The 57,671-nt window shown below is 59.7% G+C and carries 44 protein-coding genes (2 of these 44 running past the window's edge); 27 read left to right on the forward strand and 17 right to left on the reverse strand.

All coding sequences use genetic code 11. From position 1 onward, the window contains the following. From ACA060_RS23020 to ACA060_RS23055, 8 genes are all read left to right on the forward strand, one after another. On the forward strand, positions 1-319 hold the final stretch of the coding sequence (locus ACA060_RS23020) for an amino acid ABC transporter permease (protein ID WP_109634474.1). 353 nt of this gene lie to the left of the window's left edge; the window shows 319 of its 672 coding nt (coding positions 354-672); the start codon falls outside the window, past its left edge; the stop codon is at positions 317-319. Further along, the gene (locus ACA060_RS23025) at positions 316-1,050 is read left to right on the forward strand and encodes an amino acid ABC transporter ATP-binding protein (protein ID WP_109634476.1); all 735 of its coding nucleotides are present in this window, start codon (positions 316-318) and stop codon (positions 1,048-1,050) included. Before ACA060_RS23020 ends, ACA060_RS23025 begins: the two co-directional genes overlap by 4 nt. Positions 1,051-1,321: 271 nt before the next feature. After that, positions 1,322-3,223, forward strand: coding sequence for a two-component sensor histidine kinase AauS (gene aauS / locus ACA060_RS23030; protein ID WP_109634479.1), 1,902 nt, complete (start codon positions 1,322-1,324; stop codon positions 3,221-3,223). Continuing rightward, positions 3,220-4,548: a two-component response regulator AauR gene (gene aauR, locus ACA060_RS23035; RefSeq protein ID WP_497313391.1), complete on the forward strand. Its 1,329-nt coding sequence runs from the start codon at positions 3,220-3,222 to the stop codon at positions 4,546-4,548. Before aauS ends, aauR begins: the two co-directional genes overlap by 4 nt. After that, the gene (locus ACA060_RS23040) at positions 4,548-4,886 is read left to right on the forward strand and encodes a GlpM family protein (protein ID WP_497313393.1); all 339 of its coding nucleotides are present in this window, start codon (positions 4,548-4,550) and stop codon (positions 4,884-4,886) included. The genes aauR and ACA060_RS23040 overlap by 1 nt, the downstream gene beginning before the upstream one ends. A 286-nt stretch (positions 4,887-5,172) precedes the next feature. After that, positions 5,173-6,093, forward strand: a complete 921-nt coding sequence (locus ACA060_RS23045; protein WP_497313395.1) for an arginase family protein — start codon at positions 5,173-5,175, stop codon at positions 6,091-6,093. Then, positions 6,090-6,464, forward strand: a complete 375-nt coding sequence (locus tag ACA060_RS23050) for a DMT family transporter (protein ID WP_497313397.1) — start codon at positions 6,090-6,092, stop codon at positions 6,462-6,464. Before ACA060_RS23045 ends, ACA060_RS23050 begins: the two co-directional genes overlap by 4 nt. Positions 6,465-6,474: 10 nt before the next feature. After that, the gene (locus tag ACA060_RS23055) at positions 6,475-6,873 is read left to right on the forward strand and encodes a DMT family transporter (RefSeq protein ID WP_497313399.1); all 399 of its coding nucleotides are present in this window, start codon (positions 6,475-6,477) and stop codon (positions 6,871-6,873) included. A gap of 114 nt (positions 6,874-6,987) precedes the next feature. Here ACA060_RS23055 and ACA060_RS23060 read toward each other — a convergent pair whose 3' ends face one another. Further along, positions 6,988-7,749, reverse strand: coding sequence for a MipA/OmpV family protein (locus ACA060_RS23060; protein ID WP_497313401.1), 762 nt, complete (start codon positions 7,747-7,749; stop codon positions 6,988-6,990). Positions 7,750-7,967: 218 nt separating this feature from the next. Between ACA060_RS23060 and ACA060_RS23065 the strand changes: the two genes are divergently transcribed. The 6 genes from ACA060_RS23065 to ACA060_RS23090 all read left to right on the forward strand — a co-directional run bounded on the left by ACA060_RS23065 (position 7,968) and on the right by ACA060_RS23090 (position 15,403). Then, on the forward strand, positions 7,968-8,678 hold the full coding sequence (locus tag ACA060_RS23065) for an MtnX-like HAD-IB family phosphatase (protein WP_497313403.1): 711 nt from the start codon (positions 7,968-7,970) through the stop codon (positions 8,676-8,678). Continuing rightward, entirely contained in the window at positions 8,671-10,065 is a 1,395-nt protein-coding gene (locus ACA060_RS23070; RefSeq protein ID WP_497313405.1) for an aspartate aminotransferase family protein, read from the forward strand. The genes ACA060_RS23065 and ACA060_RS23070 overlap by 8 nt, the downstream gene beginning before the upstream one ends. Beyond that, a complete protein-coding gene (locus ACA060_RS23075; protein WP_497313407.1) occupies positions 10,062-10,940 on the forward strand; it encodes an alpha/beta hydrolase in 879 nt (292 codons plus the stop codon). Before ACA060_RS23070 ends, ACA060_RS23075 begins: the two co-directional genes overlap by 4 nt. A 188-nt stretch (positions 10,941-11,128) precedes the next feature. Next, entirely contained in the window at positions 11,129-12,256 is a 1,128-nt protein-coding gene (locus ACA060_RS23080) for a GNAT family N-acetyltransferase (RefSeq protein WP_497313409.1), read from the forward strand. After that, positions 12,253-14,025, forward strand: a complete 1,773-nt coding sequence (locus ACA060_RS23085) for a sensor histidine kinase (RefSeq protein WP_497313411.1) — start codon at positions 12,253-12,255, stop codon at positions 14,023-14,025. The genes ACA060_RS23080 and ACA060_RS23085 overlap by 4 nt, the downstream gene beginning before the upstream one ends. Further along, complete coding sequence (locus ACA060_RS23090; protein ID WP_497313413.1) at positions 14,015-15,403, forward strand: sigma-54-dependent transcriptional regulator; 1,389 nt, start codon at positions 14,015-14,017, stop codon at positions 15,401-15,403. Before ACA060_RS23085 ends, ACA060_RS23090 begins: the two co-directional genes overlap by 11 nt. A 52-nt stretch (positions 15,404-15,455) precedes the next feature. On the opposite strand, the gene ACA060_RS23095 is transcribed toward ACA060_RS23090, so the two are convergent. Then, positions 15,456-16,124: a DsbA family oxidoreductase gene (locus ACA060_RS23095; protein WP_497313415.1), complete on the reverse strand. Its 669-nt coding sequence runs from the start codon at positions 16,122-16,124 to the stop codon at positions 15,456-15,458. Between the two features lie 573 nt (positions 16,125-16,697). Here ACA060_RS23095 and ACA060_RS23100 point away from each other — a divergent pair. After that, positions 16,698-17,057 carry a DUF6124 family protein gene (locus tag ACA060_RS23100; RefSeq protein ID WP_497313417.1) on the forward strand — a complete coding sequence of 120 codons (360 nt, stop codon included), beginning with the start codon at positions 16,698-16,700 and terminating at the stop codon, positions 17,055-17,057. A 225-nt stretch (positions 17,058-17,282) separates the two neighbouring features. Here the strand turns inward: ACA060_RS23100 and ACA060_RS23105 are convergent, their stop codons facing one another. Together ACA060_RS23105 and metE are read right to left on the reverse strand one after the other, a co-directional pair. Further along, positions 17,283-18,302, reverse strand: coding sequence for an alpha/beta fold hydrolase (locus ACA060_RS23105; RefSeq protein WP_497313419.1), 1,020 nt, complete (start codon positions 18,300-18,302; stop codon positions 17,283-17,285). A 246-nt stretch (positions 18,303-18,548) separates the two neighbouring features. Then, positions 18,549-20,861 (reverse strand): 5-methyltetrahydropteroyltriglutamate--homocysteine S-methyltransferase, encoded by a 2,313-nt coding sequence (gene metE / locus ACA060_RS23110; protein WP_497313421.1) that lies wholly within the window; start codon positions 20,859-20,861, stop codon positions 18,549-18,551. Positions 20,862-20,980: 119 nt separating this feature from the next. Here metE and metR point away from each other — a divergent pair, with 119 nt between their 5' ends. Continuing rightward, positions 20,981-21,898, forward strand: coding sequence for a transcriptional regulator MetR (gene metR / locus ACA060_RS23115; RefSeq protein WP_010457725.1), 918 nt, complete (start codon positions 20,981-20,983; stop codon positions 21,896-21,898). 142 nt (positions 21,899-22,040) lie between these two features. Here the strand turns inward: metR and ACA060_RS23120 are convergent, their stop codons facing one another. The 4 genes from ACA060_RS23120 to nosR all read right to left on the reverse strand — a co-directional run bounded on the left by ACA060_RS23120 (position 22,041) and on the right by nosR (position 25,223). Then, positions 22,041-22,556, reverse strand: a complete 516-nt coding sequence (locus tag ACA060_RS23120; RefSeq protein ID WP_109634506.1) for a GNAT family N-acetyltransferase — start codon at positions 22,554-22,556, stop codon at positions 22,041-22,043. A 2-nt stretch (positions 22,557-22,558) separates the two neighbouring features. Beyond that, positions 22,559-23,197, reverse strand: coding sequence for a LysE family translocator (locus ACA060_RS23125; protein ID WP_109634507.1), 639 nt, complete (start codon positions 23,195-23,197; stop codon positions 22,559-22,561). 25 nt (positions 23,198-23,222) lie between these two features. Continuing rightward, entirely contained in the window at positions 23,223-23,657 is a 435-nt protein-coding gene (locus ACA060_RS23130) for an NUDIX hydrolase (protein WP_497313424.1), read from the reverse strand. 186 nt (positions 23,658-23,843) lie between these two features. After that, a complete protein-coding gene (gene nosR / locus ACA060_RS23135; RefSeq protein WP_497313426.1) occupies positions 23,844-25,223 on the reverse strand; it encodes a response regulator c-di-GMP phosphodiesterase, NosR family in 1,380 nt (459 codons plus the stop codon). A gap of 255 nt (positions 25,224-25,478) precedes the next feature. On the opposite strand from nosR, the gene ACA060_RS23140 reads away from it, so the two are divergent. The 5 genes from ACA060_RS23140 to ACA060_RS23160 are packed head-to-tail and all read left to right on the forward strand — an operon-like array spanning position 25,479 to position 33,868. After that, the gene (locus ACA060_RS23140) at positions 25,479-27,782 is read left to right on the forward strand and encodes an EAL domain-containing protein (RefSeq protein ID WP_497313428.1); all 2,304 of its coding nucleotides are present in this window, start codon (positions 25,479-25,481) and stop codon (positions 27,780-27,782) included. Then, on the forward strand, positions 27,779-29,653 hold the full coding sequence (locus ACA060_RS23145) for a putative bifunctional diguanylate cyclase/phosphodiesterase (protein WP_497313430.1): 1,875 nt from the start codon (positions 27,779-27,781) through the stop codon (positions 29,651-29,653). The genes ACA060_RS23140 and ACA060_RS23145 overlap by 4 nt, the downstream gene beginning before the upstream one ends. 44 nt (positions 29,654-29,697) lie before the next feature. Further along, positions 29,698-30,657 carry a cytochrome-c peroxidase gene (locus ACA060_RS23150; RefSeq protein WP_497313432.1) on the forward strand — a complete coding sequence of 320 codons (960 nt, stop codon included), beginning with the start codon at positions 29,698-29,700 and terminating at the stop codon, positions 30,655-30,657. Beyond that, positions 30,654-32,465, forward strand: a complete 1,812-nt coding sequence (locus ACA060_RS23155; RefSeq protein ID WP_497313434.1) for a DAHL domain-containing sensor histidine kinase — start codon at positions 30,654-30,656, stop codon at positions 32,463-32,465. The genes ACA060_RS23150 and ACA060_RS23155 overlap by 4 nt, the downstream gene beginning before the upstream one ends. Continuing rightward, positions 32,462-33,868 (forward strand): ATP-binding protein, encoded by a 1,407-nt coding sequence (locus ACA060_RS23160; RefSeq protein ID WP_497313436.1) that lies wholly within the window; start codon positions 32,462-32,464, stop codon positions 33,866-33,868. The genes ACA060_RS23155 and ACA060_RS23160 overlap by 4 nt, the downstream gene beginning before the upstream one ends. A gap of 123 nt (positions 33,869-33,991) precedes the next feature. Here ACA060_RS23160 and ACA060_RS23165 read toward each other — a convergent pair whose 3' ends face one another. Both ACA060_RS23165 and ACA060_RS23170 read right to left on the reverse strand, forming a co-directional pair. Then, a complete protein-coding gene (locus tag ACA060_RS23165; protein WP_109634520.1) occupies positions 33,992-35,317 on the reverse strand; it encodes an APC family permease in 1,326 nt (441 codons plus the stop codon). A 461-nt stretch (positions 35,318-35,778) separates the two neighbouring features. Further along, positions 35,779-36,600: a carbon-nitrogen hydrolase family protein gene (locus ACA060_RS23170; RefSeq protein WP_497313438.1), complete on the reverse strand. Its 822-nt coding sequence runs from the start codon at positions 36,598-36,600 to the stop codon at positions 35,779-35,781. Between the two features lie 124 nt (positions 36,601-36,724). Between ACA060_RS23170 and ACA060_RS23175 the strand changes: the two genes are divergently transcribed. Both ACA060_RS23175 and ACA060_RS23180 read left to right on the forward strand, forming a co-directional pair. Next, positions 36,725-37,525: a helix-turn-helix transcriptional regulator gene (locus ACA060_RS23175; RefSeq protein WP_497313440.1), complete on the forward strand. Its 801-nt coding sequence runs from the start codon at positions 36,725-36,727 to the stop codon at positions 37,523-37,525. Between the two features lie 224 nt (positions 37,526-37,749). Then, a complete protein-coding gene (locus tag ACA060_RS23180; protein WP_109634525.1) occupies positions 37,750-39,369 on the forward strand; it encodes an FMN-binding glutamate synthase family protein in 1,620 nt (539 codons plus the stop codon). Positions 39,370-39,419: 50 nt separating this feature from the next. On the opposite strand, the gene ACA060_RS23185 is transcribed toward ACA060_RS23180, so the two are convergent. Both ACA060_RS23185 and ACA060_RS23190 read right to left on the reverse strand, forming a co-directional pair. Next, complete coding sequence (locus tag ACA060_RS23185; RefSeq protein WP_497313442.1) at positions 39,420-39,794, reverse strand: GtrA family protein; 375 nt, start codon at positions 39,792-39,794, stop codon at positions 39,420-39,422. A 118-nt stretch (positions 39,795-39,912) separates the two neighbouring features. Then, positions 39,913-41,418: a glucosyltransferase domain-containing protein gene (locus tag ACA060_RS23190; RefSeq protein ID WP_497313443.1), complete on the reverse strand. Its 1,506-nt coding sequence runs from the start codon at positions 41,416-41,418 to the stop codon at positions 39,913-39,915. Between the two features lie 249 nt (positions 41,419-41,667). Between ACA060_RS23190 and ACA060_RS23195 the strand changes: the two genes are divergently transcribed. Then, on the forward strand, positions 41,668-42,792 hold the full coding sequence (locus tag ACA060_RS23195; RefSeq protein ID WP_497313445.1) for an OpgC family protein: 1,125 nt from the start codon (positions 41,668-41,670) through the stop codon (positions 42,790-42,792). 270 nt (positions 42,793-43,062) lie between these two features. Here ACA060_RS23195 and ACA060_RS23200 read toward each other — a convergent pair whose 3' ends face one another. After that, on the reverse strand, positions 43,063-44,484 hold the full coding sequence (locus ACA060_RS23200) for an amino acid permease (protein ID WP_497313447.1): 1,422 nt from the start codon (positions 44,482-44,484) through the stop codon (positions 43,063-43,065). A 681-nt stretch (positions 44,485-45,165) separates the two neighbouring features. Between ACA060_RS23200 and ACA060_RS23205 the strand changes: the two genes are divergently transcribed. The 3 genes from ACA060_RS23205 to ACA060_RS23215 all read left to right on the forward strand — a co-directional run bounded on the left by ACA060_RS23205 (position 45,166) and on the right by ACA060_RS23215 (position 54,294). Beyond that, positions 45,166-45,624, forward strand: coding sequence for an REP-associated tyrosine transposase (locus ACA060_RS23205; RefSeq protein ID WP_497313449.1), 459 nt, complete (start codon positions 45,166-45,168; stop codon positions 45,622-45,624). A 326-nt stretch (positions 45,625-45,950) separates the two neighbouring features. Continuing rightward, complete coding sequence (locus tag ACA060_RS23210) at positions 45,951-49,067, forward strand: transglycosylase domain-containing protein (RefSeq protein ID WP_497313451.1); 3,117 nt, start codon at positions 45,951-45,953, stop codon at positions 49,065-49,067. Positions 49,068-49,368: 301 nt separating this feature from the next. Then, positions 49,369-54,294, forward strand: a complete 4,926-nt coding sequence (locus ACA060_RS23215) for an NEL-type E3 ubiquitin ligase domain-containing protein (RefSeq protein WP_497313453.1) — start codon at positions 49,369-49,371, stop codon at positions 54,292-54,294. 56 nt (positions 54,295-54,350) lie between these two features. On the opposite strand, the gene ACA060_RS23220 is transcribed toward ACA060_RS23215, so the two are convergent. The 4 genes in view from ACA060_RS23220 to ACA060_RS23235 are tightly spaced (at most 43 nt apart) and all read right to left on the reverse strand, a layout consistent with a single transcriptional unit that may run on beyond the window. After that, on the reverse strand, positions 54,351-55,607 hold the full coding sequence (locus tag ACA060_RS23220) for a hypothetical protein (protein ID WP_497313455.1): 1,257 nt from the start codon (positions 55,605-55,607) through the stop codon (positions 54,351-54,353). A gap of 8 nt (positions 55,608-55,615) precedes the next feature. Further along, positions 55,616-56,116: a CS1 type fimbrial major subunit gene (locus ACA060_RS23225; protein WP_497313457.1), complete on the reverse strand. Its 501-nt coding sequence runs from the start codon at positions 56,114-56,116 to the stop codon at positions 55,616-55,618. 3 nt (positions 56,117-56,119) lie between these two features. After that, positions 56,120-56,860, reverse strand: coding sequence for a molecular chaperone (locus tag ACA060_RS23230; protein WP_497313459.1), 741 nt, complete (start codon positions 56,858-56,860; stop codon positions 56,120-56,122). A gap of 43 nt (positions 56,861-56,903) precedes the next feature. After that, positions 56,904-57,671, reverse strand: the 3' portion of a protein-coding gene (locus ACA060_RS23235; protein ID WP_497313461.1) for a hypothetical protein. It continues 498 nt past the right edge of the window; the window shows 768 of its 1,266 coding nt (coding positions 499-1,266); its start codon lies beyond the right edge, outside the window; the stop codon is at positions 56,904-56,906.

The raw sequence follows: 57,671 nt of genomic DNA on the forward strand, positions 1-57,671 counted from the left end.
TCAGTCGATTCCCAAGGGCCAGATGGGTGCTGCCCAGGCCCTGGGCATGACGTATGGCCAGATGATGCGCTTGATCATCCTGCCGCAAGCGTTCCGCAAGATGACCCCCCTGCTACTGCAACAGAGCATTATCCTGTTCCAGGACACCTCGCTGGTCTATGCGGTCGGCCTGGTGGACTTCCTGAATGCTTCGCGTGCCAGTGGCGACATCATCGGTCGCTCCAATGAGTTCCTGATCTTTGCAGGTCTCACGTACTTCACAATCAGCTTTGCCGCCTCGCTGCTGGTCAAGCGTCTGCAAAAAAGGTTTGCCGTATGATCTCTATCAAGAATGTCAACAAGTGGTATGGCGACTTCCAGGTACTGACTGACTGCAGCACCGAGGTCAAAAAAGGCGAAGTGATCGTGGTGTGCGGGCCGTCCGGCTCGGGCAAATCCACCCTGATCAAATGCGTCAACGCCCTGGAACCGTTCCAGAAAGGTGATGTGGTGGTTGATGGCACGTCCATCGCCGACCCGAAGACCAACCTGCCGAAACTGCGTTCGCGCGTGGGCATGGTGTTCCAGCATTTCGAACTGTTCCCGCACCTGACCATCACCGAGAACCTGACCATCGCGCAGATCAAGGTGTTGGGCCGCAGCAAGGAAGAAGCCACCAAGAAAGGCCTGCAACTGCTTGAGCGCGTTGGCCTCTCGGCTCACGCCCACAAGCACCCGGGCCAGCTCTCCGGTGGTCAGCAACAGCGTGTGGCGATTGCCCGTGCGCTGGCGATGGACCCGATCGTCATGCTGTTTGACGAACCGACCTCGGCGCTCGACCCGGAAATGGTCAACGAAGTGCTGGACGTGATGGTGCAACTGGCCCACGAAGGCATGACCATGATGTGCGTAACCCACGAAATGGGCTTCGCCCGCAAAGTGGCGGACCGCGTGATCTTCATGGACCAGGGCAAGATCATCGAAGACTGCAAGAAAGAGGACTTCTTCGGCGACATCACCCATCGTGCCGAGCGTACACAGCACTTCCTTAACAAGATTCTGCAGCACTAAGAAAGACACCGCTCCCCAACTGTGGGAGCGGGCTTTTGTGCTGAGGGATTTGGGATAGTGGGTTTTGTGGCGAGGGGATTTATCCCCGTTGGGCTGCGAAGCGGCCCCAGCACTTCAAATTCGAACCGAATTTGATGGGTTGACGACTGCTGCGCAGCCGAACGGGGATAAATCCCCTCGCCACAGAAATCCCCCACCACAAAGGCTCGCTCCTACAAGGGGTCGGTGGTGGTCTGGAGATTTGTGTTGTGGTTGACCCAAGGCATCTGTGATGAAATGCGACCCCACTCTCTATCGCGCCGCGCCGCCATCACTCGCCGTGAAACCCCGTCTGATTCGCCATCTGTTCCTGCCACCGCTGGTCATCGCCCTGATGATCGGATTGGGTTTCCTCGGCTTCTGGATCAGTGAACACTACGGGATACGCAGCCTCAGCGAGAACGGTCAGCGTCAGCTCGAACTGCACGCCCGCGCCGTCGAGAGCGAGATCAGTAAGTACACCTACCTCCCCAGCCTGCTGGAACTGGAATCCAGTGTTTCAAAACTGCTGGCCGCCCCGTCACCGGAACACCGGCAGACCGTCAACGATTACCTCGAAGGCCTGAACCGGCGCAGCCGCAGTCGGGCCATCTACGTGATGGACACCACCGGCCGCGTCATGGCCACCAGCAACTGGCGCGATGTCGACAGTTACCTGGGTGAAGACCTGTCCTTTCGCGCCTATTTCCAGAACGCGGTGCGCGGTCAGCCGGGACGCTTCTACGGCATCGGCAGCACCAGCGGCGAACCCGGTTATTACCTGGCCCACGGCCTGGAAGAACACGGCAAGATCATCGGCGTCGCCGTGGTCAAAGTCCGCCTCGAAGCCATGGAAGAACGCTGGCAGCGCGCACGCCTCGAAGCCTTCGTCAGCGACGAGAACGGCATCATCATTCTGTCCAGCGATCCAGCACGACGGCTGAAATCGGTTGTGCCGTTGAGCGACGAAACCAAGGAAAAACTGGCCCGCAGCCTGCAGTACTACTGGTTCCCGCTGAACGAACTGCAACCGCTGGCCCGGGAACAACTGGCCGAAGGCGAGGAAAAACTGACCTTCCCCGCCAACAGTGAAGTGGAGTCCGACGAAGAGGACATCAGTTACCTCTCGCAGACCCGCCCCCTGAGCGACACCCCGTGGAATTTCACCCTGCTCACGCCGCTACAGGATTTGCGCCGCGAAGCGATCAACCAGGGGATTCTGGTAGCCGTGGCATTTGCCCTCGTGGCGTTCCTGCTGATTGCCTGGAACGAGCGACGCAAGGTGATCTCCACCCGCCTCGCCGCCCGTGAAGCCCTGCAGGAAGCCAACAATCAACTGGAGCGTCGGATTACCGAACGCACCACCGACCTGCGCGCCAGCAACGAGCGGCTCAAGGGTCAGATCCGCGAACGGCGTCAGGCTGAAGAGACCTTGCGCCGCGCTCAGGATGAACTGGTGCAGGCCGGCAAACTCGCGGCCATCGGCCAGATGTCGACCAGCATCGCCCACGAACTGAACCAGCCGCTGGCGGCGCTGCGCACTTTGTCTGGCAATACCGTGCGCTTTCTCGAGCGCGGTCAACTGGACGTGGCCAGCACCAACCTCAAGACCATCAATGAATTGATCGACCGCATGGGCCGGATCACCGCCAGCCTGCGCTCCTTCGCCCGCCGGGGTGACGACAAGGGCCAGGCCTGCCTCGGCAAAGCCGTGGACGCCGCGATGCAACTGCTGGGCGGTCGGGTTGAAAGCGTCCATCTGACAGTGCACCGCGAATTCGACGACAGGCAAGTGCAGATCGACCAGACCCGCCTTGAGCAGATTCTGGTCAACCTGATCGGCAACGCCCTCGACGCCATGCAGGCGCAACCATTGCCCGAACTGTGGCTGGAAGGCGAGGAGTTCGACGGTAAATATCGCCTGCGCGTACGCGACAACGGCCACGGTATCGATGCCGAAGCGCGCAAGCATCTATTCGAACCGTTTTTCACCACTAAACCCGGCGAACAAGGCCTGGGCCTCGGCCTGACCCTGTCCGCCAGCCTGGCCGCCGCCACCGGCGGGCATCTGGGTGTCGAACACCCGGCCAGCGGTGGCACCACCTTCGTCCTCAGTTTACCGTTGGTAAGCCCCCTTCACGCCGAGCCAATATGAACAACGACCTTAGTGTGCTGATCGTCGAAGACGACCCCCATGTGCTGCTCGGCTGCCAACAGGCGCTGACCCTGGAAGACATTCCCTGCGTGGGCGTGGGCAGCGCCGAAGAAGCGCTGGAGCGGGTTGGCGACAACTTTGCCGGCATCGTCATCAGCGACATCCGCCTGCCGGGCATCGATGGCCTGGAATTGCTGACCCGGCTCAAGGCCCGGGATCGCAGCCTGCCGGTGGTGCTGATCACCGGCCACGGCGACATCTCCATGGCCGTCGGCGCGATGCAGAAAGGCGCCTATGACTTCATGGAGAAACCCTTCTCCCCGGAACGCCTCGTCGATGTCGCCCGCCGAGCGCTGGAGCAACGCAGCCTGGCCCGGGAAGTGTCTTCGTTGCGCCGGCAACTGGCGGAGCGTGATTCCCTGGAAGGCCGGATCATCGGTCGCTCGCCGGCCATGCAGAACCTGCGCGAACTGATCGCCAACGTCGCCGATACGTCGGCCAACGTGCTGATCGAAGGCGAAACCGGCACTGGTAAGGAACTGGTCGCGCGTTGCCTGCACGACTTCAGTCGCCGTCACACCAAACAGTTTGTCGCGCTGAACTGCGGTGGCCTGCCGGAGAACCTGTTCGAAAGCGAGATCTTCGGCCATGAAGCCAACGCCTTCACTGGCGCCGGCAAACGACGGATCGGCAAGATCGAACACGCCGACGGCGGCACGCTGTTCCTCGACGAAGTGGAAAGCATGCCCCTGCCCTTGCAGATCAAACTGCTGCGGGTGTTGCAAGAACGCACCCTGGAACGCCTGGGTTCGAACCAGAGCGTGGCCGTGGATTGCCGGGTGATTGCGGCGACCAAATCCGACCTCGACGAGTCGAGCAAAGCCGGCGAGTTTCGCAGCGACCTGTATTACCGCCTGAACGTGGTGACCCTGGAATTGCCGCCCCTGCGCGAACGTCGCGAAGACATCCTGCAACTGTTCGAACACTTCCTGCAGCAGTCGTCCTTGCGCTTCGACCGCGCCGTGCCGGAGCTAGACAACCAGACCTTGTCGAACCTGATGAGCCACGACTGGCCCGGCAACGTACGCGAGTTGCGCAACGTCGCCGAGCGTTTTGCCCTCGGTCTGCCGGCCTTCAAGAAGCCCGGTGCCAGCGGTAGCAATCAGGGTTTGGCCTTTGCCGAAGCGGTGGAAGCGTTCGAACGCAACTTGCTCAACGACGCGTTGCAACGCAGCGGCGGCAACCTGACCCAGGCCAGCCTGGAACTGGGAATGGCCAAGACCACGCTGTTCGACAAAGTCAAAAAGTACGGGCTGAGCCACTGATGGACCTGTTATTGAAAGCGGCGCTCGGTGCGACAGTGGTCGTCATCCTCGCCGCGCTGGCCAAGACCAAAAACTATTACATCGCAGGCCTGGTGCCGCTGTTTCCGACCTTTGCGCTGATTGCGCATTACATCGTCGGCAAGGGGCGTTCGCTGGAGGATTTGAAGACCACCATCGTGTTCGGGATGTGGTCGATTATTCCGTACTTCGTTTACCTGGCGACGTTGTATCTGATGGTCGACCGGATGCGGCTCGAAGCGTCGCTCGCCGTGGCGGCAGTGGCGTGGCTGATGGCCGCCACCGTCCTCGTCACCGTCTGGGTCCGCCTGCACGCCTGACCCCGCAGGTTCTGTAGGAGCGAGGCTTGCCCGCGAAGGCGGTGTTCCTATCGCAGGAGATGCATCGGACGCACCGGCCTCTTCGCGGGCAAGCCTCGCTCCTACAGAGTCTGCGGTGTGTGATCATTCCCACGCGGAGCGTGGGAATGATCATCAAAGGATCTGCGGTGTCTGATCGGTGGCAGCTGGCCCGCCCCTTGCATTTACCCCCAAAAGCCCTCTCGGCCGGCCTTCATGATGGATGAAGCCGGTGTCTGGGAGGGTCTGCCAAGGGTGAATTGCGACCTTGAACATTTTAGATCTCGACCACAGCCTGACAGCCCAGGCGCCCATCTCGAGGCTGCTGGACAGCGGCCGTGCCAAACGCCTCGACCTGCTCGACCTCGGCCCGAAATTGCGCCTGTGGTCCAGCGAACGGACCTTTCGCCGCTTTGCCGAACGCTTGCAGCAACGGCCCCGGCACAGCGGCCCGCAACCAGAAATTTTCTTCGTCGGCTCCGGTGATTACCACCATCTGACCCCGGCCTTCCTGAGCGATTTGCCGGAGCCGGTGAGCCTGATCCACTTCGACAACCACCCCGACTGGGTCCGCTTCGCCCCGCGCCGGCATTGCGGTTCGTGGGTCAATCAGGCGCTGAAGCTGCCGAACATCCAGCGCATCGTCACCCTCGGCCCGTGCAGCGATGACCTGCAAAATCCACAGCTCAAGGGCGGCAATGTGCGGGCGCTGAAACGCGGCGTGTTGCAGCTGTTTCCGTGGCAGCGTCCGCCCTCGAAAGTGTGGGGCCGGGTGGGTGACGGCGCCGGCCATCAACAGCAGGAAAACCTGCTGCACTGGCGCAATCTGGCGGAGCTCGACTGGCCGGCATTTCTCGAACAGATGATCGCCAGCCTACCCACCCGCGCGGTATGGATCACCGTCGACAAGGACGTATTGGCCAGCGAAGACGCGGCGACCAACTGGGACCAGGGCGGCATGCGCCTGAGCCATTTGCTGCAAGCCATCAGAGCCTTGGCGGCGAGCAAGCGAATCATCGGCATCGACATCTGCGGCGAGTACGCCCGCCCGGCGTTCAGCAACGCCCTCAAACGCTGGGAAGCCAAGTCCGACCAGCCCCCGGCCGAACGCTGGAGCGAAGCGGATCTACTGCGCAACTCGACGACCAACCAGGCGTTGATCGACCTGTTCGAGGAGCTGTTCCCATGACCTACACCGTGATTGTGCTGGTGGCGTTTTCCATCGTACTGGACGTCATCGGCCAGCTCTGTTTCAAGCTCGGCCTGGACCGATTGCCGGAACTCGAAGGCGGCTTTCGCCTGAATGCGTTCTGGGGCCAGGTGTTCAACGCGCCGCTGCTGTGGTGCGGCATCGGCGCCTACGTGATCGAGTTTTTCGTCTGGCTCGAAGCTCTGTCCCGGGCGCCGCTGAGCCTGTTGTTTCCGGCGGCGGCGCTGGCGTATTGCGGTGTGGTGTTGGCCGGCAAACTGATCCTCGGCGAGACCGTCAGCCGCCGGCGTTGGCTCGGCACCCTGGTGATTACGGCGGGCGTGATGCTCGTGTGTGTCACCCATGCATGAGGTTCAAGCGATGATCAGAGGCAAGACCGACTGGCTGCATGAGCGCCTCGGCACGGTGGTGCTGTGGGCGTTGTTGATAGGCTTTGAAAGCGCCGGCCAGATCGCTACGAAGGTCGGTGGAGATCAACTGGGGCAGATGGATTTCAACCTGCAATGGTTGCTGGCCGTGGCGGTGAATCCGGGGGTTTGGTTCGCGATTGCCTGCTACATCGGCGCGTTTTTCGTGTGGATGCTGATCTTGCGGCGTAGCAGTTTGTCCCTCGCGTTTCCGTTGAGTTCGCTGGTGTTTGTGGGGGTGTTGCTCGGGTCATGGCTGGGGTTGGGCGAGCAGATCAGCGTGCTGCACTGGGTTGGGGTTGTGGTGATCATGGGCGGGATTGCGTTGCTGGCCGAAGGCGAAGAAACCTAGATTTTTGTGATCTCAAGGACCCCATCGCGGGCAAGCCCGCTCCCACATGGACGGCGCATAACCTGTGGGAGCGGGCTTGCCCGCGATGGCGTCAGACAGGCCAACCAAGAACCTTCAATTGAACTTGTAGGCCAGTGCCGCCTGCACTTCCCCCTGGTTAGTTTCCCCCACCTCTTTGACAATGCTGCTATCCGCCGCCGCTCCCGTCAGGTGAACCCAGCTCGCGCTGGTCAACAACGACCACTGCGGCGCCAGCGGAAACTCGAAACTCTGGGTCAACGCCACATTCTGCAAACCACCGCCCGCGTTGTAAGGCCTGATCCCCGAGGCTTGTGACTCATTGGCACTGACGCCGAAGAACGTCTGACTCTGCCGCGCATCAGCGAAATGCGCAGTCAGGCTGGAGCTGCCAATTACCCCGCCACCCAGTGGATAACCCACCTCCCCGCCAACGCGCCCCAACACCCCGCCCTGGCCGCCGCGCCCGCCAATCGCTTGCCCGACCGAGGCAAACACCCGCCAGAAATCAGCCGGCGCGTACTGCACGTAGCCACCGACCTCGCCCATGTCCGGCACGTCGCGCAGGCCCTGCAGTTCGCCGTTGGACGTGCGCCCCGGCAGGTAATTCACGAACGGCCCGGCGCTGAAACCCTTGGTGTTCAACGCGTCCCAGGTCAGCCCGTCGTCCGTGCCGAGGCTGACATCACCCCAGTCGAGATCGAGATACGGCACCGGCCGGGTTTCATAGCGGCTGCCGGTCGGATCGTGCGGCTGATAGCTGAGGCCAGCCCCCGCCTCACCGGTGATGCCGTCCGCTAAAACGTTGCCCGAAAGGCACGTCAGCGCGGCGAAGAGAGCAATCGTAATCCTCGACATGAGGCCATTCCTTGAACTGGATGTGCGCGCATCAATCCCCGAATCGCACCTCTCGCGCAAGCACTCATGTTGTTTGTAGCGACCTACAAAAATTGTAGCTTCACCGACACAAACCCTCGCCAGAACCCCAGCCCCGTTGGGCCAGACCCGGTTGGCACAGTCCCTGCTCTACCCCCTTGGCAAGCGCAAACAGCGCAATCTGCCCAATAGGTACTGAGATGATTGACTGGCATATCGTGTGTGATTTCGACGGGACCATCACCCGCACCGACGTGATCGACAGCATCCTCCAACGGTTCGCCGACCCAAGCTGGGAAGCGATCGAAAACGAGTGGCTGGCGGGCGACATCGGTTCCCGTGAATGCCTCAGCCGCCAGCTCGCGCTGGTCAAGGCGACGTCCACCGAACTGCTCGGGTTCTTCGACACCATCGAGATCGACCCGGACTTCCCCGACTTCGTCGACCACGTGATCGGCCTCGGCGCTTCCCTCGAAGTGGTTAGCGACGGCATCGAGCAAGGCATCGCACGGATCCTGGCGCGCCACTACGTCAGCCTCTTGCCGATCCTCGCCAACCGCTTGCGGCAGCTCGACCACCAGAGCTGGCGCATTGACTTCCCGCATGCCAGCGACGCCTGCCGCGCCGCCTCCGGCAACTGCAAATGCAAATCCACCCCCAGCACCAAACGCGTGCTGGTGATCGGCGACGGCCAGTCCGACATGTGCGTGGCCGCCACCGCCGATTTCGTGTTCGCCAAGGATCGCCTGGCCGAGCACTGCGAGCGCAACGGCATCGCCTATGCGCGCTTCGACAGCTTCGCCGAACTCCCTGCGTTGCTCGCTCTGCTGCGCCATACCAACGACAGGGCCAACGCCGCCAACGCCACCTCTTTCAACCTAGAAACACAGGAACGCTTCCACCATGTCTGACATTCGAATCGCTACGCCTGAAGACCAGGTCCTTCTGGATAAAGAAGCCAAATACTGCTCCTACGGCGACACCGTTCACTACATCGATCCGCCGCGCATCTTCAGCCGCTGCGAAGGCTCCTACGTCTGGGACACCGAAGACCAAGCCTACCTCGACCTGCAAATGTGGTACTCGGCGGTCAACTTCGGTTACGCCAACCCGCGCCTGAACAACGCGCTGAAACAGCAGATCGACACCCTGCCGCAGATCGCCAGCCAGTACTTGCACAAAGGCAAGATCGAGCTCTCGGAAATGATCGCCGTAGACGCCAAGAAGAAGTTCGGCCTCGACGGTCGCGTGCACTTCAACGTCGGCGGTTCGCAGTCCATCGAGGACTCGTTGAAAGTCGTGCGTAACGCCACCAACGGCAAGAGCCTGATGTTCGCCTTCGAGGGCGGTTACCACGGCCGCACCCTCGGTGCCTCGTCGATCACCTCCAGCTACCGCTATCGCCGCCGCTACGGCCACTTCGGCGAACGCGCCAATTTCATCCCGTTCCCGTATCACTTCCGTGGCCCGAAAGGCATGACCAAGGAAGAGTACGGCAGCCATTGCGTGCAGCAATTCGCCCGCCTGTTCGAGACCGAATACAACGGCGTCTGGGACCCGAAAGTCGGCCAGAGCGAATACGCCGCCTTCTACGTCGAGCCGATCCAGGGCACCGGCGGCTACGTGATTCCGCCGATGAACTTCTACAGCGAACTCAAGCATGTGCTGGACCAGCACGGCATCTTGATGGTGGTCGACGAAATCCAGATGGGCTTCTACCGCACCGGCAAGCTGTGGTCGATCGAGCACTTCGACGTCAAACCGGACGTCATCGTCTTCGGTAAAGCGCTGACCAACGGCCTCAATCCGCTGGGCGGGATCTGGGCCAAGGAAGAACTGATCAACCCGAAAATCTTCCCGCCAGGCTCCACCCATTCGACCTTCGCCTCCAACCCGTTGGGCACGGCGGTGGGCCTGGAAATGTTCAAGATGACCAGCGAAGTCGACTACGGTGCGATGGTCATGAACAAGGGTAAATACTTCCTCGAAGGCCTGAAAGACTTGCAGAAACGCTACCCGATCATCGGCGATGTCGACGGTCTGGGCCTGGCCCTGCGTTGTGAAATCTGCGGTCCGGACGGTTTCACGCCGGACAAAGCCACCCTCGATTTCATGGTCGAAGAAGGCATGAAAGGCGACATCGAAATCGACGGCAAACGCCTGGGCCTGATCCTCGATGTGGGCGGTTACTACAAGAACGTGATCACCCTCGCGCCGTCGCTGGAAATCAGCTATCCGGAAATCGACCTGGGCATCGCGTTGCTCGACCGTCTGCTTGATCGAGCCATGAAACGATGAACACCGAAAAGATCGACATGGGCGAAGGCAGCGCCGGTTTCGTTCTCGGCAACGGCGAGGTCGCGGTGTTGTTGATCCACGGCCTCACCGGCACGCCGACCGAACTGCGCCGGGTCGCGATGGGCCTGGCCAAGGCCGGTTGCACGGTCTACGTGCCGACCCTGGCCGGCCACTGCGGCGACAACGCCGACCTGCAAGCCACCGGGTGGCGCGACTGGTACGAGAGCGCGCGTAACACCTTCATCGGGGTTCGGCGCAAACACCAGCATGTGTTCGTCGGTGGCTTGTCGATGGGTGCGGTGCTGGCGATGTACCTGGCCGCCGAGCATCCGGGGCAGATCGAGGGCTTGCTGCTGTATTCGACCACCCTGCGCTACGACGGCTGGAACATGCCCAAAGTCGCGGTGCTCACGCCGTTGCTGATGGCAATTCCGTATGGCGTGCACCTGTGCCGCTTCAACGAAAAGTCGCCATTCGGCATCAAGGACGAACGCTTGCGCGCCATCGTCGAGCGGCAGATGAAGGCCGGTGAAAGCAGCAACGCCGGGCTGCTGACCATGTCCGGGGTGAGTGTCCGGGAACTGCATCGATTGGTGGCTGCGGTGAAAAAGCGCATGCCACAGATCACCACCCAGGCGCTGGTGTTGCACTCACGGGAAGACGACATCACCAGCCGCTGGAACGCCGACTATGTGGAACGCAAACTCGGCGGCCCGGTGGTGAAAATTCTCCTCGACGACTGCTACCACATGATCACCGTCGACCTGCAATACCGTCGCGTGGTGGAGCTGAGCGCAGACTTCATCCAGCACCGGTTCATGCAACAAGTCACCGCCCCGCAACCCATCCGCCAGGACTACCGGCAACTTGCTTGAGCGCACACCTGTAGCAGCTGGCGAAGCCTGCGTTCGGCTGCGAAGCAGTCGTAAATCCTGCTGACGCGGTCTTGCTGAAACACCGCAGCGCCTGATTTCACGACTGCTTCGCAGCCGAACGCAGGCTTCGCCAGCTGCTACAAGGATCGGGTTATGGCTGCCATGTGGGTAAATTTTAAGGAACCGATGTGATCACTGCCCTTGCCTTTTCAACCATCGAAGCCATCGACCGCAGTGCCTGGAATGACTGTTTCCCCGATGAACTGGAGGACTGGGATTATTACCGGGCCGTTGAACAGGCGGGCATTGCGGATTTCCAGTGGCGTTATCTGGCGCTGTACGAAGACGAGGTGTTGGTCGCGGCGGCGGTGGCGTTCACCACCGCGTATTCGCTGGACACCACGGTTCAAGGTTCGGGCAAACGCGTCACCGAACAGTTGCGCCGCTGGTGGCCGGGGCTGTTGGACGTGCGCCTGTACGCCGTCGGTTCGCCGGTGGCCGAGCAATGCCATGTCGGGACCACACGCCAGATCGACCCCGCCCGGCGTCCGGCCTTGCTTGAGCAATTGTTAATCCTGGCGCGCAACGACGCCGATCAGGCCGGCATCGGTCTGCTGGCGGTCAAGGACGCGTCCCACCGGGATCCGCAGTGGTTGCAGGTGTGCCAGGCAGCCGGTCTGCAAAGCATGCCAGGCCTGCCCAGCGCCGAACTGCCGATCCGTTTTGGCTCGGTGGACGCGTACCTCGGCACGCTCGGCAAATCCACTCGCAAAGACCTGCGCCGCACGTTGCGCGGGCATGGTCCGCGCATCGAATGGCGGCGCTCAGTCGAAGACCTGCTCCCGCGAATGATGGCGCTGTACGAAGCCACCCTTTCACGCAGCGACCTGACCTTCGAACGCCTGCCGCCGGCCTACTTCCGCCAGGTCCTCGAACACCTCGATGAGCGCGCCGCGTGCGTGCTCTATTGGGTCGGCGAAGAGCTGGTAGCGTTCAACCTGGTGTTGCTCGACGAGCAACGCCTGGTCGATAAATTCTTCGCCCACGACCTGGCGAAAACCCGCGATCACAACCTGTACGTGCGCAGCTGGCTGGCCAATGTCGACTACTGTATTGAACACGGCATCCCGATCTACGCGTGCGGTCAGGCCGGCTATGCCAGTAAGCTGCGCCTGGGTTGCTCGTTTACCGGCAACACCGTGTTTTTCCGCCACCGCAACCGAGTGCTCGACAGTTTGTTGCGCGTGGTGAAAATGTTCATTCGACCGGACCGTTCCGATTCCGCCATGGCTGCTGCGATAAGCGAAGCACAATGATCAAAGACCCACGCGCCACCGCCCGACCTTTCGCCCTCTCCGGCTGGAGCCTGCAGCGCAAACTGGTGCTGGCGTTCTGGCTGGTCAGCGTGATCCCGACCATGATCGCCGCGGAACTGGCGGCCACCACCCTGTCGCAGATTTTCGACAGCAACGTGCGGATCTGGCTGCAGGAATCGACCAAGATCGTCGAAGACGAGATCAGCGAGATCCTGCGGGATAACGCCCGGGCCGCGCAGTTGTTCCTGCGCTACACCCGCCCGCCCACCGATCGCCTGTCGAGCAAACACGACAAGTTGACCACCGACATCGCCGATTCCATGGGCATCGACGTCGTGGCGCTGGTGCGCAACAGCGATCACAAAGTGGTATTCAGCACCGCCGCCGATGACGTCGTCCGGCAGATCAGCACCGAGCCCAAAGCGGTGTTGCAAACGCTGCATGTCGGCGGCGTCCCTACCGGCACCGTTGTGTCGACTTTTGAGACCGATCAGGACGGCGTCGATTACAAACTGGTCATCGCCACCTACCTGGACAGCAGTTTCCTCACCAGCGTCGCCGATGTGCATTCCCTCGACCTGCGGCTGTACCTGGCCAAGGCCGATGACTTCTCGGAGATCTTTTCCACCCAGCGCTTCGAAGATCACCCGGCGGCCGTACCGGAGAAAATCGAGCAGATTCTGCGCAACACCAAACAGCCGATCGAACAATTCACCAATCGCTACAGCGGCATTTACCGGCCGATCCTCAACGAAAGCGGCGAGCTGCAAGGCGTGATTTTCAGCGGGCTGCTGCGCCACACCAGCCTGGTCGGGCTGGTGAACCAGAGCAACCTGTTCATCCTGATTTTCCTGCTCAGCTCGGCGGCGTCCCTGGCGGTCGGCTGGATTGTCTCGCAACGCCTGACCAAGCCGTTGCGCGGTTTGTCCAAAGGCGTGCAAGCGGTGATCGCCGGGGATTACCGCCAGCGCCTGGCGGTCACCGGCGGCGACGAACTGGCGGAACTGAGCAGCACGTTCAACCACATGAGCGAACGCCTTGCCGAGTTGCAGCACCTGGAATCGCAGCTGCGTCGCCGCGACCGTTTGCATGCGTTGGGCGAAGTCGCCATGGGCCTGGCCCATGAAATCCGCAACCCGCTGGGCATCATCAAGACCGCCACACAACTGCTGCACCGGCGCGCCGATTTGCCCGAGACCGACAAGCGACACCTGGAATACGTGGTCAGCGAAGTCAGCCGCATCAACGACCTGATCACCGATTTCCTCGACTTCGCCAAGCCCAGCGCGCCGCTGCGCTCGACCCAGGCAGCGCGGCCGCTGGTGGATGAATTGATCGGCTTCTGCGCCCCGGAACTGGCCAGCCACAACATCGATGTGCGAATCGACGATCAGGCACCCGGCGCGACCCTTCACGCTGATGCGCGACAACTCAAGCAGGCCGGCCTGAACCTGATCGTCAACGCCATCGACGCCATGCCCGACGGCGGGCGGCTCACGGTCGGCATCAGCAGCGACGAGCACTACACCGTGATCAGCGTCTGCGACACCGGCCAGGGCATCGAACCGGACATGCTCGAACGGATCTTCACGCCGTTCGTCACCACCAAGGCCTCGGGCACGGGCCTGGGGCTGGCCAAGGTGTTTTCGATCATGGAAAGTCATGACGGGCGCATCGAATGCGTCAGTGAAAAAGATGCCGGGACCACCTTCACGCTGTACATTCCGGCCAACGGTGAAGACTTCGAAGAGGGCAGCGATGACACATAACGTACTGGTGGTCGACGACGAGCCCAAGCTCTGCGACTTGCTGGCATCGGCCCTGGGTCAGAACGGCATTCAGGTGTTCACCGCCGGCAATGGCCTGCACGCGCTCAAGGTGCTGGAGTGCGAGGACATCGACCTGGTGATCAGCGACTGGCGCATGCCCGGCATGGACGGCCCGCAACTGCTGGCGGAAATCAAAACGCGCTTTCCGCAGCTACCCGTCATCGTGATGACCGCCTACAGCACCGTGAAAAACGCCGTGCAGTCGATGCGCAACGGCGCCTTCGACTACATCGCCAAGCCGTTCGACATCGACGAACTGGATATCACCGTCAGCAAGGCCCTGCAATTTCGCGACATCCTCAAAGACAACCAGCGCATGCGCGCCGAGCTTGATGAGCACCAGCAGATCGACAACCTGATCGGCGACAGCCCGAGTTTCCGTCGGGTGCTGCACGCGATCGATTCCGTGCGCGAAAGCAACGCGACGATTCTGCTGACCGGCGAAAGCGGCACCGGCAAGGAAATGGTCGCTCGGGCGATCCACAAACACGGCAACCGCGCGGACAAACCGTTTGTGGCGGTGAACTGCGCGGCGATCCCCGAAGGGCTGCTGGAAAGCGAAATGTTTGGTCACCGCAAAGGCGCGTTTACCGGCGCCGTGGCGGATCGCGTCGGGCGTTTCATGCAGGCTGACAAGGGCACGCTGTTCCTCGATGAAATCGGTGAAATGCCGCTGGCCCTGCAGGCGAAAATCCTCCGGGCCTTGCAGGAACGGGTGATCGAGCCGGTGGGCGATCCACGCGAGCGCAAGGTCGATGTGCGGGTGATTGCCGCGACCAACAAGAACCTGCTGGACGCGGTGGCCAACAAAGAATTTCGCGAGGACCTTTACTACCGCCTCAACGTGTTCCCGATTCCGCTGCCGGCCCTGCGCGAACGGGTGGAAGACATCGCGCCGCTGGCCCGGCACTTCGCACACACCCTCGGCGCCACAGCGGGCAAGCGCTTTACCGGATTCAGCCCGGAAGCCTTGCAGGCGATGGCCAATTATTCGTGGCCGGGGAATATTCGCGAGCTGCAGAACTGCGTGGAGCGCGCGACGATTGTGGCGTCGGGTGCGGTGATTGAAGAGGAAGATTTGCCGGCGTATTTGTTTGCTTCAAGTTCCAGTAGCAGCGGTGCGCTGGTCACCGAAGGCAGCGTGCCGGCGGATCTGGAAGCGGCGTTGGCGGAGGTCGAGAAGGCTTACATTCTGGCCGCGCTGGCACAGAGCAATGGCGTGCAGGCCGCGGCGGCGCAGTTGATCGGGATCTCCGAGCGCAGCTTCTGGTATCGCTTGAAGAAACTGGGCATCCACGTCGACAAAATCGTCCGCTAAACCCAGCCCACGCCCCCACACCATTCCCTGTAGGGGGTGGTGTCAGTGGCGGTCAGTTGTTGACGGTGCCGCCCTTTGATTCGCTCATGATCTGCCGGATCGCCCCGACAAACGTCTCAACCGGCTGCCCACCACTCACCGCATACTGCCCGTTAAACACCACCGTCGGCACCGAACTCACTCCGCGCGACAGCCACAACTGCTCTTCTTCGAGCACCTCTTTGGCAAACTCATCGGACGCCAGAATCGCCTCGGCCCGCTGTCGATTCAGCCCCACGCTTTCTGCAATCTGCGCCAACTGACCGTGATCAGATGGATTGCCGCCATCAGTGAAATACGCCTTGAACAGCGCTTCCTTCAGATTGAACTGCAACCCTTCCAGCCCCGCCCAAAACAGCAGCCGATGGGCATCAAAGGTGTTGTAGATGCGGCTGTTGCCATCGGTGCGAAACGCAAAACCGACCTCGGCGCCACGCGCGCGGATCATCTCGCGGTTCTTCTGCGATTGCTCAGGGGTCGAACCGTACTTTTCGCTGATGTGTTCGGTGATGTTCTGCCCTTCCGGCCCCATTTTCGGGTTCAGTTCGAACGGTTGGAAACGGATCTCGGCCTGGACCTCATCGCGCAGCACTTCCAGCGCCCGGGTCAGGCCATACAGGCCGACCACGCACCACGGGCAGGACACATCGCTGACGAAATCGATTTTCAAAGGGGTACTCATCATTCACCTCGCAGGGCTGGATCGCGCCGGAAAGTTTGAACGATACACCTGACAGGGCCGAGGTGGCAGCCATTCCACTATCCCTGTGGAACAGAGTTAACAGCCATTCCACTATCCCTGTGGGAGCGGGCTTGCCCGCGATAGCGGTGTATCAGAAAAGTAGATAGCGACTGATACGCCACCATCGCGGGCAAGCCCGCTCCCACAGGGTTTTGGGGTGTTTTGGGGAGTGTGTTTAGTTCTGTTTAAGGTTACTTCCTGAAAGCTACAGCGCCTTGCGCCGTCGCCTACAACAACGTCAGAATCCGCTGGCTTGTGCGCCTGGAGGCCCGTCGGTAACTTGGTTCGTGTCACTGATTCCCAGTGATCGGGTTTAGTAGCCCGGCTTCTTCCAAATTGGTGCACATGCGTCTTTCAGTCAGGCACTCGCCTGCATTTGATGGTAGCTGTGCGCATGGCGCCCTCGGGCGCGCCGGATTTGGGAGTTTGCCGGTCTACTAACTTGCGCACAGCTGCCACCCCTCCGTTTAGTAGCGAGACAGGTTGCGGCTCTACTATTAGGAATAACTCCAGATGTTCAAAATAACTCCGAACCCACCAGAAACCGACGACGTCTCCCCCTACGAAACCCCAGACTCCAAAAAACTCAACGAAGCCGCCGACCGCGCCCTCGATTTCTACCTCAAACCGGTCATCCCCAAAGACATCCCACGCCGGCCCAGCACCATCTACACCATCGCCCCCGACATCGATCACGAAACCCTGCTGGCCAACGCCTGCGAATCCCTGGCCTCGGCGAGCGTGATGCTGAGTGATTTCGCCGGGTTGCTGGAAGGCCCGCAGCGCAACACCGTGCTGGGCATTCAGCAGTCCGTCATGCTGGGTGAACTGGCGGTGAACCGGATGCTGGATAACTTCGTTCCATCGACATAACCAACTGAGGTAAGGGAGCCTTTGTGGTGAGGGGATTTATCCCCGTTGGGTGGCGAAGCCGCCCCCGCGTCCGTTCAGACAGACCGAGTTGTCTGGATTTACGACTGCTTCGCAGCCGAACGGGGATAAATCCCCTCGCCACAGGTTCCTGCTCGACTGGAGATTGTCTTAAGTGAACAGCATTGCCTCACCACAGGATTTTGTTTCACAGGTTGGATTTGGGGATTACAAGAGATTCGGGGTTGGCACCGGATCGATCTGTGCCCAATGCGAAGTGTCTTCGCGATGGGCCTGCAAGTACGGCAACACCGCCGCCAGCAACGGCGCCTTGAACGCTTCCTGGAACCGATGCGCCAGTCCCGGAATCAGCTTCAACTGACTGCCACGGATATGCGCCGCCAAGTGCACGCCATGCATCACCGGCAACAGCGGATCGGCGGTGCCGTGAACCACCAGCGTCGGCACGCGCAACTGGTTCAGCAGCGCCACGCGACTGCGCTCGGCGAGGATCGCCATGATCTGGCGCTTCACACCTTCCGGGTTGAACGCCCGGTCATAAGACAGCGCCGCCTGATGCAGCAACGCCTGCCGATCATCACTGACAGTCGGGCTGCCCAACGCCGCCAGTAAATCCGCCTGTTGCTCCAGCGCCACTTCGCGATTTGGCGCGCTCCGCCGCGACAACAACTGCACCAACGCCGCACTCGGCGCCGGCAAGCCCTCGGCCCCGGAACTGGTCATGATCAGCGTCAGGCTCTCGACCCGTTGCGGCGCCATCGCCGCCATGTGCTGGGCAATCATCCCGCCCATGCTCGCGCCCAACACGTGAAATTGCTCGACCTTCAGCGCATCCATCAGGCCAAAGGCATCGTCCGCCATGTCGGTCAGGGTGTACGGCGCCGCCACCGGCAAACCGAGTTTGTAGCGCAGCACTTCGAACGTCAGGTTGGCGTCGGCAGGCGCTTGGCGCCACTTGGAGAGGCCGACATCGCGATTGTCATAACGGATCACCCTGAAGCCCTGCTGACACAACGCGACCACCACCTCGTCCGGCCAGTGAATCAACTGCCCGCCCAGGCCCATCACCAGCAGCAACGCCGGGTCGGACGCACGGCCGATGCTCTGGTACGCCAGGCTCACCTGCGCCAGATCGGCATGTTCGGTTGGAACGTTGACATCGCAACGAGACGCCGCCAAGGACGGCAGGCCAAACACCAGCAAGGCCAGAAAAATGAATGCACGCATGAAAAACACCGAAACGCAGAACCCCAGTAGAGCGCGAGTCTGATGAAGTTTGATCAAGCGCGCTGCCACAGTTACGTGACAGTTTGATGAAGATTGCCGAGCGGTCATATCGAAGACCGAGTCGCCTGCTTCGCGAGCAAGCCCGCTCCCACAGGATTGATGCCGTCCACAATATCTGTGATCGACATAAATCCACTGTGGGAGCGGGCTTGCTCGCGAAGGCGCCAGTGCAGGCGTCGCAGGACTTTAGGCCAACTGACTCCGCAACTGCCTTGCCGCCGCCACCATGTTCACCAGCGCCGCTTCAGTCTCCGGCCACGCCCGGGTCTTCAACCCGCAATCCGGGTTCACCCACAACCGCTCCGCCGGAATGCGCTTCACCGCTTTGCTCATCAACTTGACCATCTCCGCCGTGTCCGGCACCCGTGGCGAGTGGATGTCATAAACCCCTGGCCCGATGTCGTTCGGGTAGTCGAACGCTTCAAAAGCTTCCAGCAATTCCATGTCCGAACGCGAGGTTTCGATGGTGATCACGTCGGCATCCATCGCCGCGATGGACTCGATCACGTCGTTGAATTCGCTGTAGCACATGTGGGTGTGGATCTGGGTTTCGTCCCGCACGCCGGAGGCGCTCAAGCGGAAGGCTTCCACCGCCCAGTCCAGATATTCCTGCCATTGTGCCCGGCGCAGCGGCAAGCCTTCGCGGAACGCGGCTTCGTCGATCTGCACGATCTTGATGCCGGCGGCTTCCAGGTCCACCACTTCGTCACGCAGGGCCAACGCCAGTTGCTGCGCCTGGATTTTGCGCGAGACGTCTTCGCGGGGGAACGACCACATCAGCATGGTCACGGGACCGGTGAGCATGCCTTTCATGACCTTGTCGGTCAGGCTTTGCGCGTAGGTGATCCAGTCGACCGTCATGGCGTTCGGTCGGCTCAGGTCGCCGTAGATGATCGCCGGTTTGACGCAGCGCGAACCGTAGCTCTGCACCCAGCCGAAACGGGTGAACAAGTAGCCGTCCAGTTGCTCGGCGAAGTATTCGACCATGTCGTTGCGTTCGGCTTCACCGTGCACCAGCACGTCCAGGCCCAGGCGTTCCTGGACTTGCACCGCGTGACGGATTTCGCTGTGCATGGCGTCGGTGTAATCGTTGGCCGACAGCTTGCCTTGCTTGAACGCCTGGCGCGCCAGACGGATCGACCCGGTCTGCGGGAACGAGCCGATGGTGGTGGTCGGGAATGGCGGCAGTTTCAAGCGCGCCTGTTGCTGCGCGATGCGTTTGGCAAATGGCGAGTGGCGTTGGCTGTCTTTGTCACTGATAGCGTTTATCCGTGCCTGCACTTCGGCTTTGTGGATACGCGGAGACTCGGCACGGCTGACCTGAATCGCACGACTTTCGGCGAGGACAGCCTGCACCTTGGACGATTGCGGATCGTTGAGGGCATCGCGCAGCACGGCGATTTCACCGCACTTCTGCACCGCAAACGCCAGCCAGCTTTTTAGCTCCGGGTCGAGTTTGTCTTCACGCTCCAGGTCCACCGGGCTGTGCAGCAGCGAGCAGGAACTGCTGACCCACAGGTTGTCACCAAAGCGCTCTTGCGCCGGTTGCAGTTGCGCGAGGACTTGCTCCAGTTCGCAGCGCCAGACGTTGCGACCGTTGACCAGGCCCACCGAAAGAATCTTGTAGGTCGGCAGGCGATCCAACACCTGGCCGAGTTGATCCGGCGCGCGCACCGCGTCGATGTGCAAGCCTTGCACCGGCAGGCCGACCGCCAGGCCGAGGTTGTCTTCCAGACCGCTGAAGTAGGTCGCCACGAGTTTTTTCAGCGGCGAATATTGAAGGATGTGATAAGCGCGTTCGAAGGCGTTTTTCCAGGCTTGCGGCAGGTCGAGGGTCAGGATCGGTTCGTCGATCTGCACCCATTCCACGCCCTGCGCGGCGAGGCGGCCGAGGATTTCGCCGTAGATTGGCAGCAGGCGTTCCAGCAAGTCGAGCTTGTCGAAGTCGTTGCCTTTGGCTTTGCCCAGCCACAGGTAAGTCAGCGGGCCGATGATCACCGGTTTGACGTTGTGACCCAGCGCCTTGGCTTCGTCGACTTCGTCGAACAGCTGTTCCCAGCTCAGTTTGAATTGTTGGTCAGCGGTGAATTCCGGGACCAGGTAGTGGTAGTTGGTGTCGAACCACTTGGTCAGCTCCTGGGCATATTGCGCCTTGGTGTGTTCACCGCCGCAGCAGGCAGTCGTGGTGCCTCGGGCCATGGCGAACAGGGTGTCGAGGGTCGGCAGGCCGCGTGCATCCTTGGCGCTGTCGAAACGTTCGGGGATCACACCGAAGGTCAGGGAATGGGTCAGCACCTGGTCGTACCAGGCGAAGTCGCCGACGGGTAGCAGGTCGATGCCGGCGTCTTTCTGCAACTGCCAGTGGGAGGCGCGCAATTGGCGGCCGACGCTTTTCAGCGCGTCCTGATCGAGGTCGCCCTTCCAGTAGGATTCGAGGGCTTTTTTCAGTTCGCGGTCTGCGCCGATGCGTGGGAAACCAAGTGTGTGTGCCAGAGCCATGGTGAGTTTCTTCCTGTAAAAGAGGCTGTAAAACATGGCGCTATTGTCGACAGCCAACCCAACATGAGACAAACTCAACCTTTTCGTGTTGATCACAAGTTTTCCTCATGGAGCCCCCGGTGCTTGAAATCCGTCACCTGAAGACCCTGCACGCCTTGCGCGAAGCCGACAGCCTGGTCGATGCCGCCGACCGCCTGCACCTGACCCAGTCGGCCCTGTCCCACCAGTTCAAGGAACTGGAGGAGCGCATGGGCATGCCGCTGTTCGTGCGCAAGACCAAACCGGTGCGTTTCACCAGCGCCGGTCTGCGCCTGCTGCAACTGGCTGACGCGACCCTGCCGCTGCTACGCGGTGCCGAGCGTGATATCGCGCGCTTGGCCGGCGGCACGGCGGGCCGTTTGCACATGGCGATCGAGTGCCACAGCTGCTTCCAGTGGCTGATGCCCACCATCGACCAGTTCCGTGACGCCTGGCCGGAAGTCGAGCTGGACCTGGCCTCGGGCTTCTCCTTCGCCCCGCTGCCGGCCCTGGCCCGTGGCGATCTGGACTTGGTGGTGACCTCGGATCCGCTGGAACTGGCGGGGATCACTTACGTGCCGTTGTTCACCTATGAAGCGATGCTCGCGGTGGCCAATCAGCACCGTCTGGCGAACAAGGCCTACATCGTTCCGGAAGATTTGCTCACGGAAACGCTGATCACCTACCCGGTTGAACGCGATCGGCTGGACATTTTCACCCGCTTCCTCGAACCGGCCGACATCGAACCGGCCCAGGTCCGCACCTCAGAGTTGACCGTGATGATGATGCAACTGGTGGCCAGCGGACGCGGCGTGTGCGGCATGCCCCATTGGGCGCTGCATGAATACAGCTCACGGGGTTACGTGAAGGCCAAGCGGCTCGGCGAGAAAGGATTGTTTGCGACGCTGTATGCGGGGATCCGCGCGGACATGCTGGATGCGCCGTACATGCGCGATTTCTTGCTGACGGCCAAGGACACATCGTTCTCGACACTGGACGGGGTCAGCGCCGTCCGCTAGCCGACACGGTCCCTGTGGCGAGGGGACTTGTCCCCGTTGGGCTGCGAAGCGGCCCTAAAACCTGCGAACAAGGTTTGCCTGAAAGAATGCCGGGGAGCGCTTCGCACTCCAACGGGGACAAGTCCCCTCGCCACAGAAGCCGTTACTCCTCAGAGTCCGAGGAGAGTTCGCGCCACATGTGGATTTTGTCGAAGTAGTCTTCGCCGACGCGTACTGCCATGGGTTCGAGGCCGTACTGTACAAAGCCGCAGCGCTTGTACAGGTTGAACGCGGCCTCGTTGCCAGCGGTGACGGTCAGCTGGATCAATCGCAGGCCCTTATGGTTCTGCGCTTCGGCCAGCGCGGCCTGCACCAGTTGCTGACCCAACCCGCGCTGCCGGACCTTGCCGGACACGTACATGCCAAACAGCGTTGCCTTGTGCCGGGCCTTTTCCCGAGGCTCGAAGGCCAGGCCGACGATGCCCGCCAACTTGCCCTCCTCGAACGCCCCGAACAGCACATCCAGCTTGCTGGTCAGGCGCGATTCCCACCAACTCAACGGCATCGCCGCGCGCTCGCGCACACTTGAGGTGAAGGCCTGCGGATGCAGGTCGTAGGCTTCGAGCATCAGCGCCCGATAGTCCAGGGCATGGCTGGCATCCAGTCGTTCAATCCACATGGTCAAGCCGTCCGACGTTGCTCAAGCATCAGCCGCACCGCCAGCGCTGACAGAACAAAGCCCATGAAATAGCGCTGCACCGACAACCAGGTCGGGTTGTTGACGAACCACGACGCGATGCCGGCTGCGAATATCGCGATCAGCAGATTGACGCAGAAGCTGACGCTGATCTGGGTCAGGCCGAGCACGATGCTTTGGGTGAACACCGAGCCATGCTCAGGGGTGATGAATTGCGGAAACACCGACAGGTAAAACACCGCAATCTTCGGGTTCAGGGCGCTGGTGAGAAAGCCCATGGTGATCAGTTTGCGCGACGAATCCGGCGGCAACTGCTGCGCTTCAAACGGTGAACGCGCGCCGGGTTTGACCGCTTGCCAGGCCAGCCACAGCAAGTACAGCGCGCCGGCCCATTTCAGCACTTCGTAGGCTAACGGCACGGCCAGGAACACCGCAGTCAAACCGGCCGCGGCGGCGAACAGGTGCACGAAAAACCCCGCGACCACGCCGAGCAACGACGTCACGCCGGCCTTGCGCCCCTGGCAGATCGAGCGGGAGATCAGGTAGATCATGTTCGGCCCCGGCGTCAGCACCATCAGCAACGCGGCAGCGGCGAAAATCAGCAAGTCTTGAAGCGGGATCATGGGGGCAATCCTGGTCCGTGGATGATCAGACGGTGGCGGTCAGCGAAGCTCGATAAAACGGCAGGATCAGGTCCCGTGTCAATGGCGCCAGCGTGAGATGGCCGTCGGTGGCCGGGTCGATCCAGCGCACCTCTTCGATCTCCGCCGCAGGCGATACGTCTGAATCAATGGTCAGCAGAAAGAGTTCAGCCTGTACGACAAAACCCGGCTCATTGGCGGCCGGTGCCGAAAAGGGCCCCAAGTAGGTGGCGTGCGCAGGGTCGATGACCAGCCCGAGCTCTTCTTCCAGTTCACGGGCCAGGGCGTGAACCGGTTGCTCGTGGGCCTCGATCTTGCCGCCGGGCTGCATGAAGGCTTCGGTGCCGCGCTTGCGGACCAGCAGCGTGCGACCGTCTGGGCCGATCAGCAGGGCGGCGGCGATGTGGATGATGCGGGGGGAAGTAGTGGAGGAAAAGGTCATGGATCTGAAGAGGCCTTGGGTGAAAGGCGCAAAGGATCACATGGGTGCGGGCTCTGCGTCACCCCGAAAAATCCCGACCGGACGCTGAGCCCTTGTGGGAGCGAGCCTGCTCGCGATAGCGATCTTTCAGTCGACATCAATGGTGAAGTCAGTCCGTCATCGCGAGCAGGCTCGCTCCCACAGGGTTCAGGGCTGAGCCTGAACCACCAGTGGCGCTTCGAGAATCGCGGCTTCCACTTCCTCCGGCACTTTCACAAAAACACTGTATTTCGCCCCTTCCATCGCCTCGAACGCGATCAGCTTCTCCACCAGCGGCCCGCTCAGTACCTTGCCCGCATTGAGCAGCAGCATGCCGTTATCTGCATTGAGGTTGCGCGCCAGAATCATCCCGGCCGCCAGGTCCCGGGTGCTCATTACCTTGACCGTCGGATCGGCCAGCGACACATCGCTCAAGTACGCAGCGCAAACCTTGATGAAGTCCTCGACCAGATCAGGATCGTATAGACGACCGGCATACTGGCGGATATAGACCAAGGCTTCATCGCTGTTCATCTGCCGTTCAAGGATCAGCCCGCGTTGCAACTCGATGAAATCCACCGCCAGTTTCAGCCACCGCGAACCGAGCGGAATCGCCTCGCCCTTGAGCCGGTCGGGGAAACCGGTGCCATCCCAGCGCTCCTGATGATGAAGAATCAGGCGCGCGGCGTCTTTCATCGGATCGAGGGTCATCAGCAGCGATTCGCTCTGCTTCGGATAACCGCGATAGCGTTCCCGATCGCTGTGGTGCAGCAGATCCGCAGGCGCGGTCATCATGCTGTCGGTCCAGCTCAGCTTGCCGATGTTGTAGAGCGCCGCGGCCATGGTCAGGTTGCGGGCGCTGCCCTCGTCCAGGCCATGGCGTTTGCAGTACACCCGCACCAGTTCGATGATCTGTCGGTTCGTCTGCTTGGCCGGCGGCAAACGCAGGTTGGCCAACAGCGAAAACACCTCGGTGCCGGTGACATAGCTGTGTTTGAGCTCTTCGTAGGCCAGGTCGAGCATGTCGGCGGTCTGCTGCAGCTCGGCAGTGCGGGACGCGACGTGTTTTTCCAGGGTCGCGTTGAGCAGCTTCAATTCTTCGTTGCGGTCCCACGTCTCCTGCACCAGGCGTAAGCGTTCGCGCTCGGAATGCTGGTAGGCGAGGGATTGGCGCAAGGTCAACAGCAACTCCTCATCGTGCCAGGGTTTGCTGATGTAACGGTCTATCTGCCCCTCGTTGATCGCTTTGACGATCATTGTCAGGTCGGCATAACCGGTCAGCAAAATACGCAGCGTGTCGGGATGGCGCTGGTGAATGTGCGCCAACAGCGTGGCGCCGTCCATATTGGGCATGCGCGCATCGCTCATCACCAGTTCGACGGGCTGTTTCGCCATGATGTCCAGGGCCTGAGCCCCGCTGGTGGCCAGCAGTACTTCGTAGGGCTGACCGCGCAAGAGCCGGCGCAGACTATTGAGAATCGACTCCTCATCGTCGACCAGCAGAATCGTGGGTTTCCAGGTGACAGTCGTGGGGAGTTGCTCTTCCATGGCATTACCTCAAGCGAAACGGGCGTTGTTGCGTCAGTCATCAGCCAGAACATTCCGTTTCTGACCTTGCCTGAGCTACAGGCTAGATGATTTCCAGCCAGGCCCCTGGAAATGATTCGTTTCAGTCGACGGGCGAAGTGCTGCACGGGCGACTATGCTCTGTTCACTCGGATCCATTAACGATGCTTCGCCACGTGATCAGGGAAAGGATGCCCCTATGAGCACACCGCTCCACACTGCCACCGCTCCCGGCGTATGCCTATGAATACGCTGCTCGCGCGCACCAACCGTCGGATTCTTATCGTCGACGACACCGCTTCCATTCATGCGGATTTCATCAAGATCCTCAGCCCGCCATCGAGCGAAGACGACGAGCTGATCAGCGCCGAAAAAGCCCTGTTCGGGATGCAAGCGACGGCCACACTGCAAAGTTTCATGCTCGATTCGGCCTTTCAGGGCCTTGAAGCACTGAACAAGGTCGAGCGAGCGCTGGCTAACGACCTGCCCTACGCGATGGCCTTTATCGACATGCGCATGCCGCCGGGCTGGGACGGTCTGGAAACCATCGAACGGCTGTGGCAGGTCGATCCCAAGCTGCAAGTGGCGTTGTGCACCGCCTATTCCGACTATTCCTGGGAAGACATCGATGAACGCCTCGAACTGGGCGATCGCCTGCTGATCCTGAAAAAACCCTTCGATGCCATCGAAATCCGCCAGCTGGCCAGCGCATTGACCGCCAAATGGCAGATGACCGAAGACGCCGAGCTGAAGATGTCATTGCTGGAACAGGCCGTCGAAGAGCGCACCCGGGAGCTCTCTGACGCCAACATCATCGTGCAGAACAGCCCTACCATTCTCTATCGCCTGCGGGGCGAACCGTCATTCCCGCTGATGTACATCTCCCACAACATCACCAAGTACGGTCACGTTGCGGCGAATCTGGTCGCCTCGGCCAACTGGGCCCGGGAGTTGATTCATCCCGACGACCAATCGAAAGTCGACACGGCCATGGCCCGGGTGCTGGATCGCCACGCTTTAGGCGCTTCCATCGAGTTCCGGATGCGCACCGGCGACGGTGACTGGCGCTGGGTCGAAAACCGCTATATCCCGGTGCGTGACGACGAAGGACGTCTGCTGGAAGTCGAAGGGATCATCATCGACGTCACTGAACGCAAGGTCGCCGAGGAGAAAATCGCCCTGCTGGCCCGCACTGACGGGCTGACGGGGCTGGCCAACCGTGCCACCTTGATCGAGCGCCTGCACCAGGCATTCGCCGCCGCGCGTCGGGGCGCCACACCGTTCGCGATGTTCTATCTGGACCTCGATCACTTCAAACGGATCAACGATACCCTCGGCCACCCGGTGGGCGACCTGTTGCTGCAGGAAGTGGCCCGGCGCATCAAAGCCTGCGTGCGCGAAAACGATGTGGTCGCCCGCCTCGGCGGCGACGAGTTCGCCATTTTGCAACTGGACGTCAGCGACCCTACCCAGTCTGCGTCATTGGCCGGCAAGGTCCGCGATGCGCTGGTGCTCCCCTACTCCCTGGCCGGCAATGACGTGCGCGTCTCGGTCAGCATCGGCATCAGCAGCTATTCGCCGCTCATCACCAGCGCCGACGGCCTGCTGAACCAGGCCGACATGGCGCTCTATCGCTCCAAGGAAAAGGGCCGCAACCAGTATCACTTCCACTCTGAGGAGATCAATCAGGAGGTGGTCGAGCGCATGACCATCGCCAACGATCTGAAAACCGCCATTGAACACGGAGAACTCGAACTCAATTACTGGCCGGAAGTTGACCTGAGCAGCGGCAAGATCCTCGGCATGGAAGCCCAGGTCAGCTGGAACCACCCCGAGCGCGGTTTGCTGGAAGCGCCGGCGTTCCTGCCGGCTGCGGAAAAAACCGGCGCCATCATCGCCCTCGGTCACTGGGTGCTGGATCGCGCCTGCCAGCAAATGCGCCAGTGGCGCGACGACGGCATGGCGCCGCCGGTGATTGCCATCAAGCTGTCCCTGGCCCAGCTCAAAAGCGGGCCCGAGCTGATCTATGACGTGCTGCGCACCACCGCGCGCTGGGAACTGTGTGCCTGGGACCTGCGCTTCGATGTCACCGAAGCGACCCTGGCCCAGACCAAATGGACCCACAACGACGTGCTGCCGCGCCTGCGGGAGCTGGGAGTAAAGATCGCCATCGACGACTTCGGCACTGAATACTCCTCGTTCGATTACCTCAAGACGTACCAGGTCAATCACCTGAAACTCGCCCAGGCCTTCATCGATACCGCGGCCCGCGACCCGGAGAGCGCCAACACCTTGCGCGCAATCATCAACTTCGCTCGCGAGGTAGGGATCGGAATCATCGCCGAAGGTGTCGAAACCCAGGAACAGCGCAGTTCGCTGATGGCCACAGGCTCGCCAATGAACGCACAGGGTTACTTTTTCAGTAAGGCGGTCAGCAGCCAACAAGCCGCACAGTTGCTCAAAGCCGGCAGCATCGTGCCCGCAAGTGACGAACACGGACCGATCCTGGACAACCCGCACGCCACGGAGGACAAGGAATGAAAACTCCGTTCGTCCAGACCAACCGGCGCATCCTGATCATCGACGACACGCCCTCGATCCATCGGGACTTTCGAAAGATCCTCGGCCCCGACACCGAGGACGAGCAGACCCTCGCCGGTACAGAAGAGGCACTGTTCGGCGTGCAACAACAGGCTCGGCTCACCTTTGAGCTCGATTCCGCCTATCAGGGCCAGGAAGCCCTCGAACTGGTCATGCGCGCCCTGGCGGAAGGACGCCCCTACGCCATGGCGTTCACCGACATGCGCATGCCGCCGGGTTGGGACGGGCTGGAAACCATCGAACGACTCTGGAAGGTCGACCCACACCTGCAAATCGCCTTGTGCACCGCCTATTCGGATTACAGCTGGGAAGACATGGCTGAACGGCTGGAGTTTGGCGACCAGTTGCTGGTGTTGAAAAAACCCTTCGACAGTCTGGAAATCCGCCAGATGGCCAGCGCCCTGACCTGGAAATGGCAGATGACGCAGGACGCGGCGACGAAAGTGCAAAGCCTGGAGCAGACCATCGAGGCGCGGGTCCACGAACTGCTCAAGGTGTCTCACCTGCTGCAATACGACGTCTTGACCGAGTTGCCCAACAGCACGTTGCTCGGTGATCGGCTGAACCAGTCCCTGGCGTTGTCCCGCCGCCATGACAAGCAACTGGCGGTGATGTTTCTGGGCCTTGATCGCTTCAAGCGCATCAACAATGCGCTGGGCCATCCGGCCGGTGACGAGATGCTCAAACGGGTCGGGCATAACCTGGTGTCGACGGTGCGCGAATCCGACTCGGTGTTTCGCTACGGCTCTGATGAGTTCGTGGTGATCCTCGCTGACATCCGCCATCCTCAGCAGACCAAAGGCATCGCTGAAAAACTCTTGAACGCCATCGGCACAACCCAGCACATCGCCGGCCATGACCTGAGCGTGACCGCCAGCCTGGGCATCAGCATCTACCCCGATGACGGCTTCGATGCAATCGCGTTGATCAAGAAAGCCGAGACCGCGATGCGCAATGTCAAGGAAAGCGGCCCCAACGACTTCCGCTTTTTCATTGAAGAAATGAACCAGCGCGCCCGGGACCAGCAGACCATCGAGTCGGGTATTCGCCTGGCCCTGGAGCGCGACGAATTTGTCCTGCATTACCAGCCCAAGCTCGACCTGGGCACCGGTGAGGTGGTGGGTGCAGAAGCCTTGATTCGCTGGCTGAAACCGGGGCATGGCTGGGTTTACCCGTCGGACTTCATTGGTGTGGCCGAAGACAGTGGCCTGATCGTACCGTTGAGCAAATGGGTGCTGGCCCAAGCCTGTCGGCAAGCCTGCGCCTGGCAGGCTGCGGGGCTGCCGAGGCTGTGCATGTCGGTGAATGTGTCGGCCATCGATTTTCGCCAGCGCAGTTTTGTAGAGGGCATTGAACAGGTCCTCGCACAAACCGGTCTGGATCCGTCATTGCTGGAACTGGAAATCACCGAAGGCGTGCTGATGCAGAACGTCGATGCCACCGTCACCGCCCTGAACCGAATCAAGGCAATGGGCGTGCGGCTGGCCATCGATGACTTTGGCACCGGGTATTCCAGCCTGAGTTACCTGCGACGTTTTCCCATCGATGTGCTGAAAATCGATCAGTCGTTCATTCGCGGCCTGAGCTGTGACATCAACGACGCGGCCCTGGTCAGCGCCATCATCAGCCTGGGCAAGAGCCTCAAGCTGACCATCATCGCCGAAGGAGTGGAGACCCTCGAACAGTTGAATTTCCTCAAGGCACATCAGTGCGAGGAAGGCCAGGGTTACTACTTCAGCAAAGCCGTGGCGCCGGATGACTTCGTACAGTATCTGACGTCGGTGAAACTCCCTCCCCCTGCAGCCACATGATCGATATGCAGCGACACACGGGCTATCAGCCAAGGAATTACAAGATGTCGCCATTTCTCTACCGCTTGCTCTTGATGCCTCTGCTCGGGCTGTGCCTGACAGCCAGCGGCGCGCCACTGGACGAACCGTTAAAGCCGCTGCCGGCCGTGCCAAAGCAGGACCCTCTGCGGGTTGAACTCGGGCGCCGGTTGTTCAATGAGCCACGTTTGTCGGTCAACGGCAGCCTGTCCTGTGCCAGTTGCCATCGCCTGGAAAGCGGTGGCGCCGATAACAAGGCGTTTTCCATCGGTTTCAACGGCCAGCCCGTGGTGGTCAACACCCCGAGCGTGTTCAACGCCAGCCTGAACTTCCGGCAATTCTGGAACGGCCGCGCGAACACACTGGAAACCCAGATCCACGCCGTGGTGCAAAGCCCCAGTGAAATGGGCAGCAACTGGGAACACGTGGTGCAAACGCTGTCCGCCGACGCGACTTATCAAACCGCGTTCGGCGATGCCTACCCGGATGGTGTGACCATGATCAATGTGCAAAACGCCCTGGCCACCTATGAGCGAACGTTGATCAGCGCCAACTCGCGTTTTGACCAATACCTGCTGGGCGACACCGACATCCTCACCCGCGAGGAGAAGTACGGTTACCAACGTTTCAAGGAATACGGCTGCATCACCTGCCATCAGGGGATCAACATCGGCGGCAACATGTTCCAGAAGTTCGGGGTGATGGGCGATTACTTCGAAACTCGAGGCAACCGTACCGAAACCGACCTGGGCCGGTACCTGGTGACCAAGGACGAAGAGGACCGCAACGTGTTCAAGGTCCCGAGCCTGCGTAACGTCGCCGTGACTGCGCCGTACTTTCACGACGGTTCGGCGAAAACCCTCGAAGAGGCGGTCGACGTGATGTTCAAGTTCCAGCTGGGGCGCATCCCCTCCCCTGAAGACAGGGTGCTGATCATCAAATTCCTCAAGACCCTGACCGGTGAATGGGAGGGCAAGCCGTTATGAAAATGTCCCGCCGCCGCAGCCTGACACTCCTTGGTATCGTCACCCTGATGCTGGCCTCGATACTGTTGTTTCTGTACCTCAAATCCAGCTCGGACCAGACGTCGACCTACACCGAATCCCGGGATCTGATTTCCCGGATGAAACAGCTGAACGCTCAATGGGAGACGGAAATCCTCAAGGCAAGGATTGCCATCAACCACAATTACGATCCGCTGGTCACGCCACTGACCCAAATGACGCTGCTGTGGGAACGGTTCGACACGATGGAGTCGAATCACGGCCGCAACGCCTCGCCTGTCTGGCTTGCCAGCCATGATGCGTACCTGAGCGCCTTCGAGGAAAAGATCCGGTTGGTGGAGCAGTTCAAATCCCACAATGCCGTGCTGCGCAACTCACTGGCGTTTCTGCCAACCGCCGAAGACGACATCCAGGAACCCCTCGCCCAGTTGCAGGACGGCGACAAACTGCAACTGCAAAACATCGCCAACGACACCTATGACCTGGTCCTCAGCACCATGGAGTTCGCCATGGTCACCTCTGACAACAAGGCTGCCGAAATCCTGGTGGGGTTGAGCAAACTGAAAGTGAACAAACTGCGTCTGCCGGAGGAATTCCACAGTCCGCTGGAGGTTCTCAACAATCACATCGAGCTGATTCTGCGTGAACAGCCGGTAGTCAACCGCTTGCTGGAAAACATCGAGGCCATCCCCGTAGCCGAACGACTGGACGGCATCACTGACCTGTTGAACAACGATCAGCAGCGTACCGATGCGGTCAACCAGCGTTATCACTTCTACATGCTGGTGTTTTCGGTGCTGTTGGTGTTGTTGCTGGTGTACCTGGCGATTCACCTGATGCGCAGTTTCACGGTGATCAATCGCGTCAACAAAGCCCTGAAATCCGCCAATGACGACCTCGAAAAACGGGTCGAAGAGCGCACCCGCGAACTCAAGGATACCCAGAGCGAACTGCTGGACACCGCGCGCCAGGCCGGCATGGCGGAAATCGCCACCAATGTGCTGCACAACGTCGGCAACGTGCTCAACAGTGTGAACATCTCTGCCGACCTGGTCAGCCGCAAACTGCGTAGCAGCAAGGCCCAGGGGCTGGGCAAGGCGATGCAGTTGATCAACGAACACCAAGGCAACCTGGGCGCCTTCCTCACCCAGGACGAGAAAGGCCAGTTGCTGCCCGGCTACCTCAATCAACTGGTCGACGCCATTGCGATTGAACAACAGAGCATGTCCGAGGAACTGGCCCAACTGACCAAAAGTGTCGACCACATCAAGGACATCGTCGCCACCCAGCAGTCCTACGCCGGCGCCAACAGCCTGATGGAACCGCTGCACATCAGCGAACTGCTGGAGGACGCCTTGCGGATGAACTCCGGCGCCCTGACCCGGCATCACGTCACGGTGGTCAAGGAGTACAACGAGGTGCCGCAGGTCATGGGCGACAAGCACCGGTTGCTGTTGATCCTGATCAACCTCATCAGTAATGCCAAATACGCCATGTCCGACCTCAGCAATCGGCCGCGACAAATGACCCTGGGGGTGAAAATCGTCGAAGACTCCACCCTGCAAATCAGCGTCAAGGATGATGGTGAGGGCATTGCACCGGAGAACATGACGCGCATCTTTGCCCACGGTTTTACCACCCGCAAGGAAGGTCACGGCTTTGGTCTGCACAGCTGCGCACTGGCGGCGATCGAGATGAACGGCCACCTCAGCGCCCACAGCGACGGACCTGGCAAGGGCGCACAATTCACCCTGCAGATCCCGTTGAATACCGTTCCGGAGGAAGCATGAGTGAGCTTTCGAACCGGCGCATTCTGCTGATCGACGACACGCCGTCCATTCACGATGACTTTCGCAAGATCCTCACCCCGGTTTCGGTACAGCACGTCGAACTGGACGAAATGGAAGCCACGCTTTTTGGCAGTGAAGTCAAAGCCACCACTGCCCTGTTCGAACTGGATTCGGCGTATGGCGGCCAGGAAGGTCTGGGCAAACTCTCTCAGGCCTTGCAGGAAAGCCGCCCCTACGCCCTCGCGTTCGTCGACATGCGCATGCCTGAAGGCTGGGATGGCGCGCAGACGATCGAGCATCTGTGGCAGGAAGACCCGCGCCTGCAAGTGGTGGTGTGTACCGCGTATTCCGACTATTCCTGGGACGAACTGCTGGACCGTCTCCACGCCCACGATCGCTTGCTGATCCTGAAAAAACCGTTCGACAACATCGAAGTCCAGCAGATGGCCAGCACTCTTCTGACCAAATGGGAAATGACCGAACGCGCGTTTGTGCAGATGAGCCACCTGGAGCATCTGGTGGACCAGCGCACCACCGAATTCAAACAGGCCAGCGTGGCGTTGCAGCGCGAAATCGACGAGCGCAAACAGCTTGAATCGCAACTGGTGCAATCGGAAAAACTCGCTTCCCTGGGGCAATTGGCGGCCGGTGTCGCCCATGAGATCAACAACCCCATCGGCTTCATTTCCTCCAACCTCGGCAGCCTCGACGGCTACTTCAAGCAACTGCAGGAAATGCTCGACGCCTATCGCGAGGCCGAAGAGGCGATTGCGTCGAGTGAGGTGATCGAGCGGCTTGGGCAGTTACGTGAGCGGATCGAACTGGAGTTTCTGCGCGACGACATTCCGTTGCTGATCAAGGAATCCAAGGAGGGCATCAACCGCGTCGGGCAGATCGTCAAGGATTTGAAGGACTTTTCCCGGGTGGATTCCAACCTGGAATGGCAGTGGACCAATCTGCAACAAGGCATCGAATCGACCCTGAACATCGTCGCCAATGAACTCAAGTACAAGGCCGATGTGGTGAAGGTGTATCAGCTGCTGCCCGACATCGAATGCCTGCCGTCGCAAATCAATCAGGTGATCATGAACCTGATCGTCAACGCATCCCAGGCGATGGGCCCACAACGGGGCACCATCACCCTGAGCACCGGGGTTGAGGGTGAACGGGTGTGGATCGAAGTGGCAGACACCGGGTCCGGCATTGCGCCGGACAGCCTGCAGAAAATCTTCGACCCGTTCTTCACCACCAAACCGGTGGGCCAGGGCACAGGGCTTGGGTTGTCCCTGTCCTATGGCATTGTGAAGAAGCATCGGGGGGATATTTCGGTGCGCAGTGAGGTGGGCGTGGGCACTACGTTCCGGGTCGAGTTGCCGGTGCACCAGACACACTCCGCCGCCTGAACACCTATCAACTGTGGGAGCGGGCTTGCCCGCGATGACGGAGTCACATCCAACATACATGCTGGCTGACCCAACGCTATCGCGGGCAAGCCCGCTCCCACAGGTTGCTCAACAGTCCAGAGGTCAGGTGGCCTCCTGGAAATCCATCTCCGGTGGCTGGCGGCGGAATCCACCGGTCAGCACCGCCAGATACACCACGCCAATCGCCAGCCAGCTCAGGCCCAGATAAATCGCCAGGTGATCGAGGCTGACCATCAGCCACAAATCGGCCGCCAGGCCAATGAACGGGAACAGCAGGAACAACACGAACTCACGCAGGCCTTTGTTCTCGCCGCCGATCCAGTAATGAAAGATCACCGACAAATTCACCAGGCTGAACGCCAGGAACGCGCCGAAGTTGATGAACGAGGTTGAGGTGGTGACGTCCAGTTTCAACGCCAGCAACGCGACCACAGCGCACAACAGGATGCTGTTGACCGGTGTGCCAAAGCGCTCATGCAGGCTGCCGAAAAACGATTTTGGCAGCACGCCGTCGCGCCCCATCGCGAATAACAGACGCGAACCGCTGGCCTGAGCCGACAGGCCCGAGGCGAACTGGCCGACGATCAGGCCGATCAGGAAGATCGTCACAAACAGGTCGCCACCGATGTTGCGGGCGATTTCATAGGCTGCCGAATCAACGCTGTCGAACTGGAACGAGGGATGGGCGATCTGCACGAAGTACGAGACGCTGACGAAGATCAGCCCGCCGATCAGGGTAATCAGCATGATCGCCCGCGGAATGGTGCGGCGTGGGTCGCGGGTTTCTTCGGTCAGGGTACTGACCGCGTCGAAACCGAGGAACGAGTAACAGGCGATGGCCGCGCCGCTCATGATCAGCGGCATCTGCATGTCGCCGTTGAAGAACGGCTTGATCGACCACAAAGGCGTGCTCGCATCGCCACCGACGTAGTGGATGCACAGCGCGACGAAGGCGATCAGCACCAGGAATTGCACGAGCATCAGCATGGCGTTGATGCCGTTGGCCAGTTTCAGGCCGACGATGTTGATCGCGCTGGTGATGCCGATGAACGCCAGCACCCAGATCCACTGCGGCACGGCCGGGAATGCGGAGTTGAGGTAGGCGGCGCCGATCAGCCAGATCGCCATCGGCAGGAACAGGTAGTCGAGCAGCACTGCCCAGCCGGCGATGAAGCCGAGTTTCGGGCTGATCGCCTTGCGTACATAGCTGTAGGCGGAGCCGGCGACGGGGAACGCCGAGGCCATTCGGCCGTAGCTCATGGCGGTGAAAAACATCGCCACCAGCGCCGCCAGATACGCGGCCGGGACCATGCCGGCGGTGGATTGAGCGAGGATGCCAAAGGTGCCGAGCACGATGATCGGCGTCATGTAGGCGATGCCGAACAGCACCACCGAACCCAATGACAGGGTGCGTTGCAAACGAGCCATGAGCGACTACTCCGAATTTATTAGATTTATGGCAGAGCCGAGTTCGGCAAAAATTTACGTCCAGTTCAAAAGCCACCCCTCACCCCAGCCCTCTCCCCATGGGGGAGAGGGGGAAAGGGAGCAGATCTCCATGTGTTTCAAATCCTGAGTTCGACTCGGTAATTCAGGTCGATGTAGCGCATTGAATCGCCTCGGTCAGTCCCCTCTCCCTCTGGGAGAGGGGGAAAGGGAGCAGATCTCCATGTGTTTCAAATCCTGAGTTCGACTCGGTAATTCAGGTCGATGTAGCGCTTTGAATCGCCTCGGTCAGTCCCCTCTCCCTCTGGGAGAGGGGGAAAGGGAGGAGATCTCCATGTGTTTCAAATCCTGAGTTCGACTCGGTAATTCAGGTCGATGTAGCGCTTTGAATCGCCTCGGTCAGTCCCCTCTCCTTCTGGGAGAGGGCTAGGGTGAGGGCTCGGTCAACGGTCAGGAATCAATAACTCCCGAACACCGTCGACCTGCTCCACCACCTCCCCAGCCAACTTCAACCGCTGATCATCCAAGTACCGATAATCCTTGCGTGCCGCCTCCAGCCGGCTGAAATCCAGTTCAACCGCAAACTGCCCTTCATCGCGCCCGGCCTCGAACAACAAGGTGCCCAGCGGATCCACCAGTGCGCTGCCACCGGCAAACACCAACCCGTCATCGCTCTCTTCCACCCGATTGACCATCAGCGCAAACGCCTGGTTTTCCTGGGCGCGGGCCATGATCGCGGTGCGGTGAGTCGGGCCGTAGGGGTCCATGTTGCCGTTGGTGACGATCAGCAATTCGGCGCCCAGTTGCGCCAGGGCACGGGCGGTTTCCGGGAACTCGATGTCGTAACAAATCAGCAGGCCGACCCGCATGCCGTTCCACACGCACGTGGCGTAACGGTCGCCCGCTTCGAACACTCCGCGATCCGACGCCCACAGGTGCGTCTTGCGGTATTTCAGGGCGATGCCATCCGGAGTAATCAGCAGCGTGGTGTTGTAGAAGCGGCCGTTGTCGTTCTCGGCCATGCCGATCACCACGGCGATGTTGCGCTCGCGGGCAGCCGCCACGATGGCGCTGACGGTGGGTCCGTCCAGCGGTTCGGCGGTCTGGGCCACGGTGGCGGCGGACGGAAAGCCCATCAGGTGGGTTTCCGGGAAGACGATCAGCTGCGTGTCAGCCTTGCAGGCAGCGATGGCCGCCAGGGCGCGTTCAAGGTTGTACGCTGTGCCGTTGTCACGGCCCGCCAACTGGGCGAGTTCGACTTTCATGAGTAGTCCTTGTTATGGGCCGGGCGGCAGAAAGATTGCCCGGTCTGTGTCTGTGCGCCAGTATGCGCAGCAAGCCACCGGCCGGGGAATCACGCCGCTGGGGTAACCCGATAGGGGTAGAGGCATGACACTTTCATTAGACGATATCGCTTGGCACCGCTCGGTCGGGCAACTGATCGACGCCTTGGACAAGCCCAATTTCTGGACGCAGCTGGTGCGCCTGCTGGACCAGTACGTGACCTTCGACAGCTGGGTGGCGCTGCTTTTCAGCGCGGACCAGCACCCGCAAGTGTTCGCCGAATGCCCGGGCGAGGACGGCAGCCCCGACCAGTTGTTCCAGGATTATCTGCGTGGGCTCTATTTGCTCGACCCGTTCTACATCGCCTGCCGCGAGCAATCGCGCACCGGCCTGTATCGCCTGTCGGAAGTGGCGCCGGAGCATTTCGAGCTGACCGAGTATTACCAACGCTACTTTCGTCTGAATGTGGTGGCCGATGAAATCCAGTTCAATTGCCAGCTCGAAGGCGATCGCACGCTGTGCCTGTCGTTGGGCAGCAAGCAGCGTTTCAGCGGCCAGCAGATTGCCTTGCTGTCGCTGATCCAGCCGTGGGTGCTCGGCCTGTTGCGCCAGCGTCTGCCCTACGAAATCAACGAAGTCGTGGCGCTTGCACCGGCACCGGTCCAGGGCGACTGGCGGGTGCAGCTGGAAGCGTCAGTGCAACAACTCAAGGGCGCGCAATTGACCGCCCGGGAGCTGGATGTCGGGCGCTTGATGCTCAGCGGTTGCTCCAGTAAAGAAATCGCCCGTAAGCTGGAAATCTCTGCTGAAACCGTGAAAGTCCATAAGAAACACATGTACAGCAAGCTGGGGATCAAATCCCAGTCGGAGCTGTTTTCGATATTTCTCCAGGCGCAAAATGCCTGAAGCAGCCTTGAAATGCTTTCCTGTGTCGATAGAGTCCCTGTGGCGAGGGGATTTATCCCCGTTCGACTGCGAAGCAGTCGTAAAACCTATGCATGCGGTCTTTCAGTTAAACCGCGGTGAATAGTTTTGGGGCTGCTTCGCAACCCAACGGGGATAAATCCCCTCGCCACAAAAGCCCATGCCACAGGTTTGCAACCCATTGAGTCCGAACCCAAGGAACCCGTATGAGCCTGTCACTCCTGAGCCGCTACGCCTTCTTTGCCGCTTGCGTGATCTTCACCCTCGCCAGCCTGCCCTTCCTCGAACACGACTGGCTCTGGCCGATCACCGCCGTGACCGGCGTCTTGAGCCTCGTGGGCCTGTTCGATCTGCTGCAAAGCCCTCACGCGGTGCGGCGCAACTACCCGATCCTGGGCAACATTCGTTATCTGGTGGAGGGCATTCGTCCGGAAATCCGCCAATACCTGCTCGAATCCGACAGCGACGCCCTGCCCTTCTCCCGGGCCCAGCGTTCGCTGGTCTATTCGCGGGCCAAGAATGAAAGCGCCGACAAACCCTTCGGCACCCTGATCGATGTGTACCAGTCGGGTTTCGAATTCATCGGCCACTCGATGCGCCCGGCGCCGTTGAGCGACCCGAGCAGTTTCCGGGTCATCGTCGGCGGCCCGCAGTGCACCCAGCCGTACTCGGCCTCGGTGTTCAACATCTCGGCCATGAGCTTCGGCTCGCTCAGCGCCAACGCCATTCGCGCGTTGAACCAGGGCGCCAAACTCGGCAACTTCGCCCACGACACCGGCGAAGGCAGCATCAGCGCGTACCACCGGGAAAACGGCGGCGACCTGACCTGGGAACTGGGCAGCGGCTACTTCGGTTGCCGCACCGCAGACGGACGCTTCGATCCGGAACGCTTCGCCGCACAAGCGCAAACGCCACAAGTGCGGATGATCGAAATCAAGATGTCGCAAGGCGCCAAACCTGGTCACGGCGGCATCCTGCCCAAGCACAAGGTCACCAAGGAGATCGCTGAAACCCGCGGCATCCTGATGGGTGAAGACTGCATCTCGCCGTCGCGACACAGCGCGTTTTCCACGCCGATCGAACTGATGCATTTCATCCAGCAACTGCGCGAGCTGTCCGGCGGCAAACCGGTGGGTTTCAAGTTCTGCCTCGGTCATCCGTGGGAATTCATGGGCATCGCCAAGGCCATGCTGGAGACCGGCATTCTCCCCGACTTCATCGTGGTCGACGGCAAGGAAGGCGGTACCGGCGCCGCCCCCGTGGAATTCACCGACCACATCGGCGTGCCGATGCGCGAAGGCCTGCTGTTCGTGCACAACACGTTGGTCGGCCTGAACCTGCGCGACAAAATCAAACTCGGCGCCAGCGGCAAGATCGTCAGTGCCTTCGACATCGCCAGCGTCCTGGCCATCGGTGCCGACTGGGCCAACTCGGCACGCGGCTTCATGTTCGCCATCGGCTGCATCCAGTCGCAAAGCTGCCACACCAACAAATGCCCGACCGGCGTCGCCACTCAAGACACCTTGCGTCAACGCGCTTTGGTGGTTCCAGACAAGGCTCAGCGGGTGTTCAACTTCCACCGCAACACGCTCAAGGCGCTGGCGGAAATGCTCGCGGCGGCCGGCCTTGATCATCCATCACAGCTGTCGGCCAAGCATCTGGTGCGGCGCATGTCAGCAACCGAGATCAAGTTGTTCTCGCAGTTGCATGTGTTCCTGAAACCGGGGGAATTACTCACCGGGGAAGTGAACGGCGAGTTTTACTCGCGGATGTGGCAGATGGCGCGGGCGGACAGTTTTGAGCCTAATGAGGTGGTTGCCGCGTAAAAATTGTCCTGCATGCCAGCCTTATGGGAAGGCTGGCATCAGCGACACTTTCACGCTTCGCGCTCTCCATACAGGACAAATCCCGAAAAGAAGAGCCCGCAGATCATACTCAACAACGAGAACGACCCTACGGTCACCAGCCCGTGGATTTTCCAGACATCGGCGTAATGCCCGACCACAAAACTCATGACCCCCACAAAGAACACATACAACAGATAACGAAGTACCGATGCCCCGGCCTCAAACGTATAAAGCGTATGCACATAGAAAGAAAACGTTGCGGCCACACAAAACGCAGCAAAATTACTGGCGGCCTGACTCAGCTCGGCGGCGACGGTGAGTACGTAAAAGATCTGCCAGTGAATCAGCGTATTGGCCACGCCAATGACCGCATAGGTGGAGAATGCTTTCCATAAGGCTTTCATGTCCGTTCCTTGAACTGTTCCCGTTTCAGGTGCGGTTCAAACCTAAAGTCGGAGACCGTTGCGCGTCTACTGTAAGAACTAACAGGTAGCGCGGCATTCCAGACCAACGGTCATGGGTTCACCACTGCAGCGAGGGGACGCGGACGGGTTCTTTGATAACGATAAAGCCGTAATCCCCCAGCAGATAAATGCGATAGAACAGGCTGTCCACCAGCGGTGGATAACCCTGGTATCCCACTCGCGTGGCGTTGCGCCGTTCCTTTTCCCTGACCACATTGGTAATGCCTGCCTTGGGCAGGTTTTCCGCGAGCATGTAAAAGTCGGTGTTCAGCAGGTAATGCAAAACCGGCATCTGCTTGAACGACCCGGCTGCGCTCACCAGCCAGTGATCCGAATACGTCACCGACATATAAATACGCTTGGCGTCGCGCAATGCCGGGCGCGAAGCGATGTCGGCACTCAAGGCATACAGCGCATTCGTCGCGAAGGTTTTTTGTAACGTCAGCACACGTCCATAAGCAAAGGACAGCGAGAGCATCGCCAACAGCGGAACCAGCAACAGCAACGGCAGTTTTCCATGCACCGACGCCAACGCCCGATGGCTCAGGTAGAACAGCAGCACCAGCACCACAGCAAAACCCATCAAGGTGCGGGCGCCTTCATTGAAGTCGCGGAAAAACAACGAGGCCCCCGGCACCAGCACCATCAGGACAGGCAAGAGCAAAAGACACAGCAGGCCGATGGTGGTTTTTTCCAGGCCTGTGTCCGCACGCTCCACCACACGCTGCCCCACGCACACGGCACCGGCGACGGCGCACAGCAACAGCGCGGCGAACACCCAGGCAAAGCCGCCATGGAACAGCAGCACGATTTTTTCCAGCACTCGGCCCGCATTGATTTCAACTTGCAGCAGCGGCGCCGCTGCCCCGTTCAACAATGAGGTACGGCTATGAGTCATGAAGGAATAGGCGGTGGCGTAATAGATCAACCCGGCCAGACCTATTTGAACGACTTTGCAGCCGATCAAGCGCCACCACGCGGGCCATGCCAATTGGTCGTTCGCCCCCCGCAGCCACTCCAGGCAACAGAGCCCGAGAAACACATTGAAGCTGACCTGATAAAGCCCGATGGCCAAGGCAATCAGCGCGGCGGGTATCAGCAGTTGCTGGACGCGCGAGGGGCTTTGAAACGTGATCGCGTAGATCACCGCCACCAGGCTCAGGGCCATGGTCGGTCCGTCGTATTGGTACGACAGGTTTTGCAGGAAAAACGGGTTGTACCAAAGCGGCAGCACTACCAGGCAATGGGCGAACGTCGGTTCGGGTAAATAGTGGAACGTCAGTCGGGTCAGGGCCGCGCTCATCGCCAGCGTGGCGATCAACAGTGGCAACGGGAAAATATTCGGCGCGGCACCGCTGAAGGTCAGCAGGTTGTAGAACCATTGCGCGAACAGCCGGCCCTCCTGCGCCCAGCCGGTACCGGCGGCCAGGGCACGCCAGTTGTCATCGATGTAGGGGAAATCCGCGAGGATCAGCGGCAGGACGTAAATCAGCGTCGCAAAAACAAACATCAGCCCGACCTGACGGCCAGTGAGCTCTTTGTCGAGCCATTCGCTGATCTTCATGCCGGCGCCTCATGGGAATTCCGCCTTCAATCGATAAAGCTTTGAACCCGACGGTAGCCAGAGATCACGGACCTGCGCGGCTTTTAGACAGGCGGTGGTCACCTCGGCGATGCACAGAGACATTCCGTAATACCCGCACTTTGCAAATGGCGGCGAATCCCTGCACCCTGCGCGCCGCCAATGTGCGGCGCGCAACCTTTTGTGGTGCCGGCCGCTCCTACTTCAAAACCCGTTCAAGAGCCCGCAGCCATGACGACTGAACGCGATCACCGGATCGACTTTTTCCGTGGCCTGGCGCTGATCTTCATTTTCTGGGATCACGTGCCCCACAACCCGCTGGGCCAGATCACCCTGCGTAATTTCGGTTTCAGCGATGCCGCGGAAGTCTTCGTTTTTCTCGCCGGTTACGCGGCGGTCCTGGCCTACGGCAAGATCCTTGCGCGCGACGGTTACTTGATTGCCTGCGTGAAAATCCTGCGCCGCGCCTGGGTGCTGTATGTGGTGCATATTTTCCTGCTGGCGATGCTGATGGGCATCGTGTTCTTCGCCAACAGCCATGTGGAGACCCGCGACCTGGTCGAGGAAATGGGCATGCACCACTTCATCAGCAACCCGCAGCAAGCCTTGATCGATGAGTTGCTGCTGCGCTTCAAACCGAACCTGATGGACCCGCTGCCGCTCTACATCGTACTGCTGGCAGGTTTGCCGCTGGTGCTGCCGATATTCGTGCGCAAACCATGGGTGGTGGTGGCGATGTCGTTTGCGGTGTACCTGACGGTGCCGTTGTTCGGCTGGAATCTGGCCGCCATCAAGGACGGCGTGTGGTACTTCAACCCCGTCGCCTGGCAACTGTTGTTCGTACTCGGCGGTGCCGCTGCGATTCACGCGCAGCGCCCACGCTTGCCCGACAGGCGCTCATTGCTGCGCCAGCCATTGTTTGTGAGTGCGGCGTTATACGCAGGCGTTGCCGGTGTACTGACCGTATTGTGGCGATGGCCGCAACTGCATGATGCGGTGGTACCGACCAGCCTGAGCAACCTGTTGTACCCGATCAGCAAGACCGACCTGTCGCCGGTCCGACTCCTGCACTTTCTGGCGCTGGCGTACGTCACGGCGAAACTGTTGCCGGACACTGGCTGGACGCAGAACTGGCTGGCGCAGCAATGCAGTCGCATGGGGCGTTATTCGCTGGAAGTGTTCTGCCTCGGGGTGTTGTTGGCGCCGTTGGCGGACATGGTCAACGCCCTGACCGACGATGCGTTTGCCATGCAAATCTTCACCGCGTTGGTGGGGGCGGGGTTGATGGGGTTGTTGGGGGTTTGGCTGGATTTCAATAAGCGTCTGAATCGGTCGGTTCAAGTCACCACCGCGTGACATCGGCAAAGTAAACATTGTTGCGAGGGAGCTTTTGTGGCGAGGGGATTTATCCCCGTTGGGTGGCGCAGCCGCCCCAAAACCAGCAATCGCGATGTGTCAGGTATACCGAGTGCTATGGTTTTACGACTGCTGCGCAGCCGAACGGGGATAAATCCCCTCACCACAGAAACCACATAGCCACACAAGCCCCCTCGCCACAGGGATTTCGTCAGCCAATAAAAAGCCCCGGCCAATGGACCGGGGCTTTTGCGTTTCAGGCGTTACGACTTACGAAGCCGAACTCACCGCCCCTTGCGACACGTTGGTCGGTTGCAGCTTGAACACGTAGAACAACACCGTCAGCAGCACCAGGAATGCCGGGCCGACATACAGCGCCACGCGGGTTTCCGGGAAGTAGGCCATCAGGCCGACCACCAGCACCAAAAACGTCAGCGCCAGGTACGAGCTGACCGGGTACAGCCACATCTTGTACTTCAGGCCGGCACGTTCGCTGGCACTCAGGCCTTGGCGGAACTTGAGCTGGGCCAGCAGGATCATCACCCAGGTCCAGATCGCGCCGAAGGTGGCAATCGCCGTCACCCAGACGAAGACTTTTTCCGGGACCATGTAGTTGAGCAGCACACCCAGCAACAGCACGAAGATCGACAACAGCAGCGCCCGACGTGGCACGCCGTTGTTCGAGGTCGTGGCAAAACCGGCCGGGGCCTGGCCATTCTGCGCCAGGCTGTAGAGCATGCGCCCGGTGCTGAAGATACCGCCGTTGCAGGACGACAGCGCCGCGGTGATCACTACGAAGTTGATGATGCCGGCGGCGGTCTTGATGCCCAGACGCTCGAAGGTCATCACAAACGGGCTGCCCTGAGTGCCGATTTCGTTCCACGGGTAGATCGACAGGATCACGAACAACGCGCCGACGTAGAACAGCAGAATCCGCCAGAACACCGAGCCGATCGCATTGGGAATGGTCTTCTGCGGGTTCTTCGCTTCACCGGCGGTCAGGCCGATCATCTCGACGCCGAGGTAGGCGAACATCACCATTTGCAGGGACATCAACACGCCTTGCACGCCGTTGGGCATGAAGCCGCCGTGAGCCCAGAGATTGGAGATCCCCAGCGCTACGCCGTCGTTGCCGAAGCCGAACGCAATTACACCGATGCCGCCGACCACCATCGCAATGATGGTGACGATCTTGATCAGGGCGAACCAGAACTCGAATTCACCGAAGGCTTTTACGGCAATCAGGTTGATCGAACCCATGCTGATCAGCGCGGCGAGTGCCCAGATCCAGCGCGGCACATCGGGGAACCAGACGCCCATGTACACCGCCACCGCGGTGATTTCCGCGACGCAGGTCACCAGCCACAGGAACCAGTAATTCCAGCCGGTCAGGAAGCCCGCCAAGGGGCCAAGGTAATCTTGGGCATAACGGCTGAAGGAGCCGGCAACCGGGTTGTGCACGGCCATTTCGCCGAGGGCACGCATGATCACCAGGATCGCCAGACCGCCGATGATGTAGGACAGCATGATCGCGGGACCGGCCATCTCGATGGCCTTGGCCGAACCGAGGAACAGGCCGACGCCGATACAGGCACCGAGCGCCATCAAGCGAATATGCCGTTCGCCGAGTTCGCGTTTAAGCGGGCCGCCCTGAGCGGTCTCGCCGTGAGGCAGGTGATTGCCGACTGGCATAGGGGTACAACCTCGTCTTGTTATTGGATATGACCACCGAGTAACAAAGCGCTGACCGGTAAGCCATTGCTTCTGAGAAACCGGGCCTGCTTCGTGAGCAAACCCGTCTTGCAGGACAACACCTGCAAGATCAGCGGGGCGTGCAGTATAAAAAGCTTCGCAAAGGGTTTTTCACTCTATAAACCCCAACATTCAGGCAGAACTCTCGGGAAAAGCCCGGTTTGCGGAGGGGCATTACCTGGCATCTGTAGGATTATTCACCAGCTGAAGCGCCGCCGAGTATTGCACAGCATTGGTGCATCGTCATGCCCCTGCCTGGGGCTAATTTACTGCTCGACGTGTCTGGCTCAAGCATTCCAGACCTGAATGCCTCAATGTGATGAGAACCGCTGCCTGTGAAGGGGGGGATTTATGTGGTGAGGGGATTTATCCCCGTTCGGCTGCGCAGCAGTCGTAAAATCTGCGGATGCGGTGTGGCTGAAATCGCAGGGGAGCGCTTCGCACTCCAACGGGGATAAATCCCCTCACCACAACAGCTCCCTCATCCCAGAGGTTCTGCCAATCACTTTGGTGAGTCCTGCAAAAGAATCAGAAATTTCGCTCAACAGTCTCAGCGTCGATACAGATCACTGCCTACTAGCCTGAAAACCTCACTTAACTTTCATGCACGGAAGCAATGGATTGCCTACTCAACCAAACTCTCATCGCCTGCGCTTGGGTCGTTACTCCGAAACCGGTCGCGCCTATCTCATCACCGCAGTCATCCATGATCGCCGACCCGTTTTTTCTGACTGGAAATTAGGCCGCCTGCTTGTCGCAGAAATGCGACGGGCACACGACTCCAGGTTAGTGAATTCAATCGCCTGGGTGGTTATGCCCGATCACTTTCATTGGCTGATGCAATTGCAAGAAGGCAACTTGGGGAATGTCATTGGTGCTACCAAAGCAAGATGCGCCCAGGCAGTAAACCAAACGACCGGCCGAAATAGCTCTTTGTCGCAAATCGGCTATCACGACCGGACTATTCGTGATGGCGAAGAGCTTCTGCCGTTTGCTCGTTACATCGTTGCCAACCCTTTGAGAGCAGGGCTCGTAGACAAAATTGGCGATTACCCCCTCTGGGATGCATGCTGGTTGTAACGGCACTACCGAACGCCCTGTGGTGAAGGGACTATGTGGCGAGGGGATTTATCCCCGTTCGGTTGCGCAGCAGCCGTAAACCTGTCGATGCGGAGTTACTGAAAGGACACAGGGGAGCGCTTCGCACTCCAACGGGGATAAATCCCCTCGCCACATAAATTCCTCACCAATCCTCTCATCGCATAAATCCCCCCCAAAAGCTCCTTTCCACAAGCACTTGACGGTGAGAATTCGAAATTTGTGTATCCACAATTTTTTCACCATCGCCAACCACCGACTAAGCTTCAGACAAGTCCGATCAATCTGCGTGAATGGATCAATCGACTATGGGCGCTTTATGGCAAACCGATTCGAGTAAAACTGTGGTTCCGACTGAACGTGTGGATGAAGCGCCTTTACCTGAAAAACCCCCTCGCAGTCGAGTGACGCACGGATGGGGGGCGTTCTGGTTGTTGCTGGTGATTATCCTGATTGTCCTGGGGCTTGCCGCTGCCAAGGAAATGCGCACCTCGAAGTTTCAATCCCGCGAGGCCAGCAAATTCGCCGCCTCCCTGAGTTATGAAATGAAACCCGGTCCCAGCGACGCGATTCGCTATCCGGGCGCAGGCCCGTTCGACTTACGTCTGGGTTACAGCTCGCTGGACGAGTTTCTGCCGCGGTTGCTCAAGCGTGACTACGTCATTGCGTCACAAACCCGTTTTTCCCAAAAGCTGATGGACTACACCGACAACGGCTTTTTCGTGCCCTACGCGGAGAAAATACAGGCTGGCCTGTCAATTACCGATTGCCGTGCGGCACCGCTGTACCAGTACAAATACCCACAACAGTTGTATTCAAGCTTTGAGTCGATTCCGCCTGTGGTAGTCAGCAGCCTGTTGTTTATCGAGAACCGCTTTTTGCTCGACCCCAAGCAACCCTTGGCCAACCCCGCCGTGGACTGGCCGCGGTTCGGCATGGCGATCTGGTCCCAGGTTGCCAAGCTGATTCACCTGCCGGGCCAGTCGGCGGGCGGCAGTACGCTGGCGACGCAACTTGAAAAGTATCGGCACTCGCCCGATGGCCTGACGGCGTCGGGCCCGGAAAAGATCCGGCAGATGATTTCCGCCACCGTGCGGGCTTATCAGGCGGGCCCGGAAACCTTGCAGGCCCGGCAAAACGTGGTTCGCGACTACCTCAACAGCGTGCCGCTGTCGGCAGTACCGGGCCACGGTGAAGTGCATGGCATGGCCGAAGGGTTGCGCGTCTGGTACGGCGCCGACTTCAACAAGGCCAACGAACGGCTGGCCAGCACCGACACGGACCCCAAGAGCATGGCCGAAAAAGGCCTGGCCCTGCGTGAAATGCTCTCGCTGATGATCGCCCAGCGCCGCCCGTCTTACTACCTGACCAAGGGTCACGATGAACTGGCGGATCTCACCGACAGCCACATTCGCCTGCTGGCAGCCAATGGCGTGATCGATGCGCCCTTCGCCGCAGCCGCCCTGGCCAGCCAGGTGACCTACCGCGACTGGCAGACCCAGCCGACCATTCAGCCAATTGAAACCAACAAAGGCATCAGCGTGGCGCGCAGCCGTCTGGGCGGGTTGCTCAACCGTCCGCTGTACGACCTCGACCGCCTCGACCTGTCGGCCACCAGCACCCTGCAAGGCGATTTGCAGACCCAGGCCACCGAATACCTCAAGCATCTGGCCGACCCAGTGTTTGCGACACAAATCGGCCTGATGGGCGAACGCTTGCTCACCCCCACCAGCACCACCCAGGTGCGCTACAGCTTTACGTTGTTCGAGCTGACACCGGACGGCGCACGCGTGCGGGTACAGACCGACAGCACCGACCAGCCGTTCGACATCAATGAAGGCAGCAAGCTGGAACTGGGCTCGACCGCGAAAATGCGCGTGCTCACCACCTACCTGCAAATCATGGCCGAGCTGCACGATAAATACGCCACGATGACCATCCCGGAACTGAAGAAAGTCGACATCCCGGATCAGGATCGCCTGAGCCGCTGGGCCGTTGATTACCTGATCCAGAACAAGGACCGCAATCTGTCAGCCATGCTCGGCGCCGCGCTGGATCGTAAATACTCGGCCAGCCCCGGCGAAGCTTTTTTCACCGGCGGCGGGTTGCACACCTTCGTCAACTTCCGCAAGGAAGACAACGGCCGCATTCCGACCTTGCGCGATGCGTTGCGTGAGTCGATCAACCTGCCCTTCATTCGACTGATGCGTGACGTGGTGCGCTACACCACGTATTCAGGCCCCAACAACAGCGCCGAATTGCTCAAGGATGATCGCGACCCACGGCGTCAGGAATACCTGGCCAGTTTCGCCGACCGCGAAGGCACCTCGTTCCTGTTGAAGTTCTGGAAAAAATACAAAAACAAGGACACCCAGGCGCGGCTCGACACCTTCCTCGACAGCATGCGCCCAACGCCGATTCGCATGGCGGCCGTGCACCGTTATCTGCTGCCGCAGGCCAGTCAGGAAAGCTTCAATGCCTTCGTGCGTGCGCACCTCAAAGGCGCCAAGCTCACCGAAAAACTCACCGACGAACGCCTGCAACGGCTCTACGAGAATTACAGCCCCGGCGCCTACGACCTGCCGGATCAGGGCTTCATCGCCAAGGTTCACCCGCTGGACCTGTGGCTCATGGGCTACCTGCTGAACAACCCGGATGCCAAGTGGAGCCAGATCGTCAAAGCCAGCCAGTTCGAGCGTCAGGAGGTCTACAGCTGGCTATTCAAGAGTCGTCACAAGGGCGCCCGCGACAGCCGTATCCGCACCATGCTGGAGATCGAAGCCTTCCTCGACATTCATCAGCGCTGGCAGAAAGTCGGTTACCCGTTCGACCACCTGGTGCCGTCGCTGGCCACCGCCATCGGCAGCTCCGGCGACCGTCCGGCAGCCTTGGGCGAGTTGATCGGCACCATCCTCAACGACGGTGTGCGCATGCCCACATTGCGCATCGACACCCTGCATTTCGCGGCCAATACGCCATACGAAACCAAACTGATCAACGATCCGGACGCTGGTAAACGGGTGATGCCGTCTGAAGTCGCCACGGCCATGCGCGAGGCCTTGTCGCAAGTGGTGGATGCCGGTACGGCCAAACGTGTTTCCGGCAGTTTCATCACGCCCGATGGCGAACCCTTGGCCATGGGCGGCAAGACCGGAACCGGCGATAACCGCATCGAAGCCATCGGGTCCGGTGGGCGGATCCTGAGTTCGAAGTCGATCAACCGCACGGCGACCTTTGTGTTCTTCATCGGCGACAACCACTTCGGCACCTTGACTGCGTTTGTACCGGGGCGCACGGCCGAAGCCTTTAAATTCACCTCGGCATTGCCGGTGCAAGTGCTTAAAGGCATGGCGCCGATTCTGACACCGTACCTGCAACCGGGAGGTCACACCGGATGCCTGCCGGTTGAGGTCGCACGGCGCTGATCGCGGGTGGTAATTAATTATTTTCGGCATGGATAATTCAAATGCTTTCGGCACTGTCCACAGGAACCTGACAGCAATAATTCAGACTTTTACTTTGAGCGATGAAAGATAGGCTGTTGTCTTCTATCACTGCTCAAGGCTTATAAAAACAATGTCAGATTTACAAGGACGTAAAGCTGTTCACCCGTCGGTGACAGACGACAATAAGGGCCGTCACTACGATTTCATCAACCGTCGAATTCACCCAACGTTCAAGGACGCCTCATTGCGAAGGGCGCGGGAGTTGGGCCTCACGGAAGTAATGTCCGGACAATGGTTAAAGACGGCTAACACATACGATCACACGCTGTTACAAGAAGCCAACCTCGAACTCTGGTCCGCTCAGAACAAGGTGGATCGGTTTATTGAAGCGTTACAAAACGTTGATGACTTTGCCGAACCCTTACTCACCGAGGCATTGAAGAAACAGTACGGCGTCGATGTCGATGTAAGAACAACTTGTTTACATCTTTATTTACCCAAAGAGCGCCCCTGGTATGCCATCGACATTTCCGGCGGCGTCGTCACCCGAACCGTCTCACTGCTGAACGCCGCCCTACACAACTTCGCACGGACCGAAACCTGTGAGGCAGATTCCGACTTCATCAGTCAGCCCGATGAGCGCGGTCACTTCGACGTTTTGCCGGTCAAACGCAAAATGTCCATCGCCGAGTTCCAGACCCTGTGTCGCAAGCTGGACATCGGCGCGCGTTATGCCCGTTATCTTGAAGACCGCTTGCTGCCTCGCGATGCCGTCGCGAAGCGTTTTTTGCAACTCAAAATCATCGAGAGCGAGAAAGCGGCCTTCAAGGCAGCCGTTCAATTAGCGCTGATGACCGGCGACATTGATGCCCAGGCGAGCGATCTGATTCTGAAGATGCTCGATGGTCAGCGCAACCTCACTCGCAAAGGCCGGGTGATGCATTTCGCTGAATTGTCCGTTCTGGATAGCCGACTGGCCGGGATCGTGTTGATTACGCCGCAGCTGTATCGCGAGCACAAGGGCGAGCGAGAGCGTGAAGCCGTACCGATATTCGCGTATGTCCCGCAAGACCCTGAACATCCGCTGAAAGAGTATCCGTCCACTGTTGCCTTCATGAATGAACTGACTCGCCAGCTGCGTGACAACCAGGTCATCTCGTCCGCTGGCATGACTTATCGCCAATACTTCAGCCGGTTCGTCGATCAGTCAGAACGAGGGCATTTTTTCGGCGGGCTGCAACAGCGACTGTTCGAGGTGAAATGGCATCAGAAAGATCCGCTGGATCCAGGACCCAGCTGGCGAGAAGTCCCGGTCGACCCACCCAGTCTTCGTTTCAGCGCCACACCGATCCGCGGCGAATTCTGGGAATACCGCTTTGAGCAGAAGCTGAACAAGATCCTCAATGACGCCCGACACATTGCCGTGTCCACCGCCGACACCGATCGCGATGCCCGATGGGCCTGGTGGGAGAACTTCAAGAAAATAGTCTCGGACATCTTCAACGTCGCCCTGATGGTCATCACACCGTTCGTGCCGGGGTTGGGGGAATTGATGATGGCCTACACCGCCTATCAGATCGCCAGCGATGTCATCGAAGGCATCGTCGACATGACGTTGGGGCTGTGGACAGAAGCCGCTGAGCATATCGTCGGCGTGGTGACGGATGCTATTCAATTGGCGGCGTTTGCTGCCGGCGTGAAGATTGGCGAGATCGCTCGCTTGAAACTTTCACCGTTGTTCGAAGGCATGAAACCGGTGGAGCTGCCCAATGGCCAGCAACGCTTGTGGCATCCCGACCTCAAGCCCTACGAGCACCCGAACGTCGAGTTGCCAGCCGATTCCAGGCCTGACGAATCGGGTTTGCATACTCATGAAGGTCAGCAGATTCTGCCGCTGGAGAAAAAACATTACGCCGTGCAAAAAGACCCGAAAACGGGCAACTATCGTGTCAAACACCCCCATCGTGGCGAGGCCTATTTACCCGAGGTGAAACACAACGGTTTCGGCGCCTGGACACATGAAGCGGAAAGCCCGCGAGACTGGGACCACCCGACACTGATGCGGCGTCTCGGTTACCGCGTCGACGGTTTCAATGATGCGCAGCTGGAGCAAATTCGCATTGCCAGCGGCACCGAAGCGGCTGCATTACGCCAAATGTACGTCGAAAACACCGCCCCGCCCCCGTTGCTTGCCGACGGCCTTGATCGCGCAGACATTCAGCAGCAAACCGAGCAGACGATTCATGACATCCGCTCCGGACGGCCTATCGATCCCGCTTCTTACTGGTTCGAACCGCTGGCGACTTACCTTGAAGGCTGGCCCTCGGAAAAAGCCCTGAGAGTCTACGAAAACGCCGACCTGAGGGGCCGCTTTCGCACCTACGGAAATGCCTGGGCGAGCGACGAACAGACGCTCGCCACCAGTCTGTCCCGTCTCATGCAGGGTGACCTGCCAAAGCAGCTCACCGAGTTTCTGAGCGAAGACGAACTTCAAGCGCTGCTCGGCCCGGGTGTCGCCCGGGAAGAACAGCTTCAGGCGCTGCGCAATCAATTGGCTGACGAGGCAGACCGCCTCAGACCCGATATCTTCAATCAGCGCTATCAAGCCGCACAAGCGAGCGCCAACCCGCAGGTTCAACAGCTGCGCGAGGTGGCTCCAGCGTTGCCGACCCGCGCGGCAACCGTACTGCTCAACAGTGCCAACGGCGCTGAGCTCGAACGCATGACACAGGACAAACGCCTGCCGCTGAACCTGAAAAACCAGGCACGTGAAGCGGCCTTCGAAACCCGGGCCAACCATGCCTATGAAGGTTTCACCGATGATGCGCGCTGGATACCAGAGACCGAGCGATTGGTGCTGAACGCGCTCAGGATTCACACCGACGCGTTCGGCGATTTGCGTATCGACGTTCGTCAGGGCACCGACATCGGGCCCTTGCGGTGCAGCGTGGGAGCAGAAGACGCTTCGGTCATCCGGGTTTTGATCAAGGATGACGGGGCACGGTACGAAGTGTGGGACGCCGACAACCACAAATTGCACGAAGCCGACGACTTCTACGAATCGGTGCTCAACGCGCTGCCGGCCGGCAAACGCCTGCAACTGGGATATCGCCCCGGCCAGGGAGCCTCGTTCAGGCAATGGGTGCTGGTCAAAACCGAAGCCCCCGCCGAGCGCCGGATCGCGTTGGCGCAGCCACCGATTCGCCCGATCGGCGACCCGGACACCCTGCTGCTGTTGCGTGGCCCGGGCTTTTCCATACAAAGGGCTACCCTGGCGGAACGGGTGCAGGGAACTTACCCACATTTGAACGAGCGCGAGGTCAGCACGTTTGTTCGATCGCTAGGCGAAGAAACTCAGGCGCGCAAGACCCTCGATCGGCTTGACCGCGAACTCTATGAACTTCAAGTGAAGCTCAATAAATGGCGGAATCAGCAACCGGATGCCTGGGGTCCGGACAGAGAAGGGTTCGCGAGAGGTGGCGGGCTACATATCAGCGAGCGACTCATCGAGTGCTTTCAAAGAAAGTCGAGGGCCTTTGGTGATCGCAGTGAGACGCTGGAAGGCGGGTATGTGCTGGACCTGTCGATGGAATTCAACACGATTGACCTTGAGTTGTGGTGGAGCAAACTGCCGGATCTGAAGTACTACCTCGACCAGGTCAGCACGCTAAATCTGGACCGTACTGCCTTTTCCACAACCTCCACGGGGCTGCTGGAAGACTTCACCGGACTTCGGCAACTGAGCGCCAAGGGCTGTGAGCTGAAGGAACTGCCGGTAACGATTGGCAAAATGCATTTTCTTCGCACGCTGCGCTTGATGAACAACCAGCTCCGCTTGACCCGGTCGGCCGTCGAGCAATTGCGGCATTTGACCCATATGGAAACGCTCAGGCTCGATGACAACCCGCAGTTGGGTCTGCTGCCGAACGTCGAACGCATGCCGAAACTGAAGATTCTGAGTTTGAGCAACACCGGCGCAACCGCCTGGCCTGAAGGCCTGTTCGCAAGGCGCCGCCCGCGCGGGTTTTATCTGGACCTGATGCAAAACCCGTTACGCGACATCCCCTTGGTCGTTCCCGGTTCGGAGGCCGCGCGCCTCGTGGCCCGTACGCGACTGTTTCCGACAGACCTTTCGGACGCCAATCTGATTGTTTACAAAGACTACCGAAGATCAGTGGGCATCAGCCCTGATCGCCCTTATTCGGCCGTTGCGGAGCATGCGATCAATCAGTGGCCCATGTCCGACGATTCCCAATGGTGGAGCGACAAGGCCGCCGGCGTGGGCATCTTCAGGGTAGAAGCCTGGCACGACCTGGTGACAGAACCACACTCCCGAGGGTTCTTCAGCTTGATCCAGAAGCAGACAGAGTCTGCCGACTACCGCGCCGGTGGCGATCGACGCAAGCAGCTGAGTGATCGCGTATGGCGAATGATCGAGGCCATCGACCTGGACACGGCACTGCGCAAAGAGTTGTTTGAAATGGCAACCGCACCGACCACGTGCGCTGACGCCGGTGCTCAGGTCTTCAACAACATGGGCATCAAAGTCTTGGTCAGCGAGGCGTATGCCCAGTCGACTTCGGCCGCGATCCTGGAAAGCAGATTGGTGGCCCTGGCAAAAGGCGCCGCGCGTCTCGAACGGGTGGATGACATCGCCCGGGCGGATTTCGCCAGCCGAAAAGGTCATCCCGATGAAGTCGAAGTGTTCCTCGCTTACGAGACCGGCCTAGCCCAGCGACTCGGTTTACCCTGGCAATCAGAGACCATGCTCTATCGACCCATTGCCGGCGTGAGTGCCAAAACACTCGATACAGCCTTCGATACCGTGATGTCGATGGAAGCCGGTGACGGTTTGATCAATCACATGATCGAGCAGTCGTTCTGGGAAAAATACCTGCATGACACGTATCCCGCGGAGTTCAGGCGCAATGCCCGGACGTATGAAATCAGAACCGATCAATTGGATGAATTGCGCGAGGCCCAGCGTTCCTGGGCGAACGCCAAAGGACGGGTGATTGCGCAAAGACAGGCGATCAAGAAGCGACTGCTGGACCTTGCCAATCAACTGAACGTCCAGGTAAACCGTGTGCTCACCGATGAAGAAATGACCGACGAGGTCTACGGCGGATTGCTGAACGACATCGGCTACGAGGAAAAACAACTGAGCAGACGGTTGACCCGACAGGCGCTGCTCAACGCCGGGTAACCGCCAGTGCCCTGAAGGCAAACAAACGCCTTCAGGGCATGCTACGCGCTACGCGCTTATCCGATTTCCGAATCCCAAACCACGGTGAAGTTCCCGGAATATTTGGAGGCCTCGCCCGGCTTCAACATGTAGTTCACGTAATAAGGTGCAATCTCGAAATGCAGGATGCCCGGCGCACGATCCAGGTAAAAACTGGGTTTGAATTCTTGTGCATTCACGTGCCCGACATGCAACGGACGACGCTTGACCGGTTGCCCGTTGGTATCCGTCAAGCCGTTCGGCAAGCTGACGCTGAGTTGCACCACCGCCGCGCGTTGCGAAACGGGGTCGCGAATCATGCAATCGAACAATCCCGGAATGTCACACTCCAGATGCATCTTGAAGCGGGTCGATGACGAGATGTTGAACGTCTGATCACGAAACAACCGGGTCGGTTTGCGCCCTTGGGTCAGCCAGGCTTGCCAGCCACCCGGCGGGGCCAGTTCCACACGATCGCCACCGGGAGGGATTTCCACTTTCAAGGTGTGCTCGACATTCAAAGCGAAGTTGAGCGTGATCAGGTTATCGTCCGGCAACATCACATCACCCATGTCGAAGTCGCCACCGGGCCCGACGCGATAGCTCATGGTCCCCGTATAAAGCCCGGATGACATTTTCAACGGGTTCGGCGTACGAAGCTCGTAAGCAAAATCTACATAGTTGTAAGTCATTGCCGGTATTGGATATCGGGTCGATTTGACACAAACGCCTTCAACAGGCGTTTTCCAGAAAAAGGTATAGCTCCAGGGGTCGTAGGAGCCGACACCACTGTATTCGCAGGGGGGCGGTGAGTAGACCCAACTTGAGCCCCATAAGGTCTGATGCCCTTCGAGCCAGTTCGAGGCACCTGTCAGGCTGATGGTCGTCTCACTGAGCTTATATTGAGACCCCATACCGGCAATGCGTACCTCGACCTGCTCCAACTCCCCCGTAGCTTCATTCTTCACGGACAGGGACCGCCATTGAGCCGGGACTCTGAACATTGAATTATTACGTGGCTCGGCATCAGGCAGCATGGGCCTGACTGACTCGAATTTCAGTGGTAGCCGAATGCTGAACATGTTCTGGTTCTTGCACTCGGAAGGATACGACGCGCAATAACCACTGCTTGGCGTTTGGTTGATGAATTTGTTGTCTGCAGGCTTCGATGGATCAGGCCGAAATAGCGCCGTAATGTCCATTGACGTCGACATCGCCGGCTCAATGCTCCATCCGAACGCCACAATGGCCCAAGCCAACCGACTCGGAATTTTTTCAGTGCTCAGGATGTTCATCGCCTCTCTCAAGCCCCCGGAAGAATCGCATTGAAGATCATGTTGACGCTGCCAAAGTAACTGCCAGGCTTGTAAACCCCATCGGTAGGCGGCATCGGGATGATTTCCAGCAACACGCGTTTTCCGGGTGCTGCCTCGGTCAGCGAAACCACTTCGCTGTTTTCGTGCTCGCTTAACAGCTTGCCGTTGAACAGCACTCGCAAGGCAATGTCATGGGCGTCGGTGCCGTTGGACAGATAGGGACGACCATCAAGCCGCGCCTCGATCGAGCCCGCTTCGTTTTTCACGTCGAAATATTTGCGCAAGCCACCCAATGTCGACGACCTCAGATTCCACGGCAGTTGCTGCTCACGGTGGATCCAGCCAGCGTCTGATGGAATGACATAAAACGCCTGGGTCGGAATCGTCACGAACACTTCGAAGGTGTGCACTTCCCTGGCGGCGAAGGCACCAGCGCTCGACCCCATCACCACGGCCGACAAAAAAACCTGGATCAGCTTCTTGCTCATGGGTTATCCCTTCACGTCCAGTTTTTTGCTGCTTTCACCTTCAATCAGGGTAAAGCGATATTCGCGACCGGCCTGCTTGTCGAACTGAAACGTGCGGCCGGCCAGAATGTGATGCTTGGTCGTCGGTTGGCAGTCCTGCTCGTTCTTGACCGAGCAATCCTTGAACTCGTCGATCACCACCACGGTGTTGCCGTTGTTGCGGATCCGGTAGTTGCCCGCCTCGTTCTCGATTGCGCTGTCGAAACGCGTTTCTTTGGGCCGCACGAAAAACACCGCGCCGTAACCTGCCAGCACGGTGACCCCGGCGGACAAGGACTTTTTGTAGTCTTCGCGCTCTTCGCTGGAGACGGCGAATTCGTCTTCCTTCTCCGGTACGACCGGCACGAAACGCACCCTGAAATACCGCTCTCTGTCGCGTTCGCCCATGTACAGCAACCGTGTGCCCTGCATGCCATTGGCCGGCACAATCAGCCGCGCCGGACTGGCCATCAAGCCATCCCGGGCATTGCCGTCGGCCTGGGTCTTGAGCGGAACTTCGCGCGAGGTGCCATCGGAGTCATACAGGATTTCAAGGATGTTGACCTTGACGAAGGCCGTGCTGTCGCCGCCATTGAACACGCGTTTCAAGTAAGTACTCTTGTCGCTATCCAGGTAGTCGTAAACAGTCCCGATATTGATGCTCGGTGCGGCGTGAGCCATTTGCGTGAAAAGATAAAAACCAAACAGTGCCAACAGGTGTTTCATCGTACTGAACCTCGTTGAATTGAATGCTGAAAAGGGCGGCCTGCTAGATGTCTGAATCCCAGATCACCGTCACATTCCCGGAGTACTGCCGTTGGCGCTCGGGCCGTATCATTTCCGCGACTTCGTCGGGAGGAATCTCGAAGTGCAGCGTTCCCGGTCTTCGCTCTACATAAAAAGCCGGTTGAAATAACTCGGTGCCGCTACCGTCACGCAGCAGGGGGCGCCGTTCGACAGCGAAGCCATTGGCGTCGCTCAAACCGCGAGGCAGACTGACGCTGACGTTCAGCGGCACGACATGGCCGGACACCGGCTCGCGTAACGAACAGGTCTTGCCGTCCTGGGTGAATTCACACTCCAGTTTCATCTTGAACCGCGAACTGGCTGAGAGATTGAACGTCTGGTCGCGGGACAGGCGCGTGGGTTTGCGTCCCTGCGCCAACCAGGCTTGCCAGCCGCCTTGTGGCAGCAGCTCTATTCGATTGCCACCTGGGGGAATCTCGACTTTGAGGGTGTGTTCGACGGTCAGGGTGAAGTCGAGCTGAATAATGGCGTCCTGGGGGGCGACGACATCGCCCAGATCGAAGTCGCCGCCAGGGCCGATCGAATAAGCCTGCGTGCCCAGGTAGACGCCCGAGGACATCTTCAGCGGATCCGGCGTGCGCAGTTCGTAGGTAAAGTCCAGAGACTCATAACCGAACCCGGGAATGAGGAATTTGGCCTGCTTGCCACACACCGCTTCTGCAGGGGTCAGCCAGAAGAATTGGAAACCAGTGTGACCGTAATAGGTTGTGGAGCCTATGGCCACGCACGG

It is taken from the genome of Pseudomonas sp. LBUM1671 (assembly GCF_059695685.1).

Bases quoted from the DNA above. Each gene is read 5' to 3' on its own strand.
- metE (WP_497313421.1), bottom strand. From the start codon at position 20,861: ATGGCTCTGGCACACACACTTGGTTTCCCACGCATCGGCGCAGACCGC.
- ACA060_RS23125 (WP_109634507.1), bottom strand. From the start codon at position 23,197: ATGATCCCGCTTCAAGACTTGCTGATTTTCGCCGCTGCCGCGTTGCTG.
- ACA060_RS23220 (WP_497313455.1), bottom strand. From the start codon at position 55,607: ATGAACATCCTGAGCACTGAAAAAATTCCGAGTCGGTTGGCTTGGGCC.
- ACA060_RS23140 (WP_497313428.1), top strand. From the start codon at position 25,479: ATGCCTATGAATACGCTGCTCGCGCGCACCAACCGTCGGATTCTTATC.
- ACA060_RS23060 (WP_497313401.1), bottom strand. From the start codon at position 7,749: ATGTCGAGGATTACGATTGCTCTCTTCGCCGCGCTGACGTGCCTTTCG.
- ACA060_RS23070 (WP_497313405.1), top strand. From the start codon at position 8,671: ATGTCTGACATTCGAATCGCTACGCCTGAAGACCAGGTCCTTCTGGAT.
- ACA060_RS23215 (WP_497313453.1), top strand. From the start codon at position 49,369: ATGTCCGGACAATGGTTAAAGACGGCTAACACATACGATCACACGCTG.
- ACA060_RS23130 (WP_497313424.1), bottom strand. From the start codon at position 23,657: ATGACCTTTTCCTCCACTACTTCCCCCCGCATCATCCACATCGCCGCC.
- ACA060_RS23200 (WP_497313447.1), bottom strand. From the start codon at position 44,484: ATGCCAGTCGGCAATCACCTGCCTCACGGCGAGACCGCTCAGGGCGGC.
- ACA060_RS23055 (WP_497313399.1), top strand. From the start codon at position 6,475: ATGATCAGAGGCAAGACCGACTGGCTGCATGAGCGCCTCGGCACGGTG.
- ACA060_RS23025 (WP_109634476.1), top strand. From the start codon at position 316: ATGATCTCTATCAAGAATGTCAACAAGTGGTATGGCGACTTCCAGGTA.
- ACA060_RS23180 (WP_109634525.1), top strand. From the start codon at position 37,750: ATGAGCCTGTCACTCCTGAGCCGCTACGCCTTCTTTGCCGCTTGCGTG.
- aauS (WP_109634479.1), top strand. From the start codon at position 1,322: ATGAAATGCGACCCCACTCTCTATCGCGCCGCGCCGCCATCACTCGCC.
- ACA060_RS23090 (WP_497313413.1), top strand. From the start codon at position 14,015: ATGACACATAACGTACTGGTGGTCGACGACGAGCCCAAGCTCTGCGAC.
- ACA060_RS23190 (WP_497313443.1), bottom strand. From the start codon at position 41,418: ATGAAGATCAGCGAATGGCTCGACAAAGAGCTCACTGGCCGTCAGGTC.
- ACA060_RS23150 (WP_497313432.1), top strand. From the start codon at position 29,698: ATGTCGCCATTTCTCTACCGCTTGCTCTTGATGCCTCTGCTCGGGCTG.
- ACA060_RS23155 (WP_497313434.1), top strand. From the start codon at position 30,654: ATGAAAATGTCCCGCCGCCGCAGCCTGACACTCCTTGGTATCGTCACC.
- ACA060_RS23170 (WP_497313438.1), bottom strand. From the start codon at position 36,600: ATGAAAGTCGAACTCGCCCAGTTGGCGGGCCGTGACAACGGCACAGCG.
- ACA060_RS23075 (WP_497313407.1), top strand. From the start codon at position 10,062: ATGAACACCGAAAAGATCGACATGGGCGAAGGCAGCGCCGGTTTCGTT.
- ACA060_RS23105 (WP_497313419.1), bottom strand. From the start codon at position 18,302: ATGCGTGCATTCATTTTTCTGGCCTTGCTGGTGTTTGGCCTGCCGTCC.
- ACA060_RS23085 (WP_497313411.1), top strand. From the start codon at position 12,253: ATGATCAAAGACCCACGCGCCACCGCCCGACCTTTCGCCCTCTCCGGC.
- ACA060_RS23160 (WP_497313436.1), top strand. From the start codon at position 32,462: ATGAGTGAGCTTTCGAACCGGCGCATTCTGCTGATCGACGACACGCCG.
- ACA060_RS23065 (WP_497313403.1), top strand. From the start codon at position 7,968: ATGATTGACTGGCATATCGTGTGTGATTTCGACGGGACCATCACCCGC.
- ACA060_RS23050 (WP_497313397.1), top strand. From the start codon at position 6,090: ATGACCTACACCGTGATTGTGCTGGTGGCGTTTTCCATCGTACTGGAC.
- ACA060_RS23210 (WP_497313451.1), top strand. From the start codon at position 45,951: ATGGGCGCTTTATGGCAAACCGATTCGAGTAAAACTGTGGTTCCGACT.
- ACA060_RS23225 (WP_497313457.1), bottom strand. From the start codon at position 56,116: ATGAGCAAGAAGCTGATCCAGGTTTTTTTGTCGGCCGTGGTGATGGGG.
- ACA060_RS23145 (WP_497313430.1), top strand. From the start codon at position 27,779: ATGAAAACTCCGTTCGTCCAGACCAACCGGCGCATCCTGATCATCGAC.
- ACA060_RS23120 (WP_109634506.1), bottom strand. From the start codon at position 22,556: ATGTGGATTGAACGACTGGATGCCAGCCATGCCCTGGACTATCGGGCG.
- ACA060_RS23175 (WP_497313440.1), top strand. From the start codon at position 36,725: ATGACACTTTCATTAGACGATATCGCTTGGCACCGCTCGGTCGGGCAA.
- ACA060_RS23230 (WP_497313459.1), bottom strand. From the start codon at position 56,860: ATGAAACACCTGTTGGCACTGTTTGGTTTTTATCTTTTCACGCAAATG.
- ACA060_RS23040 (WP_497313393.1), top strand. From the start codon at position 4,548: ATGGACCTGTTATTGAAAGCGGCGCTCGGTGCGACAGTGGTCGTCATC.
- aauR (WP_497313391.1), top strand. From the start codon at position 3,220: ATGAACAACGACCTTAGTGTGCTGATCGTCGAAGACGACCCCCATGTG.
- ACA060_RS23100 (WP_497313417.1), top strand. From the start codon at position 16,698: ATGTTCAAAATAACTCCGAACCCACCAGAAACCGACGACGTCTCCCCC.
- ACA060_RS23195 (WP_497313445.1), top strand. From the start codon at position 41,668: ATGACGACTGAACGCGATCACCGGATCGACTTTTTCCGTGGCCTGGCG.
- ACA060_RS23185 (WP_497313442.1), bottom strand. From the start codon at position 39,794: ATGAAAGCCTTATGGAAAGCATTCTCCACCTATGCGGTCATTGGCGTG.
- ACA060_RS23095 (WP_497313415.1), bottom strand. From the start codon at position 16,124: ATGAGTACCCCTTTGAAAATCGATTTCGTCAGCGATGTGTCCTGCCCG.
- ACA060_RS23165 (WP_109634520.1), bottom strand. From the start codon at position 35,317: ATGGCTCGTTTGCAACGCACCCTGTCATTGGGTTCGGTGGTGCTGTTC.
- nosR (WP_497313426.1), bottom strand. From the start codon at position 25,223: ATGGAAGAGCAACTCCCCACGACTGTCACCTGGAAACCCACGATTCTG.